Source organism: Microcystis flos-aquae FACHB-1344 (assembly GCF_014698375.1).
Taxonomy (GTDB): domain Bacteria; phylum Cyanobacteriota; class Cyanobacteriia; order Cyanobacteriales; family Microcystaceae; genus Microcystis; species Microcystis aeruginosa.
On record NZ_JACJSW010000160.1, the window covers coordinates 1 to 57671 of the forward strand.

Consider the following 57671-nt stretch of genomic DNA (forward strand, 5'->3'; position numbering starts at 1 on the left):
GCCATTTTCAAAGGGAAAATGTACCCAGTAGCGTCTTTTCAATTTTTTCTGAGAAGCGACCTGCAGTAAGGGTTTTGTTAATTTTTTAGTATTTCTGTATGGGGGAAGTCCAGCTATACTGATAGTTTCTTCTTTCAAAATAGTCCTAAAAGTATTATTCAGTAACCATTTCACCTTACATAAACAAAAATTATCACACAAAGTAGAGAAGAGCCTTTTGGGTTCTTCTCGACTTTGTGTGATAACTTTTGCTTATGGAATCGTGAAGTGCTTAGCAACACTTTTAGGGCTATTTTGGGGAAGAAACTATCGGTATAGACCTCGTTGCCACATAAAAACCAGAAGAGCCTTGTTTTTAAACCTGTGCTACCTCAAATTCCCTATCCCCCAAACGCCGCCGGTACTCATGCCGCTCGTAGTTAGACATCGATCGGTTGACTTCCTGGTAAACTTTGACGGTGGGGGTAAAGCGGCGCACTGAATGGGTCTTTGGTAGCGATCTGGGGGGATTGGGCGTTGAGGTTGGGGCGAAGGACAGGTTTTCAGTCCCAATTTTTCGGTGAACGGTCATTTCTTTAATGGCATTGGCAGAATGATTCGAGTTACACTGTAAACAGTGTAATTAAAGGGTAAAAAATTTGATGTCCCAAGTTGTTAGCACCAGACTGCCCGACCACACAGCAGAACGACTGAAACGGTTAGCCCGCCGACTAGGAAAAACCCCTAGTGAAACCGGCGCGATCTTAATCGAGGAATCCCTCCGAGAAAGCGAGTTCCCCTATATTGAATTTCGCCATTCTCCTTTGGGGCGACAACCCTATCTAAAAAACTCCAGTTTGGCTCTGTGGGAAGTAATTCAAATCGCTCAAAGCTACGGGCTAGATGAAGAAAAAACGGCGGCACATTTTCATCGACCCCTGGAATGGGTACGCTCCGCCCTGCTCTATGCCGAAGCCTATCGGTCAGAAGTCCAGACTGCGATTTCCGATGCTCAAGCTATCAATGAAACAACGATAAAGCGGCTCTTGCCGCAATTGGAAACGATGACGGTTTCTGCTGATGTGAGCGGGGAATAGCCAAAATGCTATCTTTTTTATTGGATGAACATATTTCTCCGACGGTTGCCGAACAAATTAGTTATAAACTTCCAGAAATCTCGATTTTTCCCCTAATCACTTGGCAAAAAGGTAGATATTTGGGTTATTCGGATGAAATCGTCTTAAAAGCGGCGGCTGAAGCCGGATTAACCCTAGTAACTTACGACCAGAACACTATTCCCCCGCTTTTGTGGGAATGGGGGGAAGCTCGGAAAAGTCATAGCGGCGTTATTTTTATCGATTATCAGTCTATTCCCCCTAGCAATTTCGGTCTTTTGATCCGTTCGCTTTTAGCCTTATGGGAACTGCAAGAAAAGCAGCATTGGACCAACCGACTTGTTTATTTGAAGCCAAAAATTTGATTCCTTTGGGCATATTGGGAGTCAAACCCGTCGTCAACAGAGAGTGGGTCATGCTGTGGTGGGTTGACAATGGAGATCATCTTCACGAAACCAAGGGCTGTTGGACGAACTCCTCTTCTGGAGGCTTTATCTGTAGTCGGCATTTTTCACGCCGTTTCTGTGTGTGTAAATAGGGCTGGCTGAATAATGGTAAAACCCTTTTAAAATAAGGCTTTTGACCTGTTAAAATCCGATGTTCATGCTGCGAATATAGGATTAAGACCTTCAAAAACCTGGCATTATCCTTCTTTTAGTACATAAACTGGTACAAAAAAAGAGGGCAACAAAGCCTGAAACGACCGGCTACTGACGACCGACTCCTAACCCCACCAACAGACTTTTTCAGCAAACCCTAAATAAGCAGAGATTTTATGAGCTTAAAAAAAGCGCAAGAAATGGCAAAAGAGCGGCGAATAGGATTTAAGCTTTAAGATTTGTAAATTGGGCAGGGCTTACCCTTTAATAAATTCTACATTATTCTCCATCTGTTCACTTGTTTTCCCAGAAATTAATTCCAAAATTTGGCTTAATTGTTCTCCAATTGAGTAACGTTGTTGAGGAGCGAGTATGATTCCTCGATGAGATTTACCTTCCGTTAAATACTGAGTGTGTAGGCGGTAAAAATCGCCTCGATTAAAAGTGTATAATACCCGTCCTTGACCAGTAGCATAGTCTAATTGTTCTGAATCGGAGCGCCCCAACATCCCTGCTTCTGTAGCCGTTATCACATCGACTACTCTAGCTCTTAAAGCTGCTACAAGGCTTTGATCCATCGAGTCTTCATCTAAATATAATGTCAGCATGACTATTTATTTAACTTAGATTGAAGCCACTCCTGTTCAAATTGTTTCACCTCGGCTTCTTCCTGAGCTAAATCAGTTTCAATTTCTTCCCTGTTGGCATGATAGTAAGTTAAAGCAGCATAAACTTTTGCTAAATCTAAATGGGGATGTCCCATCCGGTTTAAAATTTCTTCAGGAGTCAGCCCTAATTTATACCAAGAAACAAGGCGACGCACTGTAACTGCTGTCCCGGCAATTGTTGGTCTTCCTCCTCGAATTTCAGGAGAACGATCAATTAAAGTTCCAATTTCAATTGTTGTCGTAGTCATTATCAAAATTATTAATAAATTTGCCTTTTCATTATATCACAATAACGGTTGAAAATAAAGCTAACATTTTTAATTTAGCAATTATCATTTTTAGACACAGCAAGTCTTTTAGTGATTTAAAGAACATTTTAAAGGGGGATTTTTGGGCAACTTTGGATGTACTATCACGTCAAAAGCCTGAAGACTCGTGAAATGAAATTCGCAATCCCATTGAATTTTATCCCGTATTATGCGAACTAACCCCCAAAAGCCTTGCTACAGGGCAAATTTAGAATTGCTATTCTCAAGGAGATTTCCGTGATCGCAGTTTTAAAATGTCCCTCAAATAGAGAAGAATCAGAGGAAAGCTTATCCAGTCAAGTTTTGAGCGAAAGCGACCGCAATCTCAGATATCTTGGGGAGTGTTGCAAAAATGAGGCATAAAGCCTCTTTTTAGGTGATTTATGGCCAAGATAGTCGATCTGTAAAAACGCATCAACCTGACGCAAGAAAAATTTATTTTTGTAAATAATAATTTCAACTCGCTCGCTACTAGCATAGGATAGAAACGTCGAATTTTGAGGAGGAGTGACGATGAAAGACAGTTCTATATTCCGACGTTTCCCGCAGCTATTCGCGGGTTTGTCGGTGCTATCGATCGCTCTCGTCTTGAGTTCCTGGATAGCGGCGCGCTCCCTCTTAGCGGTGAAACGGGCCAGCGATGTTTTTGTCGTGACTGGTTCGGCAAAAAAGGCGATTACATCCGATTATATTCTCTGGCGTTTATCGGTTTCCAGTCAACAACCCACCGCCCGCGAAGCCTATCGCGATCTGATTCGACAAACCGAGCGGATACGAGCTTATCTCAAAGAAAAACAAGTTCCTGACGACGCAATCACCACCAACGCGATCGAGACGATGGCGATTCCCGAAGTAACAGCTAACGGCCAGGAAACTGGGCAAATTCTCGCCTATCGCCTCAGCCAACGCTTCGATATCCGAGCGGGGGATGTGGCCCGTTACACGGAACTTTCTAGGCAGGTAACGGAATTGATCGAGGAGGGAATTAGCCTCGTCTCTGAACCCCCCCAATACCTTTACACCCAACTCGATAAGCTGCGGGTGGAAATGGTGGCTGCGGCGACCAAGGATGCGAGAGCGAGAGCCGAGGCGATCGCCAGTAGTACCGGCAGTCGGGTGGGAAGGGTGCGCGATGCCAAAACGGGAGTTTTTCAGATCACCTCGCGCAATTCCACTGACGTGAGCGATTCGGGAATTTACGACACCTCCTCGATCGACAAAGATATTACCGCGGTCGTTTCGGTGACGTTTGGGATCGAGTGAATTACAAAACAATCCTTACTGCTTCCAGACAGGGGAGCCTCTGTGCTAGAGCTAGACTTGACGATGAGAGCGATAGGAACTAAGCTAATCGGCTTCGCTGAGATTAGCGTTTCCAAAACTAATCTCGCAGATTTTGCGCTTTTGACGCTTCCTTTGGCAGACTTACCGTTTGAGCCTAAATCCTGTTATAATAGGGTAAATAAAAACAATGAGATAAAATGCCCAAGAAAGCTTACTTAGCCGAACATCTAAGTTCAGAGGAACTGAAAGATAGATACAGAAGAAGTCAAGACTCAGTAGAAACAAGAAGATGGCACTTATTGTGGAAAATATCGTTAGGATGGACAATCAAAAATGCTGCAGTAGCTGTAGGATTAGATTATCAATATAGTTTTAGAATTCTCAAAAGATATAATGAATTAGGGGAAGAAGGAGTTAAAAATCTCAAGAAAAAAAGTGGGGAACATCGGAGAGGAAAAGAACCTTTATTGAAGGAAGAACAATTGCAAAAATTAAAAGAAGAACTGAAAAAACGTCCTGCCGATGGAGGAATCTGGACAGGTCCGAAGGTGGCTAGATGGATAGAAAAGGAAACGGGACGAGAAAAAGTTTGGAATCAAAGGGGATGGGATTACTTAAAAAAAGTGCAGATATTCTTGTCAAAAACCGAGACCAAAACATAAAAAGGGAGACCCAGTTAAACCAGAAAAATTTAAGCAGAATTTACCAGTAAAAGTCCAATAATTAAGAGATAAATTTCCCGATTCTCAGATAGAAGTCAAAAACTTTAAGTTGCCGAGGGAATCATGCTCGATTTTCTACTTTGCTTATTCCCCAGAATTACAGCCAGCCGAGAGATTATGGTCTCTAGTAGATGAACCCCTGGTTAATGAGCATTTTGAAACGATTGAAGCAATGGAAGAAACAATGACTAATGAAATTAAAAACTTGACTAACTATCATTGGCTAACTTAGGATTGATTGTTATCTGCTTTTTAAAACAGGATTTAGGATGATAAGCTGTACTGCATTTAAACTGCGTATGTATTGGCAATTTTAGTATCAATGCTCAAACTGCCTCTCCCTGATCCCTGTTAATTAACGAGTAATTTAGATAGTCAACAGCTTAGATATAGCAATTCCCATAGTTGTGAGGTACAGAGTCTTAGGTTTTGAGGAGTCAGTAGCCGGTCGTCAGGATTCAGGATTCAGGATTCAGGATTCGGGATTCAGGAGTTAAGATTTTGGTGTACCTCATGAGATTGGGAAACGCTATAATCGCTTTAAAAGTCAGACAGAGGAATAATTCCACAGGCTTGAATTTTGCTTAAAACGAGGTGAAGTTGCCACAATAACCAATTGCCAACTCTCCAGAAAGCCAGGGAGTTTTGATTGTCAGAAGCTTCCGCAGATGGGTAACAAAGATTTTCTTCAAAAATCAACCAATGAACGGGTAAATGACCGAGGGGAGAATTCGGCTCTAATTCAAAGTTTAGTTGCTCATAATTGAGCCATTGACCTTCCTTCCGCCAACCTAGGCGATCGCCAAGTTTCTTTTGGGTTTCATAATCCACTAAACCACCGAGACTAGAGAAAATGGCTTGCTGAATACTAAAACCGAAATGACCATTACTATAATGAAGCCAAAGTTGATCAATTTTTTTCAGATCCGAACAAGGTAATTGAGCAATATCTTGAGGATAAACCTCATTCCAGTAGGTCTTACGCAAGATTTTCAATAGTAGCTTGGTTGTTTGGCGATCGGCCGCTTGCCACTGTTGCTTTCTTAGCAAATCTTGTAATTGATTATAATCAATATCAGCCGATTCTTGAGTTAAGATATTTGGGGAAGTCTGGGGATTTTTAGAAGTAGAAGATTTGTGAATATTGTTTTGAGTGAATTGAGAGACAACTATTGCTAGGGGAGTTTTGGGGATAGTGTCTTTTTGACAAGCCTCTTGTTCTGCTAAATGATGAGATAATTTATTGATGGTTTTTTCTAGGGAAATAAATTGTTCTGACCATTCACTTTCATTGAATAAGTAATCATTAAATTGATCAGAGGAAAAAGCCTCTTTTAACCTTGCTTCTTTCTCGTAACCAGTCGCCAGAAAATTTAGCAAAAACTCAGAATTTATGGCTGAATCTGACGTTTCTAAGAGAGCAGGCTGAGGTGGAAAAATATTATCTACCAAATACTTAATTTCTCCAACTGTTGCATAAAATTCTTCATCCACCTTAATCACTTCTTCTATTAATAATTGAAAAGGAGCAAAATAGTCCTGTAAGTAGTTTTCAAAATTAATCGCATTTTGGGCAAGATCCGCAATTTCTTGGCGAACTCGTTGAGATTTGAGTTGATAATGATTTAATTCCTCATAAATTTTGAGTTCTTGAATAATTGCTTGCACAATTTTTTTCTGCTTTTGAGTATCCTCGGCTAATTTCTGAACTCCTTCCCCTAGTAATTTAGTTTTTCTCAACATCAAAAAAGATGTTTTTCCCAGTAGCAAAATTGCCCGAAAATTTTCCTGTTTTTCCAGCTTGAGTTGATTGAGAATATTTTGATTATTATTATTTTTAATTTCTAACTTTATTCTCTCGTAGTCTAAGATTTTCAATTCTTGATATTTTTGGGAAAATAAAATTTTGAGATTGTCACTGAGTTGGAGTAAAAAACGATAATATCCGTCTTGATAGATTTCTAGTCCATTAATTAATAAATTATAGTCTTTAATTAATAACTGAGTCTCGATCAAGATTTCTTGTTGAGTAATTTTTTCTTTTCGTTTAATAATCTTACCAAAATAGTAATGGTAGCGAACTCCTTCTTGAATTAATTTCCGACGTTCCTTGATGATTTTCTGAAAATTTTTTAAGTATCTATTTTTAAAAACAGGAAGTTGATAGCTTTGCTCATAAATGGCAATTTTTTTATAGGTCATCAGATGTTGAGAGTTCCTATTTAGCATAGCTATCTTAGACCAAAAAATTCCTCAATACTTAGCAATAATCATCCGCTGCCCCCAGCTATTGCAAGAGGGAGCAATACCTAATTAAACATTTTCAACTTCAACAACAACCGGTTCATTTTCAATAACTGGTTCATTTTCAATAACTGGTTCATTTTCAATAACTGGTTCATTTTCAATAACTGGTTCATTTTCAATAACAACTGTTTGAGGACTTTCAGGAGTTGGCTCAGTTACCGTTTCTTGCTGCTTTACTGTCTGTTCTTGATGGTCAGTCAAGTGTTTTTTGGTTTTTAATTTCAGGTCATCAGTCAGAGGTAAAGCATCAATTTCTGCCAAAAGTGTTTCCAGGGATTCTTTTTTACTTCGCTCAGTGTAAAAAGCATTCAGAACCGCTTCAATTCCGTACTGAGCAATCGCATCTCCTAGCACAGTAACCAACCCCATCGCTCCAATACCCAGAAAAACTACAAAGGGTTGTCCGAGGGTCAGAATTAGCACGATGACAGCAATAATAGCCGAAGCTAAATAAGTACCTGCCACTTTTTTGATAATGTTATCGAGTTCCATAAAAATCACCTCAAATTTCTAGCGAAGGATTAGTTTAATTCTAAAGCAAGGTTAATCTGTCTGTTGATCGTCGTCAAGTAAAGCTTGAAGAAAAGGTTCAAGACTTTTGGGACGATAATCTGAAAAAGCCTTTAATCGTTTTACCACACTGTGATGAACAGTGACAACTTTTGTATTGAAATATCGCCATTGCTCACCTCCTAAGGACGACAATCCTTTAACAGTATTATCGAACTTGATGGTCGGGTCTAGTTTAATTTGGAATTCCTCAGATTCAGAGGTGGTTGAGTCAAACTCTAATCCCAATTTTTTGGCTTGATTAATCATCCATTGTAACGGGTAATCGGAAAGTCCTTGATATTCTTTTTTGCCACCACCTAGACAGGTATGTTCACCCACAAATAAAACTTCTTTGACAACTTGTTCGGGATTTTCTGGATTGGCTTTGATCGGAGTGGAAGGGAAGTTTTTACGTTTTTCATCAATGGCAACAGCATGAAAAGCATTCTGGATAATCGGACTTAATTTTGTATTACTAAATTCATATTTTTTATGATAAAACTTAGCCAGGGGAAACCAAGGAGTTAAATCAGGAATACCAAAATTGCCAACTGTATCCCAACAACCTAACATCTTGACTGGAATACGATCTTGAAAATCTTCCTTTTCTGTCTCAATTTTTTTAGCATTAGCGGCACGGAATTGTTGAGCTTTGGCACTATCAGAACTAACGGTGTGGTCTCGATAGAGTTGATAAGCCAGGGGAATTTCTTTAATCTTAGAGCGTTTTAGGATTCCACATTTATCGATAAAACTAGCCAAACAACGAACGATATATGCGCCTCGACTAAAACCTAACAAATAAATTTCATCCTCGGTTTTGGGATTGTAGTTAAGGACAAGAAAACGATAGGCATCTTGAATCATTCGATCAAGGCCCCAGCCAAAAGTTTCATTGCCTAAACTTTTAATAAATTCGTTATCTTCGGGGGTGCCAGAACCTGACAAAAAGACGATTTGGGGGGTTTGATCCTCGGCAATATACTTAATAGATTCGGCAAATTTAACCACATTGGTGGGGTAAGAACTGGTAGAGTCTTCCCAAGAACCATCACAACAAATAACTAACCGTTTTTTCTGGTTTGAATAAGTCAGGATATCTGGTTGAGAAATTGCCGTTTTAGTAATCTCCTCCATTTCATTGCTGGCAAGAGCAGCTTCTGCGGCAATTATAATTGATTCTGGATTCTCTTCCAGGGAAGGTTCTTGATGTTCGGCTGGAGCATCCTGTTCAACCACTTCTTCTTCTTCAAGGGAGTTAAAAATTTCGTTGACCATTGTTATCCTTTTCGCACTCCTTCTAGCTTTACTGCTAGTCTGAACTTTTGATTTAGGGATCGAGGTCGGTTTGGAGGGAAGACTATCTAGTTGCCAGGTTGTCCCATAAAGAATACCATGATTGCTATAACTTGTTTGATCCTCGGCACTGCCATTGAGTGATAAATAAGTAACTAAGCCAAGGTCATCAACTAAGGGAGATTGATACATCGCTTTTTGGATTTCTTCTTGGCTACGCGCTTGATTCCAAACAGAAAGTTCTGCAAGACAACCTTGCCAATAATGAGAGAGATTAACAGAGGCTCCCAAGATGATTTTTTCAATCCCCGTTAAGGCACGGTTATGACCGTTGCCACGATGCCAAATGATACCATTGCGATAGATCAACATTCGGCCTGTGGTCGCATTTTTGACAAAGGCCCAATGAGTCCAATCGCTATAATCCTTAAGCTTGACTTTTTTTTCAATTCGATCGAAACCTTCTTCATTACCCGCATCCCAAAAAATCGCAGGTTTCACGGGATCGCCCCAAGGCAGGGTAATATGTAGAACCCGGTTATTTTCCCGATTAACAGCTTCTAAAAGAGTCGTTTCTGTAGCTAAATTATTTTCCCCTTTTGCCCAAAATGTAATGGTAATACTCTGATCGATGTCAAGAAATCCGTGGGATAGATCAATATGATCATCGATGCCATTAAATTTTAGTACAGAGCGTTGTTCAGCCATTGGTTTTGTCATCGACCGGGGGAGAAAGGGGTAATCAGGGGTTCAGGGACTCTGACTAATAAGAGATTGATTTATCTGTCATGATTTCCCAGAATCCTACCGCCTAGCTTAACACATTTTAGTTATCTAGCGATATATATATAAATAAATGTGTAAGTAGATGGGCGTAAAAAACTCTAAGATCCCCCCGCCTGTCGGCACCCCCCTTATTAAGGGGGGCAGGGGGGATCGAGTGCAAAACCTATCTTCTATTTAATTGCAAACAGCTACTTAGGAGTCAACGACTAATATTCCAGAGCCGGCACTTGCTGTGGCGAGAAACTCAGAGGAGTTGACCCCAATCCCTATCGCCATCAATAGGATTTGGAGGGATGCTCATGGCTGATTGACATCCCTCCCTGGGCCGGTTAACAGCAAACCCTAGGTACTTATTGTAACTCTGACCAAATTCCGCGGCAGCGCTCTACAATTAGTCCCTGAAAAATTAATTGGGTTGCGGGATGAATCTCTACTTTATACAGAGCAAAAAGACCTGTTGGACTATTTAGATTTAACTCCCTTCGCGTTAGAGATAAGGCTTTTGTTCGGTGCATTTCCACCGCTTTTAGTAAGCCTGGATAACTAACATTACGCAGGGACAATTGACCATTTTTTGTGAGATAAATAGCATCATTTTGCAAGAGATATTCCAAACTGATCAAACTAGCGTGGACATCCACATCTTTTTCTAAACCCCCTAAACGGTGAGCATCTAAACCAAAGCGAATGCAGAAATTAACAGCGACTAATTTTCCCGCTTCTTCGGCAGGTAAAGCACAATCGGCAAATTCAAAGCCTAAACTATCTGAGCGCCACTCCTCGACTCCGGCATAGGTATAGTTTTGAAACAGTTTATTTTTGAGTTTTAAGTCAAATCCCAACCCACTAGCATGACCCGCTTCATGGAATTGGGTATCGAGATGGCGATAGCGTTCACCATTAATTTGATCCTCTAGGGGTCTTAATAGCAAATCGGCCGTTTCTGGCTCAAAAATTTTTCGGATACATTCGTAGCTAGAACCGGAAAAGCGTCGTTTTTGCTCACTGGCATTATTTAAAGCTGGTCCTTGAACACTATTGGGAAAAGTCCACCTATGGGGAACGATAAAAGCCTCCCCCTTTTCACCTTTAACCGTGCCACAACTAGCAATTTCAGTAAAGGATAAATTTCTGGGAATCGGTTGTCTTAGACTGCCAAATTTTTCACGAGTCAAGCTTTCTAGTTGTTCGATAGAAGGTTGACTATTTTGGTGAATTTTTCCGTAAATTGCACTCAACGTGAGTTGTCGTTCTCCCTGACGATTGATGCGATAGGGAGCAATCATCAGAAAATAACCATTTTTACCGATAAAATTCAGATTAATGAAATCTTCTGATAAAATGCTCCAGTCGTTGGTTTCTAAAGCCGCTGCTGTTTTCCAGAGCCACTGAGCCGGAACTTCACAGCTATCTGCTTCCTGTTGACGGAGTTTTTTCGCCGCGATTGCAATTTTATTTTGCTCGATATCTTGGACGATTTCTTGGAACAACTGTTGTTGATTAACCAGGGTTTGATTCATTTTTTGGGTAGCTAAGTTGGTGTAATAGTTTAACGTTGTTTTTTGACCCGTCTCTCATCGGCTAAACTCTTAGCCATTTTAAGATTTTAGGGTCTTTGTCATAGCGATAGGTCAGTCCATCTTTCCCCGTAATTGATTTTCCCTGACTGGCTTTGCTTCTGATGCTACTAAGGGAATAGTCGCTTAATTCCTTCATTTGTGCATGGGAAAGTCCCTCTTCGACTTCTGTTAAGATTGTTGTCGTTGGCGATTCGGGGGGGGGTTCCCCGGCAGAATTGATTTTAGGATTGACCTCGGTTTCCTGATTCGGTAAATCTTCGAGCCTATCTTGAGAATTATCGACAGAAATATTAATAATTTCTTTCACTTTTTGTCGGCGATATTCCTCCACTGTAAGCAGTTGCCAATGGGAATTACTAGAGAGTTCTAAAACCCATTGATGATAGTTAAAGAGACTTTCCCGATGTCCGACACTAATAAAAGTTGTGTGAGTTTTCTGCAATTGCCGATATAAATTTTCCTCATTGTTTAAGTCCAAAGCACTTGTGGCTTCATCGAGGATAGTAAAACTGGGACGGGTAATTAATACCCTAGCAAAAGCCAAACGTTGTTGTTCTCCCAGGGACAAAATGTTTTCCCAAGGCTCTTCTGTATCAAAGCTATTGACTCGATTTAGTAAATTTTGGAGATTGACTGCTTGTAAAACTTCCCTCAATTTTATCTCATTGGTTTCTTGATTGCGATTGGGATAAAGTAACTGTTCTCGCAAGGTTCCTAAAATTATATAGGGACGTTGGGGCAGAAACAATACTTCTTCTAGGGGGGGACGCACTAATCGGCCTGTGCCTGCATTCCATAAACCGGCGATAGCGCGTAGCAAAGAACTTTTACCCCGACCACTCGGCCCGACAATTAATAAACCTTGTCCAGGCTGAACAGAAAGGGAGAGGTTTTCGACAATTACCTGTTCATAATCGGGGGTTTGCAAGGTGACATCTTCAAAGGAAAATTGGTTTTCTTCGATGGTTGTAATCGTGCTTAAATTTTCCGGTTGTTTAATGACTTCTTCTAAGGCTTGGGAAAATTGCGATAGACGTTCAACATAACTGCTAAATTGTGCCGAAGTGCCAAATTCACTAATTAATTCCGCCAGCGCCGTAGCAAACAAATTAGCCGCTAAACAGGCTTGCCCGACCTGTCCGAAACTAATGCCCTCACTATTGATATACAAAGGACCCAAAATGACAAAAGTAAATACTTGAATTGCCGCCTGATAGCCCCGACTAAAAATTTCTGTGCCTCTCTCCCAATCAATTTTACGTTTAGCGCTGTCTAAGAGTTTATTAAATCGCCGCTGAATAATATTTAATTCCTGATTCTCTCCCTCAAAGAAAGCGATTGACTCCGCATGATTACGAATGTGGGTTAGAGCATAATTGTAGTTAGCCTTAAGTTCTAATTCTTCTTGAGTAATTTTATTTAAAGCTTGGTTAAAATAGATAGCAATGACGTTACCGAGAATTGTCCAAACGACTAAGATAATGGCTACAGAGGAAGAAATTGACCAGAGAATCACTAAAAAAGTGATCATATCTAGGACATTTTCTAGGGCAACGGCAAAAAAGGAGAGAGCTTTACTGGTAATCGGCTCAATTTCCTGGGATAAACGCTGATCTGGGTTGTCGATATCGGATTTAAAATTAATTCTGTAATAGGCGCGATTATGCAAATATTTGTTGAGAATCCAGTCATTGAGCCAAGCATACCAATCTAGGGCGATTCTTTTTCTGAGAAATTTAAGCAAGCCAACTAAAAGGGTGACAAAGAGCAGTCCAACCGCAAAAACTACCAAAGTTCTGACAAATTTATCAAAATCATTTTTTTCAAGAATGACATCAACTAAGTAATTACTAACAAAGCTATTGAAAGCATTTAATCCCACAACTCCTAGGATTGCCCCGATTAGTAGGATGAGCATTGCCCAAGCTTTCATCACATCGGCAAAAGTCCTTCCCCCCGATTCAGTAGGATACCAATAGGGAGCAGCGATCAGCTTGACACTGTGCCAAAATTTGCTGACATCGGAGATAATATTAGTCGTCGATCGATCTTGAGGGACTTTGGCGGACATATAGCATTTATATTTGAGTTGTGGACATTTTGCTGGAATGATTTTAGATTTTGGCTGGATTGGCGGAGTAGAAGGCAATTGGCGAAAATATAAAGCTCCCCGACAATTTTAAGGTTATTGTGTTTGAGTTGTGGTAACATACTCCCGTCGCTTTATCTGTCAGCATAGAGCGATGGCTTTCTCAGCCCCCCTGCTACTGCTTTTTTAACCCTCGTTATCTTACTACAAGTAACCATCGTTTTGATAGCTAAAGCTAGTGAGCGCTTCTCAGACTACCACATATTACCGAATTTCGTTGACCATGACAAATTTTATTTTCTCTTCCATGACAAATTTCCTTTCCTATGATAGGATGTCAGGACACAAGGGACGGCTATGACCTGCTTGTCTGACTTGCTCGCCTTAGCTTCTTTTTTTGCTTTTCTCAACTTTGTCTTTCTGTCGCCTTTAACAGACTAACTCATGCCAGTAATACCAGCCTTTGCTAATCAGAAAATAGAGTTTACAGATATACTATATATTCCCTATTATGTCGGTGAACAAGTTAAACTTTTGCGTCAACGCTATTCTGGCAATGTTGTCTTTATTCATATTAATAAGACAGGTGGCAGAAGTATTGAGAAATCTCTAAATTTACCTTTTGAGCATAAAACTGCTTTAGAAAAAATTGACGAAATGGGCAAACAAAGGTGGGAGCGAGTATATAAATTTACAAGTGTTAGAAATCCTTGGGACAAAGTTATTTCTCACTTTCATTATCGTGTTGAAACCAATCAGACAAATTTAAGGACAAAACCAATAAAATTTAAAGAGTGGGTTAAGTTGACCTACGGGAATAAAGCTCCTTTGTATTATGACATCCCTAAAATGTTTATGCCTCAGTTGGATTGGATTACAGATCATGAAGGGAAAATTTTAGTAGATTTTATCTGCCGTTTTGAAAATCTTAATAACGACTTCAGTGTCCTATGTGAAAAACTTGGTAGAAATGCGACTTTACCTCATATTAATTCCTCAAAACATGGCAACTACCGTGAATATTACGATGATGATACTATTGAGATTATCGCAAAATCCTTTAGCAGAGATATAGAGAAATTTGGCTATAAATTTTGATATATTGGATTAACTAGGAAAACCGTTTGAAGATAAAATCAGATAGACTTCTTATTGTCGCTGCCAACAGAGTAACCCATGCCAATAATGAAAGCACTTGCTAATCATAAAATCGTTATTACAGCTACATTTACCAGTGAACCAGTGGAGGATTCCCTGTCATATTGGCTCAAAAAAATAGGATTTCCTTATTCAATAGAATTTGCTCAGTACAATCAAGTCTTTCAAGAATTACTCAATCCTGCTAGTCTTTTAGCGACTAATCAAAATGGGGTTAATGTGATTCTGGTTAGGTTTGAAGACTGGGAAGGAAGTAAAAACAAGGCCGAATTGACCTTAGAGCAAACCCTTAGAGACTTTGGTAATGCCTTGAAAACGGCGACAATGCGCTCGCCAATTCCCTATTTAGTCTGTGTCTGTCCCCCCTCTCCAACCCATGATACAACGTTCAATAGTTTACATGAGAAATTACAAGAACAATTAGACCGTGATCTCCAGAATATCCCTAGCATATATCTAATTAAAAGTCAAGCATTACTCAAGACTTATCCTGTACAAGAGTATTATGATCCTTATGGAGAAGAACTAGGAAATATTCCCTATACCTTGGCTTTTTTTGCGGCTTTGGGGACAATATTAGCGCGAAAAATCTTAGCCTTGATAAACTCTCCTTACAAAGTGATTGTCCTTGACTGCGACAATACATTATGGCATGGGGTTTGTGGAGAAGATGGAGTTAAGGGAGTGAAAATTGATGCTCCATTTCGAGCTTTACAAGAATTTATCATCGCACAGCAAGCAGCAGGAAAGTTAATCTGTTTATGTAGTAAGAATCAACCAGAGGATGTCTTTGCCGTTTTTGAAGGACATCCCGATATGTTACTTAAGGAAAATCATTTAGTAAATTGGCGCATTAACTGGCAAGAAAAATCTCAGAATTTGCAGTCCTTAGCGGAGGAATTACAACTAGGATTAGATAGCTTTATTTTTATTGATGATAATCCAGTTGAGTGTGCGGAAGTTAGAGCAAACTGTCCAGAAGTTTTGACGTTACAACTTCCTGAAAATTGCGATCATATTCCAAAATTTTTAGAACATATTTGGGCTTTTGATCACCTCAAAACCACTCAAGAAGACCGACAAAGAACTAATCTTTATCAACAGAATATTCAGCGTCAGAATTTACAAAAATATTCCCTTTCTTTTGAGGATTTTCTCGGCCAACTCAACTTAGAAATAGAGATTTCCCCGATGCAAACGGAGGAATTGACGCGAGTTGCCCAACTTACTCAACGTACTAACCAATTTAACTTAACAACTATCCGACGCTCAGAATCGCAAATTCAAAAACTTTGTGGTCTAGGGGAATTAGACTGTCGAGTGGTTAAAGTAAAAGATCGTTTTGGGGATTATGGTTTAGTTGGTTTGCTATTATTTACTGCTCAAGAAAAATCCCTGATTGTCGATACATTTTTGCTCAGTTGTCGAGTATTGGGTCGCGGTGTAGAACATAAAATGTTAGCTTATTTGGGTACAATTGCTCAACAAAAAGGGTTAGAACAACTCAAACTTATTTATAAACCTACCCCCAAAAATCAACCAATTTGGGATTTTTTAAGGACTGTTGGTCAAGAATTTCAGCAGGAAAAAGAGGAGAGATATTTATTTAATTTTCCTAGTTATATTGCGTCTAAAGTTAATTTCACTCCTCTCGGTGATGAACATAAAATAGCTACTAAAAATTCATCTAAAACAGTTAAGAGAATTATTCGATCAGAGTTTTTTGAAGAGATTGGAAATAACTTATATGATGCTCAACTAATTCTGCGAACAATTAATTCTCAAAACCAGCGTCAACGGACTCAGTTAGACACAGAATTTATTGCTCCTCGTACTCCTCTAGAAAAAGTGATTGCTTCTCTATTCGCAGAAGTCCTTAAACTTGACAGAGTGGGGAGAGATGACGATTTTTTTGAGCTTGGTGGTGATTCAATTCGGGGAGCAATTCTAATTAATAAACTGCAAGCACAACTAAACGAAATTATTCACTTTATTGTTTTATTTGACAAAAAGACTGTTAAGGAATTAGCCGGATATATAGAGGAACATTATCCAAAAGCAGTTACCAAAATACTAGGTAAAGAAAGAACCGAAATTAACAACCTACCACAAGAGCGCATTGCTGAAGCTAAAGTGTTACAAATGCGCTCCCTAATTCCTGCTCTTAGCAGCCCAATAGATGATGACAATAGCAAAAATCCACCAGCTATATTTATCCTTTCTCCTTATCGTAGCGGTTCCACCTTACTCCGCGTTATCTTAGGAGGAAATCCACAGCTTTTTGCACCTCCAGAATTGGAACTACTAGGGTTTAATATTCTTAGGGAAAGAAAGGCGAAATTTTCTGGCCGTTACAACTTCTGGATGGAAGGAACAATTCGCACCATCATGGAAATTAAGGGGTGTAATGCTGAAAAAGCGATCGCAATTATGGAAGAATTAGAAGAGAAAAATCTGACTAGCAAACAGTTTTACCGTCTTCTACAGGGATGGTTGGGAGATAAAATCTTAGTGGATAAAACTCCATCCTATTCTCTAGATTTAGAAACTCTAAAACGAGCAGAAATAAATTTTGATAACCCTCTATATATTCATCTGGTGCGTCATCCTTTAGGAATGATTCACTCTTATGAAGAAGCTAAAATTGAGCAAATATTTCCCTATCAAAATCCTTTCAATAATCGAGAACTTGCCGAACTCATTTGGCTGATTAGCCATCAAAATATCTGCGAATTTCTACAACAAGTTTCTCCCCAACGTCAGTATCAAGTTAAATTTGAAGACATCGTTAAGCAGCCACAGAAAACCCTAGAGAGTTTATGTCAGTTTTTAGGAGTAGAATTTAATCCTGATATGCTGCAACCCTACCAAGAGAAAAAGCATCGCATGACTGACGGTATTTATGCCGAATCTAGAATGCTAGGAGATGTAAAATTTCATCAACATCAAAGCATTAATCCTAACACCATTGAGCAATGGAAAGATTACTACAACACTGACTTTTTAGGTAATGTAACTTGGCAACTAGCAGAGTCTTTTGGCTATCCGAAAAATAACAATAATATTCCTCAAATTAGTCGAAAAAATCCCGCCGAACCTCAGACTTTCCCGGTTTCTTTTGCTCAACAGCGACTATGGATTTTAGCGCAATTAGAACCAGACAGCTCTTTTTACAATATGTTTAAAGCGGTTCATCTTCAGGGACGCATAAATATAGAAATTTTAGAACTTAGTCTTAACGAAATTGTCCGTCGTCACGAAATTCTACGCACTAATTTTAAGGAAGTAGCAGAAACTCCAGTACAGGTAATTGCTCCCCGCGCAACTCTGAAAATTTCGGTTGTGGACCTACAAGGATTATCAGGACAAGAACAGTCACAACAATTACAACTTTTAGCAACTGAGGATCAATTACAACCTTTTGACCTGACTAAGGGAATATTGCTAAGAGTCACCTTAGTGCAACTTAAATCAGAATCATCAGCTTTGTTATTGACCATGCACCACATTATTAGTGATGGTTGGTCAATGGGAGTATTGCTCAAAGAATTGTCAAGTTTATATCAAGGATTTTTGCTTGATGATGGTTCTGTTCTCTCAGAATTGCCGATTCAATATGCCGATTTTACAATTTGGCAACGACAATGGTTACAAGGAGAAACTCAAGGTTTTATCACCATCCAAAACCAAATTAATTACTGGAAACAACAGTTAGCCGCAGCCCCTCCTTTGCTAGAATTACCTACGGACAGACCCCGTCCCTCTGTGCAAACTTTCCGAGGTGGATGTTTTTCCTTCCAGTTAGATGCCAAACTGACAGCATCTCTAAAAGAACTCAGCCACAAATCAGCAACTACCCTATTTATGACGTTGATGGCGGCTTATGTTACTCTATTATTCCGCTATAGTGGTCAGGATGATATTCTGGTAGGAACACCGATTGCTAATCGCAACTATCAAGAATTAGAAGGATTAATTGGCTTTTTTGTCAATACCCTAGTGATGCGAACTCGCTTAGAAGGTAATCCCAGTTTTGAAGAATTATTAAGACAAGTGCGTTCTGTTTGTACGAATGCTTATGCTAACCAAGACGTTCCTTTTGAGCAGATTATCGAAACTTTGCAAATAGAGCGCAGTCTTAGTCACAGTCCTTTGTTTCAGGTCATGTTTGTTTTACAAAATGTGGCAATGGAGGAATTAGAAAATCCTGAGTTAAAAATATCGCATCTACCTCTAGATAATGTTAACGCCAAGTTTGATCTCACCTTACAAATGTGGGAAACAAATACAGAAGAAGGCAACTCTCTCCAAGGATTTTGGCAATATAATACAGATTTATTTGATCAAAACACAATTGCTCGCATGACTGGTCATTTTCAGACATTATTAGAGACAATTGTTACTAATCCGCAAGAGTCGGTAGGAACCTTGCCATTACTAACAAAAAAAGAGCGTTATCAACTGTTATTAGAATGGAATAATACTGATACACTATACAGTTATACTCAGTGTATTCATCAGTTATTTGAAGAGCAGGTAAAACGGACTCCTGATGCTGTAGCTGTAGTATTTAAAGATGAAAAATTAACCTATAATGAGTTAAATCATCGAGCTAATCAGTTAGCGCATTATTTGCAATCTTTGGGAGTAAAACCTGATCAATTAGTGGGGATTTGTCTTGAGCGTTCTTTAGAGATGATTGTGGGGTTATTGGGGATATTAAAAGCGGGTGGTGCTTATGTTCCTCTTGACCCAGAATATCCGATTGAACGGTTAAGCTTCATGTTAGAAGATGCTCAATTATCAGTGCTGTTAACGCAACAAAAGCTAGGAGAAACTCTACCTCAACATCAAGCTTCGATTATTTATTTAGATACCGACTGGGAAAAAATTGCCGAAAACAGCCATTCAAATCCAGAAAACACCGTCACTCCAGATAACTTAGCTTATGTTATTTACACTTCCGGTTCCACAGGTAAACCGAAAGGGGTGTTAGTCAATCACTCCAATGTCGTGCGATTATTTGCCGCTACAGATGCTTGGTATAATTTTAGTAGTCAAGATGTCTGGACTCTATTTCATTCCTACGCTTTTGACTTTTCGGTGTGGGAAATGTGGGGAGCTTTGTTATATGGTGGACGCTTGGTAGTTGTCCCCTACTTAGTGACCCGTTCCCCCGAAGCATTTTATCAGCTATTATGTCAAGAAAAAGTAACAATTCTTAATCAAACTCCTACCGCTTTCCGTCAGTTAATTCAAGCTGAAGAATCCTTAAAAGGAAGTTTTCCCCCCTTATCAAGGGGGGTTAGGGGGGATCGTTCATCGACAACAGATAACGATTTAAGCTTACGTTTGGTTATTTTTGGAGGAGAAGCTTTAGAAATTAACAGCTTACAACCTTGGTTTCAGCGCCATGGCGACCAATGCCCCCAATTAGTTAATATGTACGGAATTACGGAAACTACCGTTCATGTCACCTATCGACCATTAAGTATGACCGACTTGGATAGTACAGCTAGTGTGATTGGTCGTCCCATTCCCGACTTACAGGTATATTTACTAGACCAATATTTACAACTTGTACCGGTTGGTGTACCCGGGGAGATGTATGTGGGGGGTGCCGGAGTAACAAAAGGTTATCTCAATCGTCCTGAATTAACAACAGAAAGGTTTATTCCTAGTCCTTTTGAGAAGGATGAAGTGATCCCCCCAACCCCCCTTAATAAGGGGGGCAATGAGCCGTCAAAATTATATAAAACGGGAGATTTAGCCCGTTATTTACCTAAGGGAGAATTAGAATATTTAGGGCGCATTGACAATCAGGTTAAGATTCGGGGTTTTCGGATTGAGTTAGGGGAAATCGAAGCATTATTAGCATCTCATCCCCAGATTTGGGAAACAGTAGTAATAGTGAGGGATGATGCAACAGGAGATAAGCGTCTTGTGGCCTACATTGTGCCACAATCGGAAAAAATAATTACCATTAACGAAATACGGCAATTTCTGAAAGCTAAATTACCCGGTTATATGATACCTAATGCTTTCGTTATTTTAGATGCCTTACCCCTTACTGCTAATGGAAAAATAGATCATCGAGCTTTACCACCACCAGAATCTAGTAGTGAACCATCAGAAAAATATGTTGCTCCGCGTAACCCGATCGAGGATATATTAGTAACTGTTTGGTCAGAAGTGCTAAAAGTCGAGAAAGTGGGTATAAATGATAACTTCTTTGAACTGGGAGGCCATTCCCTACTAGCCACTAAATTAGTAGCACAGATCCGCGATCGCTTGAAAGTTGAACTTCCCCTACGTCAGTTATTCAACTCGGCCACACTAGCAGAATTAGCCCAAGGGATTGAACAGTTAAAACAGGAAAAATCCGATACCATCGTTCCAGCAATTTTACCAAGAAAAAGAAAATGAATTTTGAAGAATTACCCCTATCTTATGCCCAACAGCGTTTATGGTTCTTAGATCAATTAGAACCAAACAGTCCCTTTTATAATATTTCCTTGGCCTTGCATTTAGCAGGAAATCTCCAGGTAGATGTCCTCGAAAAAAGCCTACAAGAAATTATTCAGCGCCATGAGTCCCTCCGCACAAATTTCGCCACTATTGAGGGAAATCCTGTACAAGTAATTAAACCAGAAAGTAATTGGCAATTAACGCTTGTCAATGGGAAAGACAGCCCAAAATATCGAGAAGAGCAGGAAATAAAAAAATGGCTAGAAATTCACAGCCATCAACCTTTTGATTTAGCCAATGACTCCCTAATTAGAGCCACCCTACTTAAGTTATCAGACACAGAACATTTTTTGCTGATTTGTCTGCACCATATTGTCTCTGATGGTTGGTCAATGGGGGTATTTATTGAGGAATTGACAACCCTTTATAATGCCTATACTAAAGGTTTAGAACCTCTTTTACAAGAGTTACCAATCCAGTACGCAGATTTTGCAATTTGGCAAAGGGAATATTTACAGGGAGAAATCCGAGAAAATCAGTTAAATTACTGGCAAAAACAGTTAGCAGCAGCACCCGCTTTATTACATCTACCTACGGATTATCCCCGTCCTCTACAACAAAGTTTTCAGGGAGATCGCATAAAATGTATCCTTTCTCCAGAACTTAGTCAAGGGTTAAATAAGCTGAGTCGGGAAAAAGGTGTCACCTTATTTATGACCCTGTTAACCGCATTTCAGACCTTACTCTATCGTTACACAGGACAAACAGATATTTTAGTCGGTACTCCCATCGCTAACCGTACTCGTAGTGAATTAGCTGGGTTAATCGGCTTTTTTGTCAATACCTTAGTCTTAAGAACAGATTTAGCCAGAAATCCCAGTTTTAGCGAGTTATTAAAACAGGTACGAGAAACAGCAACGGATGCTTACGACCATCAAGATTTACCTTTTGAGATGTTAGTAGAGGCCCTACAACCTGAAAGAAATATGAGTTATACTCCTTTATTTCAGGTGATGTTTGGTTTAGATAATGAAATTGTAGATAGCATAGATTTAGAAGGAATAAAAGCCACTCGTCAGCCTTTAGAATTTAAGACATCTAAGTTTGACTTAAGTTTATCTATACAGGTAAAAGAAGCTGGATTAACTGCGATTTGGGAATATAATACAGATCTGTTTGACAAAAGCACAATTGAGCGATTATCAGGGCATTTTGTTAACCTATTAACTGGGATTATTGCTAATCCAGAACAAACCGTTAGCCAATTACCATTACTGACAGAAAGTGAGCGCAATCAGTTATTATTTGATTGGAATCAGACTGAAACTGACTACAAAAATGATTTATGTCTGCATCAGTTGTTTGAACAACAAGTAAAACAGAATCCACAGGTGATCGCAGTTAAATTAGAAGATGAATTTTTCACCTATCAAGAATTAAATAATCGTGCTAATCAATTGGCACATTACCTACAATCTTTAGGGGTAAAATCCGATAGTTTAGTCGGGATTTTTGTTGAACGTTCCCTAGAGATGGTTATCGGAATCCTGGGAATACTTAAAGCAGGGGGAGCTTACGTTCCTTTAGATATTAATTATCCAAAAGAGCGAATTACCTATATTCTTGAAGATACTCAACTTAGTATTCTCCTGACTCAATCACAACTTCTGGAACAATTACCAGCATTTCAAGGAACAACTATCTGTTTAGACCAAGACTGGTCAACAATTGCCAAACAGAGTACAGTTAACCCTTTGGTAGCAGTTGAGCAGCACAATTTAGCCTATATTATCTACACCTCCGGCTCCACAGGTCAACCCAAAGGGGTAATGATTGGACATCGCTCAGTAGTCAACTATATCCTGACTACTATTCGAGAGTATGGTATTACCTCAGAGGATCAAATTCTGCAATTTTCCTCTATCTGCTTTGATGCTTCCGTTGAAGAAATTTTTGTTAGTTTGTTATCGGGTGCGACCTTGGTATTACGAACAGAAGAAATGTTGCGCTCTAGTGAGGATTTTTGGCAATGTTGTCAAAAATGGCAATTAACAGTTTTGGGTATTCCTACTGCTTATTGGCATCAATTAGCCTCTGAATTAACCCCTGATACCCTGCCAATTCTCTCAAAGATTAAACTAATTGTCATTGGTGGGGAAGCCATTCAACCGGCAAAAGTACAGCAATGGCAAACAGTTACAGGCCAATATTCCCCTCTTCCTCGACTATTAAATGCTTACGGACCAACGGAAGCAACCATTGCGGCGACTTTCTCCGAATTTACTTCACCAACTATAACCAATGTTCCCATTGGGCGACCCATCAGTAATACTCAGGTTTATATTCTTGATGCTTTCTTACAACCTGTTCCTGTGGGGGTAGCTGGAGAATTACATATTGGCGGTGTCGGGTTAGCCAGGGGTTATCTCAATCGTCCAGAATTAACTCAAGAGAAATTTATCCCTAATCCTTTTGAGAAGGATGAAGTGATCCCCCCAACGCCCCTTAATAAGGGGGGCAATGAGCCGTCAAAATTATATAAAACGGGAGATTTATGTCGGTATTTACCCGATGGTAAAATCGAATATTTAGGACGGATTGACAATCAAGTAAAAATTCGGGGTTTTCGCATTGAATTGGGAGAAATTGAAACCGTTCTTAGTCAGCACAATGCAGTAAAAACGGCTGTTGTTATTGCCCAAGAAGATGAGATAAATCAGAAACGTTTAGTCGCCTATATTATTCCCCAAGTAGAGATTGTTTCCACCCAAAAGGAGGAAAATTCGCTTAATGTTACTGAACTGCGGCAATTCCTGAAAGCTAAGTTACCAGAGTATATGATTCCTAGTGCCTTTGTCATTTTGGAATCCCTACCCTTAACGCCCAATGGTAAGATTGATCATCGTGCTTTACCGGCTCCCGAATTCCAAAGCCAAGCGCAATACATTGCGCCGCGTAACCCCATTGAGGAGATATTATCCTCGATTTGGGGAAAAGTGTTAAAAGTTGCACAGGTGGGGATTCACGACAACTTCTTTGAGTTGGGTGGACATTCATTATTAGCAACGCAACTAATTTCGCGCATCCGTGAGGCTTTTCAGGTAGAAATGCCCTTACGCGAGTTATTTGTTGCACCGACAATCGCCGAATTAGCACAGGGAATAAAACGGCTTTCCGAAGGAGAACAACTAACTGAACTGCCGATTTTACCCAGGGACAAAGCAGCAGAACTACCCTTATCTTTTGCTCAGACTCGTCTCTGGTTTTTGGCTGAATTTGAGTCGAATAGTTCTTTTTATAATATCCCCCTAGCCTTGCGTTTAGAAGGAACTTTAAACTCAGAAATCTTAATCCAGAGTTTAGGAGAAATTTGCGATCGCCATGAGGCTTTACGCACCAACTTTATTACCGTTGATGGTATCCCTACCCAAGTTATACAAGCACGAAACTGGACAGTTACGGTTGTTGATTTACAGCATTTATCTGGTAGTGAACAAGTAATTGCGTCTCAAGAGTTAGCACAAAATCAAGCGATTCAACCCTTTGACTTAGCCGGTGAACCCTTAATCAGAATCACTTTAGTGGTGTTATCTGAAACGGAACATCTCTTATTAGTCTGTATGCACCACATTGTCAGTGATGGCTGGTCAATGGGGGTATTTCTTCAGGAACTAACCGCCCTCTATAATGCCTATATTCAGGGTTTATCTTCGCCTCTAAATCCCCTATCTATCCAGTATGGAGATTTTACCCTTTGGCAAAGACAATGGCTGCAGGGAGAGGTATTGCAACAGCAACTAGATTACTGGCAAAAACAGTTAGCCGGCGCACCGGCCCTCCTATCTTTACCAACAGATAGACCTCGACCCAATCAACAAAGTTTTGCTGGGGGACATTTACCCTTTAGCCTTTCTTGGGAATTAACCGAAAAACTGACCCAATTAACCCAGGAACAGGGTGTCACCTTATTTATGACCCTGTTAACCGCTTATGCTGTCTTACTTTACCGTTATACAGAACAGGAAGACATCTTAATTGGTACTCCCATTGCTAACCGTAATCGCAGTGAAATTGAAGGTTTAATCGGCTTTTTTGTCAATACTTTGGTCTTGCGAATTGACTTGTCAGGTAAGCCCAATTTTAATCAGTTATTGGGTCGAGTACGGGAAATGGCAATGGATGCCTATGCTCATCAGGATTTGCCCTTTGAAATGTTAGTAGAAGTCCTACAACCTGAACGAGATTTAAGTCACGCGCCTTTATTTCAAGTGGATTTTCTGCTGCAAAATAGTCCCCCGTCTCCCTTAGAACTAACAGGATTAACCGCCACTCCCCTCACCACAGAAAATGACACCGCCAAATTTGATCTAACCCTGGCGATGGAGAATACCGGTTCAGGATTACAAGGGGTATGGGAATATAATACCGATTTATTTGATCGCAGTACCATTGAGCGATTAACAGGGAATTTTATCACCTTGCTAGAAGCATTGGTTGTTAACCCGCAGCAGCCAATTTTCCAACTACCACTATTAACTGAAGTCGAGGCAAAAGAATTATTAGAAGAATGGAATGCTACCGAAAAAGACTATCCTTTCCATCATTGTGTTCATCATTTATTTGAAGAACAAGCGGCACGAACACCGGCTGCAGTAGCAGTGGTCTTTGAAGGTCAAGAATTAACCTATCAAGACTTAAATATTCAGGCGAATCAATTAGCCCATTATCTCCAATCTTTGGGGGTAAATTCAGAAGTTTTAGTTGGCATTTATCTAGAGCGGTCGCTGTTAGTTATTGTCGGATTATTAGCAGTTCTCAAAGCTGGAGGAGCCTATATACCTTTAGATCCAGATTATCCCCAGCAACGGTTGACTTATATGGCAGAAGATGCCCAAATTTCTCTACTGCTAACTCAAGAAAGTTTACTCGATTCTTTACCAGCAGAAGATGTGGGGGTAATTGTCTTAGATAAATTAGCCGAGATTTTGACAGTTCAAAGTCCAGAAAATCCCTTCAGTGAAGTGGTTCCAGAAAATTTACTATGCCTATTATATACATCTGGTTCAACCGGTAAACCTAAAGGAGTGATGTTAACCCACGCGGCCTTAGTTAATCATAGTTGGGGCATTAGTGAAGTATTCGGTTTAACAGAATCTGATCGCGTTTTACAGTTTGCTTCCTTTGGCTTTGATGTCGCTGCGGAAGAAATTTTCCCCACCTGGTTAAAAGGTGGCACAGTGGTCTTAAGACCAGGGCAAATGTTCCCAACTTTGACTGATTTTGCCGATTTTATCGAACAAGAAAGCCTCACCGTTTTAAATATTACCCCTGCCTATTGGCATGAATGGGCGCTCGCCGTTTCCCAATCATTAGCTACTGTACCATCCAGTCTGCGGGTCGTCGCCGTGGGAGGGGATGCAGTGTTACCAGAAACCGTCAATATTTGGCGACAAATGGTCGGAAAACGGGTTGAATGTATTAATGTATATGGACCTACAGAAGCGTCTGTAACCGCCATAGTTCATGACTTGCTAGATTATCAGTCAGAAAAAATCAATTCAGTGCTGATTGGTCGTCCCATTGCTAACACAAAAGCATATATCTTGGATCAAAATCTGCAACCTGTACCCATTGGCGTGAAGGGAGAATTGCATTTATGCGGTGTTCGTTTAGCGCGGGGTTATCTGAATCGTCCCGAATTAACTGCTGAAAAATTTATTGACAATCCCTTTGCTCATTCACCGTTCAATCGTTTGTATAAAACGGGAGATTTAGCGCGTTATTTACCCGATGGTAATATTGAATGTTTTGGCCGGATTGACAATCAGGTTAAAATTCGCGGATTCCGTATTGAGTTAGGAGAAATTGAAGCGGTACTTAACCAAAATATTGATGTACAAACATCTTGTGTGATTATTCGGGAAGATACCCCGGGGGATAAATATTTAGTCGCCTACATAGTAGCTCATTACGAACGGATACCGATGATTAGTGAACTGCGTCAGTTTCTGTCCAGTAAATTGCCTTTGTATATGGTTCCTCAAGCTTTTGTTTTTCTGGAATCTTTACCCCTTACTACTAATCGTAAGGTAGATCGTCGCGCTTTACCCGCACCAGATAAAATAGGAAATCGCCAGGATCAATATGTAGCACCACGCAATGGAATTGAGGAGATGTTGGTGCAAATTTGGACAGAAATACTCAAAATAGAGCAAGTGGGAATTTATGATAATTTCTTTGAAATTGGCGGCCATTCTCTCCTCGCAACTCAATTAGTTTCTCGGATTCGGAGTTTATTTAAAATAGAACTACCTTTGCGGAGTTTATTTGGTGCAGCTACGGTAGCCGAATTAGCGCATCTTATTGGACAATTACAGCAGCAAAATCTCACGCTAACAGTACCCCCCATTTTACCGAGAACTAAGGATACAGAACTACCTCTATCTTTTGCTCAACAGCGTTTATGGTTTTTAGATCAATTGCAACCAAATAGCGCTTTATACAATATACCGATGGTGTTGCATTTCCGAGGCAACCTCAATCAAAAGGCCTTAGAACAAAGTTTACGAGAAATCTGTGATCGCCATGAAGTATTACGGACTAATTTTGTCACGATTGATGGACAACCGACTCAGATTATTCAAACAACAAGGGAGACAATATCGGTCGTTGATTTACAAGATTTACCCATCCAAGAGCAAGCAGAAAAAACAGAGCAATTAAAGCAAAAACAAGCCACTCAACCCTTTGATTTAGCCAAAGAATCTTTAATCAGAATCACTTTAGTGGTGCTATCTGAGACGGAACATCTCTTATTAGTGTGTATGCACCACATTATTAGTGATGGTTGGTCAATCGAAGTATTTATTCACGAATTGACCAGCTTATATAATGCTTACACTCAAAATCATCCCGCAAATTTAGCTCCTTTACCGATTCAGTATGCAGATTTTGCACTCTGGCAAAAACAATGGTTACAAGGGGATGTCCTGCAAACTCAATTAAATTACTGGCAAAATCAACTAGCAAATGCACCTTCTTTATTATCTCTTCCCACAGACCACCCTCGACCTGCGGTGCAAAGCTTTGTCGGTACTCAGCAAGAATTTTCCCTTTCCCCCAAACTTAGCCAAGCTTTGAATGAATTGAGTCGCCAACAAGGGGTGACATTATTTATGACGCTGTTGGCTGCTTTTGATGCTTTACTGTATCGTTATACAGGGTCAAGTGATATTTTGGTAGGAACTCCCATCGCTAATCGTAATCGCGGTGAAATTGAGGGTTTAATCGGCTTCTTTGTTAATACTTTAGTGATGCGGACGGATTTATCAGATAATCCGAGTTTTAGTCAGTTATTAACCCGAGTTCGGGAAGTGACAATGGATGCTTACGCGCATCAAGACTTACCCTTTGAAATGTTAGTCGAAGCGTTGCAACCGGAACGGGATTTGAGCCATACTCCCCTATTTCAAGTCGCTTTTGTCCTGCAAAATACACCTAAGTCTGAGATTGCAATGACGGGATTAACGGTGACAGATTTGCCACCAGAAAATACCACAGCTAAGTTTGATTTAACCTTAGCTATGGTTAACACCGATGATGGCTTAAAAGGTGTCTGGGAATATAATACTGATTTGTTTGAGAGTAGCACTATTGAGCGATTATCAGGGCATTTTCTCAACTTATTAGGGGGAATTGTGGCCAATCCTCAAGCGCGGATTTCCCAATTACCCTTACTGACAGAAAGCGAGACTAATCAGTTATTAATTGAGTGGAACAATACTCAAGTTTACTATACTGAGTATAAGTGTATTCATCAGTTATTTGAGGAACAGGTAAAACGCACACCCGACGCGGTAGCGGTGGTCTGTTCCCAGCAACAATTAACCTACAATGAGTTAAATTGTCGTGCTAATCAACTAGCTCATTATTTGCGGAAATTAGGCGTAAAAGCTGATACTTTAGTCGGTATTTCCCTTGAGCGTTCCTTAGAGATGATTGTCGGATTATTGGGGATATTAAAAGCGGGTGGTGCATATCTACCTCTCGACCCAGATTATCCCAGTGAACGGCTACAATTTGCCATCGCTGATGCTCAACTGTCATTATTGCTAACTCAAGAGGGATTAATCGATAAACTACCCGAACATCAAGCGCGGCTAATCTTGTTAGACAGATTCACAGAAGAAATTAACCAAAACAGCCAAGATAACCTAACAGGAGTAGTAACAGCCAATAATTTAGCTAATCTCATTTATACCTCTGGTTCTACCGGAAAACCTAAAGGGGTAATGGTGGAACATCGGGGACTATTTAACCTAGCTCAAGCGCAAATTAAAACGTTTAACTTACAGTCAAACTCTCGCATTCTCCAGTTTGCTTCCCTCAATTTTGATGCTTCTATCTGGGAAATTATCATGGCAATAGGAGCAGGTGCAACCCTTTATTTAGACACAAAAGACGCTTTAATGCCTGGGTTGCCATTAATGGGGCGATTAAAAGATTATGGTATTACTCATGTTACTTTACCACCCTCAGCCTTAGCGGCTTTGCCCCTAGAAGAAATCCCAGAGTTACAAACAATTATTGTGGCAGGAGAAGCTTGTTCAGAAGAATTGATCAAACAATGGGCTACGGGTAGAAATTTCTTTAATGCTTATGGACCGACAGAAACCAGCGTTTGTGCCACGGTAGAAAAATGGACAGATGAAACCCTGAAAGTAACTATTGGTCGTCCCATTGCTAACACCCAAATTTATATCTTAGACTCCCATTTACAACCTGTCCCGATTGGTGTTCCGGGAGAATTACATATTGGTGGTATGGGATTAGCGCGGGGTTATCTCAATCGTCCCGAATTAACCCAAGAAAAATTTATCCCTAATCCTTTTGAGAAGGATGAAGTGATCCCCCCAACCCCCCTTAATAAGGGGGGCAATGAGCCGTCAAAATTATATAAAACGGGAGACTTAGCCCGTTATTTACCCGATGGTAAAATCGAATATTTAGGACGGATTGACAATCAGGTAAAACTGCGTGGCTTCCGTATTGAATTAGGAGAAATTGAGGCCGTACTCAACCAAAATGAGGCAGTACAGTCTTCTTGTGTGATTGTTCGTGAAGACAATCCAGGGGATAAACGTTTAGTTGCTTACGTCGTACCGCAACAGGAAAATCAACCGAAGAAAAAACCTCCAGTCACTTATGTTGTACCACAACAGAAAAATCTCACATCAGCCAAGAAACTAGAAAACAGATCAACAGACCAAGTAGAACTATGGCCATCCATAGCTGAATACTATGTTTATGACGACTTGCTGTATTATGCAATGACCAATGACCACCGACGTAACGATAGTTATAAAGTTGCTATTAATCAACTGGTCAAAGATAAAATAGTTGTTGAGATTGGCACAGGTAAGGATGCAATCCTATCCAGATTTTGTGTAGAAGGAGGAGCTAAGAAAATTTATGCAATTGAAAGAAATCAGGAAACTTGTCACGAAGCATTAGCTCAGATTAAAAAATTGGGATTAGCAGATAAGATAACCATAATTCATGGTGATGCGAATTTAGTAGAAATACCCGAACTCGCCGATGTCTGTGTTTCAGAAATTGTAGGAGCAATTGGTGGCTCTGAAGGTGCAGCTATTATTATTAATAACGCCCGACGATTTCTTAAACCAAATGGTTTGATGATTCCTGAAAGAAGCATTACTAAAATGGCCGTTGTCACTGTTCCTGATCAAATATTACATCATCCCCAATTTTCTCAAACTCCTGCTTATTACACGCAAAAAATATTTGAGCAAGTCGGCTATCCCTTCGACTTAAGGGTTTGTTTTAAGAAATTTCCTCAAGCCAATGTTCTATCCACTGTAGATGTTTTAGAAGACTTAAACTTTAACGAACATATTAGTCCAGAATTTTCCCATGAGGTAAACTTTGAAATCCAAAAAAATGGGCGAATGGATGGATTTTTAGTTTGGCTCACTTTGCAGACTATTGCTGGTGAAGAAATCGATACTCTCAAACATGAACATTGCTGGCTACCCGTTTATTTTCCAGTATTTGAACCGTCAATTCAGGTTGAGCGTGGAGATGTCATTAAAGCAGTTTGTGAGCGGACACTGTGCGAAAATAATTTAAACCCAGATTATGCGATTAAAGGTCATCTGGTCAAAAAGAGTGGAGAAATTATTGACTTTGAATATGTTTCCTATCACTATAAAAATAATTTCCGACAACGACCATTCTATCAACGCCTATTTCCTAATTATGATGAGAGTCAAAATAGTTACTCTGCAAACTTAGGTAAATCTTTGAAAGCTAATCTCAAGAATTTGTTACCCGACTATATGGTCCCAACGGCGTTTGTTCTTCTTGATGCTTTCCCCTTAACTCCCAATGGCAAAATCGACCGCCGCGCTTTACCTGTTCCCGATTTACAGAGCCAAGGTGAATATATAGCTCCCCGTAACCCCATTGAAGAAAAAATGGCGCAGATTTGGGGTGAGGTACTGAAATTAAAACGAGTCAGTATTGAGGATAATTTCTTTGAATTAGGTGGACATTCTCTGTTGGCAACTCAAGTTATTTCTCGATTACAGGAAACCTTTGAGATTGTTTTACCCTTGCGTTATCTGTTTGAATCTCCAACCATTGCTCAGTTAAGTGCGGTAATTTTAAAAGAACTGCAAACAGGTTTAGGGTTAAAGCTACCATCAATTGTACCCGTTAATCGAGAGGATGATATTCCCCTATCCTGGTCCCAGGAACGTCTCTGGTTTGTGAATCAATTAGAAGGGGAAAGTGGGGCTTATACTATTGATTTAACGATGCGTTTGCGGGGAAATATCAATATTAAAGCCTTAGAAAAAGCTTTCCAGGCAATTATTCAACGCCATGAACCCCTACGGACTCAGTTTAAGCTCAAAGATAACAAACCAATACAAGCGATCGCTCCCAATGTAACCTTCACCTTACCAGTTGTCAATCTGCAAAACCTCAGTCATTCTGAGCAACAGGTAAAAAACCTGTTATTAGCAGCAGCCTCCGAACCCTTTGATCTCGAATCAGGGTCAGTATTACGAGTCAAATTATGGCAAGTCAAGACAGAGGAATATGTACTATTATTAGCTATTCATCATATTGCAGCGGATGGTTGGTCAATAGGTGTTTTAATCGACGAATTATCGGTCTATTATCGAAGTTTCTGCACCGGTACAAAAGCAGATTTACCTACTTTATCGATACAGTATGCTGACTTTGCCCTGTGGCAGCGTCAATGGTTAACTAATGAAGTATTAGACCGTCAATTAAGCTACTGGAAGCAACAATTAACCGGGGTTCCCCTACTACACCAACTTCCCACAGACCGTCCCCGGCCAGCAATCCAAAGTTTTCGCGGTGGGACGGAGCGACTGCAACTAGATAGTCAACTAACGCAACAACTGAAAAAACTCAGTCAAGAGTCCGGTAGCACTATTTTTATGACATTACTAGCGGGTTTTGCTGTGTTACTATCTCGTTATAGTCAACAAACAGATGTGGTAATTGGTTCACCAATTGCTAACCGTAATCGCACCGAAATTGAAGGGTTAATCGGCTTTTTTGTCAATAGTTTAGTGTTAAGATTTGATTTATCTCAAGACCCGACCTTTGAGGATTTTCTCGCGCAGGTCAGACAAACTACTCAAGATGCTTACGACCATCAAGATTTACCCTTCGAGATGTTAGTCGAAAAATTACAAATTGAGCGTCATTTAGATCGTAATCCTTTAACACAGATAGTTTTTGCCCTTCAGAATGCTCCTAGTTCTCCCTGGGATTTACCCGGAGTAAACATTGAGGAGATACCATCAGGACTTGATTCAGTTAGGGTTGACCTAGAACTTTACCTCTGGGATGCACCGGAAGGATTGGGCGGTTTTTGCTCTTATAACAGGGATTTATTTGATGCTGAAACTATTGTCCGTATGATGAATCATTTTAAGACTTTGTTGGCGGCAATTGTGGAAAATCCCCGTCAATCAGTAGCTTCACTACCCTTATTAACCCCAGAGGAAGAGTATCAACTATTAGAGGAGTGGAATGAGACAAAAGCTGATTACTCCTATAACAAGTGTATTCATCAATTAATTGAGGAACAAGCAGCGCGTACCCCTGATGCAGTAGCAGTAGTCTTTGAAAATCAACAGTTGACCTATGCAGAATTAAATAGTCGGGCCAATCAACTAGCTCACTATTTACGCTCTTTAGGTGTAGAAACCGAGGTAATAGTCGGTTTATGTGTAGAGCGCTCTTTAGACATGATTGTGGCATTAATAGGCATCCTTAAAGCCGGTGCTGCCTATCTACCCCTTGACCCAGAATATCCTCAAGAACGCTTACAATTTATGTTAGAGGATAGTCAAGTACCCTTATTACTAACCCAAAGTTTACTGATTGATAAACTCCCAAATCATCGAGGCAAAACCATCTTTTTAGCTGAAACTTGGCAAGAAATTAAACCAATGAACCGGGATAATTTGACGGGGAAGGTAACAGCTTCTAATTTAGCTAATGTGATTTATACTTCTGGTTCTACGGGTAAACCTAAAGGGGTGATGGTTGAACATCAAGGGTTATGTAACTTAGCTTTGGCGCAAATTCAGACTTTTGCTGTGTCTTCTCAGAGTCGAGTGCTTCAATTTGCTTCTTTTAGTTTTGATGCCTGTATTTCAGAAGTTCTCATGGCTTTGGGAGCGGGAGCGAGACTTTATTTGGCAAGTAAAGAAAATTTAATGCCCGGTTTACCCTTAATCAAGCAATTACGGGAGAATAAGATTACTCATATTACTCTACCGCCATCAGCTTTAGCGGTACTACCTTGGGAAAATCTTTCCTCTCTGCAAACTATTATTGTCGCCGGGGAAGCTTGTTCTCCTGAATTGGTGAAAAAATGGTCCCAGGGACGAAATTTCTTTAATGGTTATGGACCCACCGAAGGAAGTGTTTGTGCAACGGTAGCTAAATGTACGCCGGTTGATGAAAAAATAACTATTGGTCGGCCAATTCCTCATGTGCAGGTTTATATTTTAGACTCGCATTTACAACCGGTTCCTATCGGTGTACCCGGGGAATTACATATCGGAGGAGCAGGAGTAGCCAGAGGTTATTTGAATCGCCTAGAATTGACAGCAGAGAAATTTATCTATTTAGAAAATAAGGAACAGTTAAAAGGCAAACGCTTGTATAAAACAGGAGATTTAGCTCGTTATTTACCTGATGGAAAAATTGAATATCTGGGACGAATTGACAATCAGGTTAAAGTAAGGGGTTTCCGCCTTGAATTAGGGGAAATTGAAGCAGTTTTGAGCCAACATCCCCTAGTACAAGAAGCGGTTGTGATAGCTCGCGCTGATCAGGCAAGTGATCATGATCATGACCAGCTTAATACTAATTTGGTAGCCTACTTAGTTCCGGCTCTCAAGGGTCAAGTATTGCCCCAACAGCTTGCTCAATGGCAGAGTGAATATGTTAGTGATTGGCAAAAGATTTACGAAGAATCCTACAGTAAACCCCAACCTCAAACCGAGGACCCCACTTTTAATATTAGTGGTTGGAATAGTAGTTATACGGGACAAGCTATTCCCGCAGCAGAAATGCAGGAATGGGTAGATCAGACAGTGAGCCGAATTTTGGCAGATCAACCACCGCAACGAGTGTTAGAAATTGGTTGCGGAAGTGGCTTATTGCTATTCCGTGTGGCGAAACATTGTCAGGAATATTGGGGAGCCGATTATTCCGCTGCTACTATTAATAACCTAGAACATTTATGTGGCACAATTGAGGGTTTAGAGGGCAAAGTAAGATTATTACACCGAACAGCAGATGATTTTACCGGCATTCCCCAAGCTACTTTTGATCGAGTAGTAATTAACTCTGTTGTTCAGTATTTCCCTAGTGTGGATTATCTATTACAAGTTATCGCAGGAGCAGTCAACACGATTGCAGATCGGGGTAAGATTTTCCTAGGTGATATCCGTAGTTTGTCCTTACTAGAGCCTTACCATGCGGCGGTACAGTTAGCTCGCACTGAAGCTAATAAAACCCTTGAAGAATGGCAAAAACAGGTGAATCAAAGTGTAGCTACCGAAGAAGAATTGTTAATTGCACCTCAGTTCTTTATCGCGCTTAAACAACGTTTTCCGCGAATTTCTTGGGTAGAAATTGCCCCGAAACGGGGTCAGGCTGACAATGAGTTAACCCAATTCCGCTATGATGTTACTTTACATCTGGATACTGATGGGCAAAAAACGACAATTCCTTGGCTAAATTGGCAGCGGGATCGGTTTTCTTTAGCGCAACTACAAGATAAACTAAAACTGGAACAACCAGAATATTTAGGTATCAGAGATGTACCCAATCAACGATTACAAAAGGCGCTACAAATTTTAGACTGTTTAGAAAATCCTCCTGGGGTAACAACGGTGGGAGAATTGCGGCAATTGTTAGCAAAAAATAGCGGGATAGGGATTAATCCTGAGCAAATGTGGCAACTGGGAGAACAGTTAGGTTACACTGTTCATCTCAGTTGGTGGGAAGGTAGTCAAGATGGTTCTTTCGATGTGGTTTTCTGTCGCCAGAATGCCATCCTAGAACCGATAATAAGTAAAGTTGATCAACAACCATACCCCAATTTTTGGGATGATGAGACGATTATTCCCAAATCCTGGACTGATTATACGAATAATCCCCTATATGGTAAATTAGTCCAGAAGCTGATACCACAGGTGCGGGAATTTGTCCAACAAAAGCTACCTAGTTATATGGTTCCCCAGGCTTTTGTTTTGCTTAATACCCTACCTTTGACTCCTAATGGTAAAGTAGATCGGCTGGCTTTGCCTACACCCGATACAGCTACACGCAATTTAGCTACGGGATTTCTCGCACCTCGTACCCCGATTGAAACTCAAATGTCTCAAATTTGGAGTGAAGTTTTGGGAGTCGAACGTATTGGAATTAAGGATAATTTCTTTGAATTGGGAGGACATTCTTTGTTAGCAACTCAGGTTATTTCCCGTTCCCGCGATCTTTTCTCGGTGGAATTGTCTTTACAAAATCTGCTGGAATACCCAACTATCGCTAATTTAGCCCAAATTATTGAAGTTCTTACCGTTGCACCGGGAGAAACAGCTATGACTGAAACCTTAGAAGATTATGAGGATGGTGAATTATAAAAACAGTTAAAGTTTTAGCTGATATCAATAGTTTAGCAAGACAGTTAAAACGGCAAAGGACAAATATTGATCCTAGTCAATGGCAATCTGATGTACTTTTACATCCTCAGGGCAAACTTCGTGATTTAGAGCTAATTTAACAACAACTTTGGAGGCAATTGGTAAGTGAAAGTAGGAGATTTTTTAGCGTATTTGAAGGGTTTAGAGATTAAACTATGGCTGGAAGGCGAAAAACTTCGTTTTCAGGCTCCCAAAGGGGTTATGACCCCAGAAATTAAAGAAGAAATCGCCGCCAAAAAAACTGAAATTTTGGACTTTTTAAGAGCGGCAAAAATCCCAACTAATACTGTTGATTTAGAGATTATTCCCGTGTCACGGGATCAGGATTTACCCCTCTCTTTTGCTCAACAACGACTCTGGTTTCTGCAGCAACTTTCTCCCGATAGTCATTCCTATAATCTGTTGGAAGCTTTGCGGTTAGAAGGCTCCCTCAATCTGTTGGCTTTAGAACGAAGTCTCAGTGAACTGATTCGCCGTCACGAAATTTTAAGAACCACTTTTACCATGGTAGAAGGGCAACCAATTCAGCGCATTGCTCCCCCTTCAACCGTAAGTTTACCCCTGGAAGATTTACAAAATTTATCAAAGAATGAACAAACAGAACATCTGCAAGAAATAGCGATTGCTTTCTCCTTAAAACCCTTTAATCTAGCCAAGGAATCATTAGTCCAATTTAAGTTAATTAAACTCAGTTCCCAAGAGTATGTATTGCTGTTGAAGATGCACCATATTATTTACGATGGTTGGTCTTTGAGCATCTTCTTTGATGAATTATCTCAACTTTATGCGGCCTTTGTCCAGGGTTTGCCTTCCCCTCTCGCTAAATTATCGATTCAATACGCCGATTTTGCTGTATGGCAACGTCAATGGCTCACCGGTGAAGTTTTGGAGCGTCAACTTAATTACTGGCAAAAACAGTTACAAGATGCACCTACTATTTTAGAATTGCCGACGGATTATCCCCGTCCTCCAATTCCTAGTTTCCGGGGTGATGGACAGGTTTTTCGCCTGAATCAAGACTTAACGCAACGCCTCAAAAGGTTAAGTCAGGAGTCAGGAGCAACACTATTTATGACTTTACTGGCGGCTTTTTTTGTCCTAATTTCTCGTTATAGTGGTCAATTAGATGTTTTGGTAGGTTCTCCCATCGCTAATCGTAATAGTTCGGCAATTGAGAAATTAATGGGCTTTTTTGCCAATACTTTGGCTTTAAGGGGTGATATGTCGGGAAATCCGAGTTTTCTGGAGTTATTAGAACGAGTAAAGCAAACAACTTTATCAGCTTATGCCCATCAAGATTTGCCTTTTGAAATGTTAGTAGAAAAATTACAATTAAACCGAGATTTAAGTCACAATCCTTTGATACAGGTGATGTTCTCACTGCAAAATACTCCCCAATCTGAGGCAAGTTTATCTGGCTTAAAGATGGAGAGTTTGCCTTTATCTGTTGAGATTAAAGCGCGATTTGATTTAGAGGTAAATTTTTGGGAAGTTTCTGATCGTTTAGAAGCGGTTTGGTGTTATAGTACGGATTTGTTTGCTGCCCCCACTATTAACCAAATGGGGCAACATTTTCAGAATCTCTTAACTGCGATTGCAGCTAATCCCAATATGGGAATTTTTGAGTTATCGATGTTAAGTGATGAAGAACGTTATCAATTGTTATCATTGTGGAACGAAACTCACACAGATTATCCCTCTGATAAATGTATTCATCAATTATTTGAAGAACAGGTAAAACGCACACCCGATGCGGTAGCAGTGGTATGTTCAGAGCAAAAATTAACCTACAATGAATTAAATTGTCGTGCTAATCAATTAGCCCATTACCTGCAAAAATTAGGAGTAAAACCAGAGGAATTAGTGGGGATTTGTCTAGAGCGTTCCTTAGACATGATTGTGGGATTATTGGCTATTCTTAAAGTCGGTGGAGCTTATGTTCCTATTGACCCAGATTATCCCCAAGAACGCATTAGCTTCATGCTCCAAGATACCCAAGTTAAAATAATATTAACCTGCGAATCTTTACAGAATTCCTTGCCAAATCATCAGACTATTGTTATCTGTTTAGATAAAGATTGGCAACAAATTAATCAGGCAAGTCCGGAGAATCTGAACAGCACAGTTTCTGCGGATAATTTAGCCTACGTTATTTATACTTCTGGTTCTACAGGTAAACCTAAAGGTGTTGAGGTTATTCATCGTAGCGTTAACCGTCTTTTGTTTGGCGTAAATTACGCACATCTGGATGCAACACAAAGATTTTTACAAATGGCTCCCATTGCTTTTGACGCTTCTACCTTTGAGATTTGGGGTGCTTTATTACATGGTGCGAGATGTGTGATTTTTACGGAAGATATTCCTACCGCTACAAGTTTAAGAAATGCAATAGACAAACATGGCATTACTATTTTATGGCTAACGGCTGCTTTGTTCAATAAGATTATTGACGATAATTCCCAAGCTTTATCAGGAATTAAACAGCTACTAATTGGTGGAGAAGCACTTTCAGTTGCTCATGTTCATAAAGCACTGGAAACTTTGCCATTGACGCAAATTATTAATGGATATGGACCAACAGAAAGTACAACTTTTACCTGTTGCTATCCTATTCCTAAACAACTAGAGGCAACAATAAAGTCAATTCCCATTGGTTGTCCAATCTCCAACACACAGGTTTACATTTTAGATAACTATCTCCAACCTGTCCCGATTGGTGTAGTAGGAGAATTACATATTGCTGGTGCAGGATTAGCCAAAGGTTATCTTAACCGTCCCGAATTAACCCAAGAAAAATTTATTCCTAATCCTTTTGAGAAGGATGAAGTGATACCCCCAACCCCCCTTAATAAGGGGGGCAATGAGCCGTCAAAATTATATAAAACGGGAGACTTAGCGCGTTATTTACCCGATGGTAATATTGAATATGTAGGACGGATTGACAATCAAGTAAAAATTCGCGGTTTCCGCATTGAATTGGGAGAAATTGAGGCTGTACTTAGTCAAAATCAGGCGGTACAGTCTTCTTGTGTGATTGTTCGTGAAGACAATACCGGGGAAAAACAGTTAGTTGCCTATATTGTACCTAAGCTAGGAGTAAAGCTAACAAGTGGCGATTTGCGTCAATTTCTTAGCCATAAATTGCCCGGTTATATGGTTCCTGGTGCTTTTGTGCTACTGGAGTCTTTCCCTTTAACAGCTAACGGAAAAATTGATCGTCGTGCGTTAAAAGCTCCTAGTAATACCAGTGATTCAGACAGATTTATTGAAGCGCGTAATCAGTTAGAATTAAACCTCGTGCAAATCTGGTCAAAAGTGCTAAAGATTGACAAAATTAGCGTGCATGATAACTTTTTTGACCTCGGTGGTCATTCCCTTTTAGCTCCTTATTTAATCACCCAAATTCAAGAACAGTTAGGCAAAGAAATTGCCGTAACTACAATATTTCAAAACCCAACTATTGAACAGTTAGCGACCATTATCCAAACCGATGCAGATTCCTCTAACCAGTCTTGTGTGGTTCCCATTCAACCCCAGGGTTCAAAGCCTCCTTTCTTCTGTGTTCCAGGCGCCGGGGGACGACCATTTTATTTTTACCATTTAGGACGTTGTTTAGGAAAAGATCAACCTTTCTACAGTTTTGAAAATGATCTCTATCAACAGTTTGGAGAAATCACTCGCATTGAGGATATAGCCAGTATTTATCTTAAAGCCATGCAAGATTTACAACCCCAAGGCCCCTACTTTTTGGGAGGACATTCCTACGGTGGTAATGTGGCTTTTGAAATGGCTCAACAGTTGGTTAATCAGGGTCAACAAGTGGCATTACTAGCAATCATTGATTCTTCAGCACCCACTTATAAAGACAAACAAATTTTGCTTGATTATATTAATTGGGATCATGCGCGATGGTTAGCTGAAGTCAGCAAAGGTATCGAAGTTTATTTAGATAAAACCATCGATATTTCCTATAAAACTCTTCAACTCTTAACAGTGGAGGAACAATTAAGATACGCCTTAAACTTTTTTAAACTGGCTAATATGCTTCCTCCCAATGCGGAAACTAGGCAGCTTGAAAAAATTGTCCAAGCCTATAAAACTAGCTGTTTATGTCTGATTGATTATCTCCCTAAACAGATTTATCCTGGTAAAATTACGATTATACGGGCCAGGGAGGAATTAGCTGATGATCCAAATAAAGATTTAATAGCTGGAGATTGCGAGGATTCCTCTTTAGGCTGGAGTGAATTTTCTACAGAGCCAGTTGAGATTCATTTCGTCCTAGGAAATCATGTCTCGATTATGGTAGAACCCCATGTCCAGATTTTAGCCGAAGAGTTAAAAGTTTGCCTTGAGATTTGATACCAAACCCGTTTTTAAGACTATGGTTAACTCCCAATCCAACTTGAAAAACCCAGTTATCAATTGTTTCTCCCCAATCTCATCTATCTTTTAAACAGGATTTAATCTAAGAACTGACGATTTTCTACAAGTTGTGTGAACGGTAAGACTAATGTAAAATGCTGCAAGGCATCTGATTGCTAGACAGCCGATTTGTATTCTTTTGCCTTACCATGGATTTTATATGAGTGAAATCCCGACCAACCAATCCAACTTAGTGATTTTAGGAGTCTCATCAATGACGGAAACTACTGAAACGGCCATTCCCAATGATTTTCTCGGAATTAATCCCACAGAAATCAACAAAAAACTTGTCTCCTGGGGAATTTCTCTGGATGAAGTTGTTCAAAAACTTGCTTCTCTGGGACTCCCCGGCATTATTTTCATTATTGCTGTTGCCGCATCTGGTGGTACTGCCTATCCTGCGATTTACGCACTTTTTGGGTTAGGCGGTCCGCTGGGACTAATTGGTGGACTTGGGGTCTTAGGCATCTCTACCATTATTGGTGACATTGTTACGGGTTATGGCATTGAGGCACTGCTTAAAACGGTCTATCTCAAACGTCGTGAAACAGAAACTCAAGAATATCTCATCAATGAGGTGGAAGGTTTGCCAATTTCTCAAGTTCTAAAACTTAACCTTAAAAAGGCTATTGAAGTAGAAATTGCTGCCGAAGAACCCATTGCTCCGAAAGAAGTCGAAATTGCTGAAGAGTAGTTGTGACTTGACTAAGCACTTTCTCCCCCCGCTGCCCTCACCGGCAAATTGACTTTTTCAGCAAACCCTAAATACAACAAAAAACCGCCATAAATCTTACTCCTGCTTGACTTATGGCGGTAGTTTATTTCTGTCTGAATTACTGAAAGCAATCTTTAAATTAATTAACTATCTTCCCAGTCAGAAGGCCATTTCCAAGTCCAAACGGGAGCCGGTTCAGAATCGGGGGGGGAATCGGGAGTCGGAGCCTCGTCTTGGTCCGCAGACAAAAAACGAGCAAAGAAGGGGATTGCTTTACTCTGTTCGCTATTAGGATAATTCATGGTCATTCCTAGTTTTGAGTGGCAGCTTTTTCAAGATAGCTGCGATTACCTTGCGATAGTAACATATATTGCCGTCTTACTCAAGTCAAATACTTGGTGAACTACCTACACTTTTCTTGCGGGTAAGTGTAGGTTTCCTAGCCAACAGATAGCGGAATCGTGGATTTCTTGCGTCCTCTCCTACCCTATCCGATTTCCAGTTGGCTATCGTTATTATCGATCTGACTGTCTAACAGTATTTGCGTAGGTTTCCATTCCCCATCCATTGTTTGACAAGTACACACCAACCATACGGATTGCTCTCCATCCCCGAACTCAAGGTGACAATCTTGGCAGGTTTCTTGGAAGTTTTGATCCCCGAACTGCAATTCCCCATCTATATTACCGATATGGTCACTAAGCCTCAGTTCGGTAGGGAGCCATTCTCCATCGCGAGCTTGGCACTCAGCACTCAGGATTGTGCTGTTAGGGTCGTAGTTGATACTGCTACAAGTGTGCGAAAAATTAGGCATGACAACTCTGTGTTTTAAAAAACAGTATGATTCAGCATAGTGCCTTAACGGCCGACATTCCGCACATCTTCATATACTTTTATATATTTTTACATTCCCCAAGATGTTTTGACGAAAAACCTTCATTGTACAAACTACTATTAAGAACATTTTCAATAATTGATTTTTTCTGAGAAAAAAATTGACAATTCTTCACCTTGATCAAAATCCATGATTGTAGCTATAATCTTTACTGGCAAAGGATTGTAAGCAATATATTAGTAAAAATTATTAATTGAATGTTAAGAAGTGCGGAAAGTGGGTACTTCCCGCTCTACTAAGCCAAATCGTGTTAAACTAATGTAGTTTTTGCCGAAACAGTTAAGTGAGTTTAACAATGGATAAAAATGAATGGATTAGTAGATTCGATGATTTAATTTGTAGTCCTTCGATTCGAGAGTTTTATGGTGAAAGAGAGTTTTTTAATGTCGGTTATTGGCTCTCCCATACTCAAGATCAACAGGAAGCATCCTCTACTCTGATGGAGAAACTTTTAGAATTTATTCCCAACAAACAGGGAACAATTCTTGATGTTGGCTGTGGTTTGGGAGCAACTACCCATTATCTTCTCAAATATTACCCATTGACAGCAATTGTGGGGATTAACATTTCTCCGACACAAATTGCCAGAAGTCTCTTGAATTTTCCCGAGGGTAAATTTCTGTTAATGGATGCGGTAGAGATGGATTTTGCCGATCATTCTTTTGAGCAAATTATTTGTGTAGAAGCGGCTTTTTATTTTAATACTAGGCGGCAATTCTTGCAAGAAGCTTGGCGAGTATTAAAGCCGGGGGGAACCTTAATTCTCTCAGATCTGAGTTTTGCCACAACGGAACTTTTAGGGGATTGGACAGTTCCCCAAGCAAACACGGTCAAAGATAGGGCAGAGTATCAAAATCTTTATCAACAGGCAGGGTTTAAAGATGTTCAATTTGTCGAGGTGACGGAGGAGTGCTGGTTCAGACATTTTCGCCATCTTAAGTCTTGGTTAACAGAGGAATTGCAATCGGGAAAATTAGACGAAGAAACCTATAATTTAAACATTAAGGCTCTGGATAATTTGCTAAGTTCCTCGGCCATAACTTATTGGTTAGTTGCCGCCCAAAAGCCAGTCAATATACTGTAATAGTTGTAAGTTTTTCTTGAATTTTTGGAGACAAAAAAATGTTTGATTCCTTATCGGGTAAAAAAGTCGTTATTATTGGTGCAAGCTCCGGGATTGACCTAGCGATTGCCGAAAAATTGCTCTCCCTGGGGGCAAAAGTGGTGCTTTCCCATGCTTCTCAAGAGAAATTAGCTGCCGCTGTTGCCCTAATTTCCGGGGAGATTGAAGCCAAAACTGTTAATTTTTTAGAAGAAGATTCTGTTAATGCCTTTTTTGCAGAAATTGGCAACTTTGACCATTTAGTAGTCACCTCTCTGGGAGACAGAAATATGCCGCGAGCCTTATTAACCGAAATGACCGCAGAAACGGCCCGGGGAGGTATGGAGAAATTCTGGGCAACCTTTTTAGCAGTGCGTGGCTCCCTGAAAACTTTGGCCAAGGACGGTTCTATTACCCTGACATCCAGCGTCACTATGTTCAAATATTCCAAAATGGGCGGAATTTCCGTCATAGCCGCCGCTAATAGTGCCGTAGCCGTATTTGGACGCGCCCTCGCCCTAGAACTCGCTCCTATTCGCGTTAACGTTGTTGCCCCCGGATTAATAGAAGATACAAGCATCTGGACCAGTCAAGGTGATTCGGAACGCTCCGACCTGAGCAAATGGGCGGTTTCTGCTCTACCTGTCGAACATTTAGGGCAACCCGAAGAAGTCGCCCTAGCAGTATTGAGTTTGATTATCAACCCCTATATGACAGGGGTGGTTTTACCCGTGGACGGTGGAGTTACTCTTTAATCCCTAACTGGACTTAAACCCTCAACCCGGGAAAGTGATACTAAATCCTGTTTAAAGGGTATAGGAGGGAGTGGGAAGTGGGTTTTTAAAGTTGCATTAAGGGTTGATCATAGTACATAAGTTCGATTTTTTTGCGATCGCTTGTCAGCCGCGCTCGATCATTGAAAATCTAACATAGAACTTGTAGATTTTTCTACCCATCCTAGCCGATTTTTTACGTTGTAAACTGCCAGTTTTACCATATTCATGCTCGCAGATATTCTGTAAGGATTTGCTGGCTTTTTAGGGTTAGGATCTATTTTAACGACATTTCCACTCCAAAGATCACTACCAGTTGCCCAGTCTAATCCAGCCAACAATGAAATTTTAGCACTATCAAAACTGTTGTTATTTTCATCATAAATATCGTGCAACAAGTATCCTAATATTTCTAAGCCTACACTACGTCCTAAAATACAACTTGTCTGAAATTGAGTTAACTGATCAACGGTTAATTTATCTGTGCTATTCTCCGCTATTTCTCTAGTTTGAGAACACTCATGAAAAAACTGATTTAAACATTTAGATAAAACCTCAGATGATTCTTCAACGCTTATCTCTGTTAAATCAGAACTAATGTCGTTATCAAATGCTAAACTTACTAATTTAGCCACATAGTTAAATGTATAAATAAGTTTCTTTTTTAACGAAGTTTGATCTTTGATAGCTTCTGTTTTACCATCAAACATAGACACTTGATAGAGTAAATTTTTAGTAATACCCACCCGTCCTTCAAATTCACCAAAGGAAAGGAGTAATGATTTATCTAAAGGTCTTGTTTGAGCCATATCTCTAAAATCAGTTTGGCATTGTCTAAAATCCCCTTCCAAGACCAAAGTAATAGGAAAATCATTATCACCGATTAGTTCCCCCTCAGAATTTGTAATCAATTCGTGAATAGCGCGTTTACGATGTTGACCATCTGTAATATCTAATTTGATTCCACGCCCAATTACAACCAAGCATAGCCCACGAGCAAGATCGATCAGCTTAATTTTTTCTGGATCAACATTAGCTGTTAGAGTTCCTAAAATCCATGGTTTATCTTGTTTAATCCGCTTAAGGATATATTCTTTAACTTCCTCTGTATGTCCTTGAACCTCTGGGCGATTTTTTCCTGAATCGGGATCGTTCCCTGTAGATGGCTTTGCTTGGAGCAAGGTTGGTAAATCATGAGCGGGAACGTTTATTTGAACCATTTTTCGTTTTCCTTGTTGGAAAACTAGCCCAAGATAGCATTTCTCTCTGTAATGCTCAGAAAAGTAGTATTCCAGTACCTGATTCAGTTGTTGAGTCAAATCTGAAGAATGAGCTGCAATATCAGACATAATAGAAAAAAATACCAAAAAACACTCAATAATCATATATTATAGCAGTTATCTTAATGATGAGGCACGAAGTTTTCGTTTTGGGGAATAGGGAACGCCAGAATAGGGAACAAGGAACAGCAGCTGATCGCCCAAGGATGATGCCAAATCCCGTCATACTTCATCTTTAGGCGAAACTCTGTAGTCATCCTTGAGACACTCAGTATCGAGAGAAATACGGACTTTTTATGACAGATACCCTCAAATCAGATAAGTCGCCTATCCGTACTATTGCGGAGTTTGTCGAGGAGTTAAATTATTTAACTCAAGAAATACAGGAATTATACTGTGCAGATACTATTCCTTGGGTTGTGGGAGTATCATGGGGAAAAGATAGTACAAGTATATTGCAGTTAATCTGGAATGCGATCGCTGCCTTACCATTAGAGAAGCGACACAAAACCATTCATGTCATCACTACCGATACTTTTGTTGAAAACCCAATTGTTTCTACTTGGGTACGCAGATGTATTAGACAGCTTACAGAAGCGGCAAAACAGCAACAAATGCCTGTTAAATCGCATCTACTGCATCCTGAAGTTGACGCTACTTTCTGGGTTTGTTTGATAGGAAAAGGATATCCTGCTCCAAGGCACGGCTTTCGTTGGTGTACTGATCGCATGAAAATTCAGCCTGTCAATAACTTTATTCGCAATTTAGTCAGAGTTCATTGTGAAACTATTGTTGTGCTAGGAATTAGGAAGGCTGAAAGTCAAGCGCGAGCAATCACCATGAAAAAACATGAAATAGGTAGAGTTCGTGACAGATTAAGCCCCAATGGACGTTTAATCAACTCTTTGATTTATACTCCCATAGAAGATTGGCGTACTGATGAAGTATGGATGTACTTAATGCAGTGGGAAAATCCCTGGGGAGGAGATAACAAAGAATTATTAGCAATGTATCGAGGAGCGACTGCGGATAATGAATGTCCCCTAGTGGTAGATACTTCCACTCCTAGCTGTGGAGATTCGCGCTTTGGTTGTTGGGTTTGTACGTTGGTGAATAAAGATAAATCGATGGAGGCAATGATACAGAATGACGAAGAAAAAGAATGGTTACAACCACTTTTAGAGCTTCGCAACGAATTAGACTTAAAAAACGACAGAGAAAGGCGAGATTTTCGCCGTATTTATGGCAAGGTTGAACTTTTTGGTTCAGACAAGATCGAACCCATACCGGGACCCTATACTAAACAATGGCGAGAATATTGGCTGAGAAGGGTATTAGAAGCTCAGGAGAGCGTGCGTACTAATGCCCCAGAGGAGATGAAAGATATTACCCTAATTACCACGGAGGAACTCAGCGAAATTCGCCGGATTTGGAGGGAAGAAAAGCACGAATTTGATGACCAATTACCGAAGATTTATAAACAAGTGACTGGAGAAACTTTTCAAGACCCGCGACCGGGGGCGGATAATAATCTTTTGGGGAGTGAAGAATGGGATATACTCGCGGATATCTGTGCCGAGGATTCCATGCACCTAGAATTATTGGCTAAACTTATCGATACAGAACGTCAATATTTTCTCAAAATCTCTCGCAAGGGTATTTACAAAGACCTAGAAAAATGCTTTGAATCTAGTTCTCGTAGTAAAGAGGAAGCGATCGAAAATGCTCGTTATGTCTATGATCTAAAGAATGCTGCTCAAAGTGGCAATATTGCTCAGGTGAAAGAACAACTCAAAGAGAGTTTTAGTGAACCGGAAAAAGACCCGCAAAAACAGTTAACTTGGGCCAGTATGAAGTTCCCTACAACCGTTGAGGAGGAAGAATAACGGGTTTATTTTACCCGTAAACGTCCCTAGATTTTCCCGGCCGCATTTCCCCTATCTAGTCTTTCCGGTAAACTGGCGATCGAGTGGACTATCAATAAAATTACTGTTTCTCGACGACGAGATGAAACCCTACCAAAAAATTCCTATTCGTGAATGTGGGGAACCCCTAGTACCTATACCCGCAGATAAATTTGTTATCCCTTCTCCCCACGCTTACGAGAAATTGGGGGCCAATTATCGGGGTAAATCTCCCTATTTTTTGCGACAAGGGGTGTTAAATGCTCTGATTGACGCTCAAAACCGCCTGCAAGTCTATCAACCTGGTTGGCAAATTTTGATTTTTGATGCCTATCGACCGGTGGAAGTGCAACAATTTATGGTCGATTATAGTTTTCAGACTCTCCTAGACACAAAAGGATTAGCCAAAGAGAAACTATCGGAGGCAGAAAGTCAAGCGATTTTAACAGAAGTTTACACTATTTGGGCGGTTCCCAGCGATAATGCCGCCACTCCGCCTCCCCATAGTACCGGAGCGGCGATCGATATTACCCTGGTGAACGAGAAGGGACAAGCCATCGACATGGGGGGAGAAATCGATGAGATCAGTGAGCGATCGCATCCCGATTATTATATCGCCGCAAAAAGCCCGCGAGAACAGGGTTATCATCAAAAACGAGTTTTATTGGCTAAAGTGATGGAGGAGGCGGGATTTAGCCGACATAAGGGGGAATGGTGGCATTTTTCCCTAGGGGATCAGATGTGGGCCTGGTCGCTCGATCGAGCCTACGCCATCTATGGCAGAGTGGAGGATTAAGTAGGGTTTGCGGCAAAAAGTTTCTTGTGGGGACAGGGTGTGGGGTGTGGGGTGTAGAGTTTTACCGATTTTGAGGGGGTCAATTACCTAATTTTCAGGGGAAAAGTCCAGGGATTTTCCCCCCAATCACTTCCGTCGCCGGTACTTTTTGATTGACAAAAAGTCTAAAAGTCTTACCCAATAAGGTTTTAAGATTTATTCAGCCCACCCTATATCAATACTGATATACTAACGAAAGAAGACTCAAAGCTTACACCGACTCCCGATCGATGATCGCCAAAATTTGATTAACAAAAGCTTGGTGATCAACCACTGGTTTAGAAATATAACCATCGGCCTGACTCTGCTTGAGAAAATTCTCTCGATCGCCCTCCATAGCGTGAGCGGTGACGAGAATAACGGGTAAATCGGCGGTTTCGGGGTTAGCTTTGAGAATTTGGCTGATTTTAATGCCATCTACCGCTTTCCCTTCATAGACACTATGGGAGAGGGAGACATCCATTAAGATCACGTCCGCTTCCTTATCCCGAGCAATACGAAGCACTTCTTCCACGTCTTCGGTCCCTTTAACCTCTAGACCACCTCGTTTGGTCAAAATTTTGGCAAAAACGCGAAAATTAATCGGGTCGTCTTCTACAATCAAAACAGTCGTCATAGGGATGCTCAGGGATAAACAAGGTTAAAACGGACAAAATGCCTTATGATTCACAGCTAGACAGATTGAAAACGAGAGACTCATGGCCAAACAACTGGATTTCTTAGCTAGTGGTCAAATTATACCCACGGCCTTACACCAAGAGATGGAACGATCCTATCTAGAATATGCCATGAGTGTGATCGTGGGGCGAGCCTTGCCGGATGTACGCGATGGACTAAAACCAGTGCATCGTCGCATATTATACGCTATGCACGAACTGGGTTTAACTCCCGATCGCCCTTTTCGTAAATGTGCGCGGGTGGTGGGGGATGTCTTGGGTAAATATCATCCCCACGGCGATCAGTCAGTGTACGAGGCACTGGTTCGTATGGTACAGGATTTTTCCAGTCGTTACCCACTTTTATCGGGCCATGGTAACTTTGGTTCGATCGATAACGACCCCCCGGCGGCCATGCGTTATACAGAAACCCGTTTGGCCGGCATCGGTGATCAGGCGGTTTTGGGGGGAATTAGCGAAGCTATCGTTAATTTTAGCAGTAATTTTGATAATTCTCAACAGGAACCCGTTGTTTTACCCGCTCAGTTACCGATACTGATTCTTAATGGTTGTTCAGGTATTGCGGTGGGGATGGCGACTAATATTCCTCCCCATAATTTAGGGGAAGTGGTGGAAGGTTTAATCGCTTTGATTGATAATCCCGATTTAAGCGAGGAAAAGTTAGTAGAAATTATCCCTGGGCCCGATTTTCCCACGGGAGGCGAGATTTTAGATGATACCGGCATTCGGGAGGCTTATCGCACCGGTAGGGGGATTATTCCCGTGCGCGGAGTGGCGAAAACTGAAACAATTATCATTGAGGGCAAGCGCCGAAGGGAAAGGACGGCAATTGTGGTTACTGAGTTGCCTTTTCAGGTGAATAAGGCGGCATGGATCGAAAAAATCGCCGAATTAGTCAATTTAGGGAAATTGGAGGGAATTGCCGATATCCGCGATGAAAGCAATCGCGAAGGCATTCGGGTGGTGATTGAATTAAAGCGGGAAAGTCAACCGCAGCAGGTTTTGGCGGCTTTATACCAACAAACGGCCCTACAGACTAATTTTGGGGCGATTATCCTCGCTTTGGTCGATAATAAACCCCGGCAGTTATCTTTAAAACAAGTTTTACAGGAATTCTTGCGCTTTCGAGAAACGACTCTCACCCGTCAGTATGGCGATGAGTTGCAACAGGCCAGCGATCGCTTACACTTAGTCGAGGGTTTATTATTAGCTTTGCAGAATATCGATCGAGTGGTGGATATTCTCAAAAATGCTCCCGATGGGACGACGGCTAAGTATCGTTTTCAGGCAGAATTGGGCATTAGTGACGCTCAAGCTGATTCTATCTTGGCTATGCCCCTACGTCGTCTAACCGGTTTGGAAAGACAAAAATTAGAGACGGAAGCGACGGAATTACAAACAAAAATTCAACAGTTGGAAACCCTCCTCCATAACCGTCAGGAGTTTCTCAAGTCTCTGAAAAAAGAATTGCGCTCTTTAAAGAAAAAATTCGCCGATAGCAGACGGACAAAAATTCGCACCGGGAAGTCGGGGGACAGGAGACAGGAGACAGGAGACAGGAGACAGGAGACAGGAGAGAGGAGACAGGAGACAGCAGGGAAGAAATTGGATTCTGCTGTTAAAAAACAGGAGACAGGAGAGAGGAGACAGGAGACAGCAGGGAAGAAATTGGATTCTGTGGTTAAAAAACAGGAGAATAAAGTTAAGAAAAAGTCTGAGAGTGAGAATGAACCGATTTTAAGCCTATTTACGCCCCAAGAACCCCCAGAAAATGCGATTTTATTGCTTGATGCCGAAGATAAAATTAGTTGGACGACACCAGAAGAGCGAGTGCCGGACCGGGGTTTAATTATCTATCAACAGGCGATCGAAAAACGGGAAAATTTCCTAGTTATCCTCGATAATGCTAAAGCTTACCCGATTGCTACCCGGGAAGTTCCTCCAAAAGACAATCAACCGGTGTTAATCTCCAGTCTGCTGACCAAAACCGCCCAAAAAGATTCAGAAGCCGTGTTAAATCAATTTTTCTTGACGGAACCTCAAAAAAGTCAAGAATTGCTTTTACTGAGTCAACAGGGGCGAATAAAGCGGCTTCCCATCGATGAATTAGAGGGGGTTGGTAGTCGGGGTTTGTCCCTCATGAAATTGAAAGAAGACGATCGCCTGTATGGCGCTGTTTTTACTCACGAGGGTCTGGACTTAGTGATCGCCACCAGTAGCGGTCGGGTGTTGCGTTATCCCGTGCGCGAGGAATTATTGCCAATGATGGGTAAATCTGCCCAGGGTTTAGCAATTTTGCGGTTGCGCTACGGGGAACATCTAGCCGGCTGTGTTTCTCTCCCTCATCGGCAAAATCTGCTGCTGATTTCGGGATTAGGTTACGGGAAAAGACTGGCGATCGAGAATTTACGCTTATCACAATTAGGCGATCTTGGTTCACCCGCTTTACAATTCGTTAACAAACAGGATAGTTTAGCGGCCATGGTAGCGGCCCGGGAGGGGAGTATAGTGTTATTAAGTACCAATCAGAATCGAAAACTACCCTTAGAGGTAGAGACTGTGACAGTTACGGGTAAAGACGGGACAGGTTCACAATTAGTCAAACTCAACCCCGCAGAAAAAATTATCAAAGCACAATTGTTACACCATCTCTAAACAATGGGGAAAAAATCGAAAAATTTTGTGCGTAAACACCGAAATTGGCAAAGATGGTTAAAACTAACTCTGATTCTGGTTTTTGGGTTTATTATCCTTAATCTAGCGATTAATTTAGCCGTCCGCTTGCCAATTAATCAACAAAAACCCATTGATGCCATCTTAGTTTTGGGGGGCAGCATTCGTCGGGAAATTTATGCAGCTAATCTGGCCCTGCAATACCCCAATATACCGATTTTGATTTCCGAAGGCTCGAAAGACCCCTGTATTTTATTACTATTTGAACGGGCAAAAGCGCCAAAAACTAACGTCTGGTTAGAAAAGTGTGCTGATTCTACCTTCGGCAATTTTTTCTTTGCCGTGCCAATTTTAAAACAATGGGGAGTACATAAAGTAAAAGTTGTCACCTCTCCTACTCATTTACCCCGCGCTAAATGGTTAGCAGAAATTCACTTGCAATCCCACGGTATAGCAGTAGAAATCGATGCAGTCCGAGAAATTGGTATCCCCGGTAATCACGAATCAAAGCTAAAAACTGGGTTAGATCTGACTAGAAGTATAATTTGGGCTTTTGTGGGACAATTAATCCATCCCCCCTGTTGGCAAGTCATTCCCTTAAATTCCGTTGATTTGGAAGCTTGGCAAGATGAAGGTTTTCAATGTGAATCTCAAGGTAAGATCAGCTAAACAATAATCTCCCAGTTAGTTTTTTAGCGGCTGCATCCCATTTTTGTAAATCTACTAACTTGGGGTTTTTAAAGGCAAACTCTCTCTTCCCACTTTCCTATACCTTTTAAACAGGATTTAGCATCAGAAACCCTATCGGGAATTTGCGATCGCATCTAGAGCCAAATTCAGTTTCAGCAGGTTAACCCCCGGTTCGCCGAAGATGCCGAGAAAGCGATCATCGGTGTTTTTGGTAACGAGGATCTCCACTTGATTCGTCGGTAATCCCCGCACCCTCGCCACCCGCTCGATCTGCGCTCTGGCGGCTTCCGGGGTGATATGGGGATCGAGACTCGATCCGGAGGTGTACACCAGAGCTGCGGTGGGTTTAATTCCCGTCTTCTCTAATCGGGGAATCTCCCCCTCCAGTGCTTTTTTCGGGTCGGGATCGGGTTTTCCTTTAATTCGCTCGATCAACAGGGGGTTACTGGGAGCTAGGTTACTCGCCCCCGAAATTCCGGTTTGCAGGACTTTGTTAGGATCGTTTTTCGGATCGGCCGTACTGTAGGCGGTGGTACTTGGACGACTATTGAAATAGCGATCGCTGGTGAAAGGTTGCCCAATTAGAGCCGAACCCACCACTTGACCTTGATTATTGGTAATTAAACTCCCGTTCGCTTGCCAGGGAAAAAGAATTTGACCGATGGCGATCATCGAGAAAGGATAGATCAGGGCAGTAATTACCCAGAGAACTAGGGTAGAACGGATGGCTCTACCGGCATCGCGTGCAAAACTCATGATTAAAACCTCTCCGGTATAAAGATGACAAGGAATAGGTAGATAAATAAAGCAAAAGCGACTAATCCTAAAAGGGTTAATGCGAAGGCTTGCCCCCTATCGATAGTGCTTCCCGTAGAAGCTTGAACGATGGAGGAGAAAAGAATTGTTAGACAGAAATTTAAGAAAATATACCAGAAAAATCGGTATTTTCTAGGGGCTGCTTTCATAAGAATTAGAGTTTTTTGGAGATTTGTTTTTGCCAGTAAATCAAGAAAATAGCTGTAGTTGTCGATAGGTTGTCTTGTTCTCCTTTTTCAATTCATAGTTAAGAATACATTGGCCTACATATCTAGCCAAATTAATAGGAACAGCATTGCCAATCATTTGTTCTAGATTAGATTTTGTTCCTGTAAAAATAAAGTCTTTAGGAAAAGTTTGAATATAGCTTCGCTCCCTCGTTGTTAGCGGTCTTAATTTTTCCTTAAGATGACAAGCATCCCCGGGATGTTGTCGATAGGTTTTGGGAACTGGTCGATTTACTCCTCGAATAGTAGGGCTAGGTTCATAAATACTGAATATCGCCCTTCTTTGATAGCTTCTAGGATGTCTATAATAGTATTCTATATCTAATTCTTTGCCCATATAGTCAAATACAGTCAGAGGTTGACTTGATAGATTTTCATTGATCTCATCGATTAAAAAATCATCTTCTTCCTTCATTTTACCGATCAGAAAATATCTTTTTCTAGTTTGAGGAACTCCGCAGTAACAAGAATTGATAACTTTTTCAGTTAAACCATAACCATGGCTTTTAAAAATTTGTTTTGCTTGAGTGAGTATTTTACTTTTCTCAATTCTATCCACATTTTCCATAACAAACCATTGCGGACTTACTCCAGTTACAATTTCGGCGAATGTGAGCGTTAGATTCGCTCGTCCTAAACCCTCGTCTCTCTTCCCAGCACTGGAAAAGTCTTGACAAGGAGGGCTGCCGACAATAATCTCAGGATTATATTGAGCAAATATTTCTTGGCTAGATTCTCTAGATAAATCGACATTAAATATCGGATGACTAAAGTTATTTCTATAGACATCTATAGCAGGTATCCAATTATCAAATGCGGCCACAATAGTAAACCCCGCTTTCTGGAAACCTAAAGATAAACCACCACAACCAGCGAATAAATCGATTGTGATCATTTTGCTCCCTCCTCTAAATTGACTCTCGAAAGCATAAAATAAATTATCGGAATCGGGAGCTAGACCGTATAACTCTTTTGTACTTAACTCCGCAGGTTGAATTTTTAAATTTTCGTCAAGTTTCAGATAGACATTTTTCAGTCCTTTCCCATCCAAGTAAGCGCACAAAGAAGCTGGAAATGAGGAGTTAAATTGATTTTTACCCCATGTTTCTTTTTGGCTAAAATCCCGATTCAAGTGCTTCAATCCGAATAAACTAGGCTTAAATATTGCCGATTTTCCCATTACCTCAACCCGATCGCTGAAATTATCTCATCAATAATCTTAATAGCAATAAACGGCGCAATCATGCCTCCCACGCCGTAGATGAGGATATTGCGCCGCAATAGTTGGTCAGCAGTGAGCGGGCGAAATTGAACGCCTTTAAGTGCTAGGGGAATCAAAACGGGGATAATCAGGGCATTGTAGATCAGGGCTGAGACGATCGCCGATTGAGCGCTTTTCAAACCCATGATGTTTAAAGCACCGATCCCGGCAGCGGCGAAAATCGTCGGGATAATGGCGAAATACTTGGCGATATCGTTGGCTACCGAAAACGTGGTTAGGGCGCCGCGGGTAATGAGTAACTGTTTGCCGATGGTCACTAAATCGATCAGCTTGGTCGGGTCGGAATCGAGATCCACCATATTGGCCGCCTCCTTCGCCGCTTGGGTTCCGGAGTTCATCGCCACACCGACATTAGCCTGGGCCAGTGCGGGTGCGTCGTTGGTTCCGTCTCCCGTCATGGCAACTAACTTGCCCTTGGCTTGCTCGCGACGGATCACCTCGATCTTATCTTCTGGGGTGGCCTCGGCGATAAAATCATCCACCCCCGCCTCCGCCGCGATCACCGCCGCCGTGATCTGGTTGTCGCCGGTGAGCATGATCGTTCTCACACCCATGCGCCGTAATTGGTCGAAACGCTCTTTTAATCCTGGCTTCACGATGTCCTTGAGATAGATCACCCCGTAGATATCGTTACCCCGACAGACGGCCAGGGGAGTCCCCCCCAAACGGGAAACCCTTTCCTGTGCCTCATCGAGGGTCTCGGGAACGGAACCACCGCGGGAACGGACGAAACCTTTAATCGCGTCTACGGCTCCCTTACGGTATTCCTCGCCGGCCCTATCGGTGCCGCTCATGCGGGTACGAGCGGAGAATTCGATTCCCTCGCCGGGTTGGCCATCGATATCGAGGTTCGCGCCCAAATTCCGGGCTAAGGCAACGATCGAGCGTCCTTCCGGGGTTTCGTCGAAAAGGCTGGCCGCTAGACAGATGCGGGCTAATTCCTCGAGGTTATGACCGTTCACGGGGATAAATTCGTCAGCCAGTCGGTTGCCGAGGGTGATCGTTCCCGTTTTGTCGAGAAGGAGGGTATTCACGTCGCCGCAGGCTTCCACCGCGCGCCCGGAGGTGGCGATGACGTTAAACTGAGCCACACGATCCATGCCGGCGATGCCGATCGCGCTCAATAAACCGCCGATCGTCGTGGGAATGAGGGCGACGAGGAGCGAGATCAAGATGGCGATACTGGAACCGGCCCGAAAGGTATCCGCGACCGCCGGCCCGAGGCTCGTTTCCAGGAAACCGGCGATATAGTTCCCGATCGGCGGAATCGTGGCCACGACAATTAGAAAGACTTGGGTTAACACGGCCAGAAGTACCGTCAGCGCGATCTCGTTGGGGGTTTTCGTGCGCTCGGCCCCTTCCACGAGGGAGATCATGCGATCGATAAAACCCTGGCCGGGATCTTGAGTGATCCGCACTGTCAACTCGTCCGAGAGAAGCCTGGTGCCGCCAGTGACGGAACTGGCGATGTCGGTTCCGGGTTGTTTGAGGACGGGGGCCGATTCTCCGGTGATCGCCGATTCATCCACCGAACCGATTCCCTCGATCACTTCCCCGTCGGCGGGAATCACGTCCCCGGCCACCAGTTTTACCCGATCGCCCCGACCCAAGGCCGTGGAACTGACCGACTCGATCGATCCGTCGGCCAGGATTTTTCGGGCGATCGTGTCGCTGCGGGTGGAGCGCAGGGCATCGGCCTGGGCTTTTCCCCGTCCCTCGGCGATCGCCTCGGCGAAGTTGGCGAACAGCACCGTGAAGAAGAGGATCAGGGTGATGATGCCGTTAAGTAGCCGTTGTTGTCCCCTATCCCCGGCGATCGTGCCGAATAGATGCGGGTCGATCGTCACCAGGGCCGTGACGATCGTTCCTAACCAGACCACGAACAGGACCGGGTTACGCACGGCGATGCGCGGGTCGAGTTTGAGGAAGGACTGCCGGATCGCGCGTTGATAGAGACCTGTCCGGTTTACCTTGGGGGTGTGGCGGCGGTCGTCCCTGCGACCTCTCGGCACTCGCAACGGGCGGGAGGATTTAGAATTTCCTTTGTTCGTTCTCATAAATTATCCAAACTCCTAGCCGATCATCCGGGTGATTTGAAAGGCTTCCGCGATCGGCCCGAGGGCTAATATCGGCAAGAAAGTCAGCGCACCGAGAATTAAAATCACCCCCGCCGTCACGCTGGTAAAGAGTCCGGTATCGGTGCGGAGGGTTCCGGTGGTGGCGGGAACTGGTTGTTTGCGGGACATCCCATCGGCTAACAAGAGCAGGGCGGCGATCGGGATATACCGTCCGGCGAGTAAACTGAAGGAGGCGCTTAGATTCCACCAGAGAGCGGTAATCGTCGGTTTGGCACCAGCCGCAATCGCAAGCGGCGCAGGTTGGGAATCCCCTAGTCCCTCGAATCCCGACCCGTTATTGGCAGCGGCGGAAGCGTACTCGTAGATAACTTGAGATAATCCGTGAAAGCCGGGGTTACTGATGCCCTGAAAGTCGGGAAAGGCAAGGGCGATCGCTCCAGGGATGAGGATGGCGATCGGGTGAACCAGCAGAATTAAAAAACTCGCTAACACCACTTCCCGTTTCTCGATTTTGCGCCCGAGGAATTCGGGGGTTCGCCCCACCATTAGCCCGGTGACGAATACCGCCAGGATCAGATAGGCAAACAGGTAGGCGGTGCCGGTTCCCTGGCCGCCGAAAACGATTTGCAGGAACAGATTCGAGAGGGTGGCGAAGCCGCCGTTCGGCATCAAGGAATCGTGCATGGCGATCACCGCACCGCACATGGTGGCCGTGGTAGTTACCGCGTACAGGGCCGATTGCGCCCAACCGAAGCGTACTTCTTTGCCCTCGAAGTTAACCGCTCGCTCCACCCCTAGCAGGGAGTTAACCGCCTGGTTGCCGTTATATTCCCCGATCGCTGTGATGATCGTCAAGCCGATGAAGATACCGAGGGGAATTAGATAGATTAACCGAGCTTGCTTGAGATTATCGGCGAAAACCCCGTAGGTATAGATCAGGGAGGTGGGAATCGAGAGAATCGCTACCAACTGCACCAGATTGACGAATCCGTTCGGGTTTTCAAAGGGGTGGGCCGAGTTGCTGGCAAAAAAGCCACCGCCGTTTTCTCCCAATTCCTTAATAATCTCGAAGTGGGCCACCGGACCGCGGGCGATCGCCTGACT

The 57671-nt window shown here is 41.6% G+C and carries 32 protein-coding genes (1 of these 32 running past the window's edge); 16 read left to right on the forward strand and 16 right to left on the reverse strand.

The features are described 5' to 3' along the window. Positions 1 to 641 precede the first annotated feature (641 nt). Together H6G48_RS14670 and H6G48_RS14675 are read left to right on the forward strand one after the other, a co-directional pair. Positions 642 to 1076, forward strand: a complete 435-nt coding sequence (locus H6G48_RS14670; protein ID WP_190722311.1) for a ribbon-helix-helix domain-containing protein — start codon at positions 642 to 644, stop codon at positions 1074 to 1076. Between the two features lie 5 nt (positions 1077 to 1081). After that, the gene (locus H6G48_RS14675; protein WP_190722312.1) at positions 1082 to 1459 is read left to right on the forward strand and encodes a DUF5615 family PIN-like protein; all 378 of its coding nucleotides are present in this window, start codon (positions 1082 to 1084) and stop codon (positions 1457 to 1459) included. A gap of 491 nt (positions 1460 to 1950) precedes the next feature. Here H6G48_RS14675 and H6G48_RS14680 read toward each other — a convergent pair whose 3' ends face one another. Both H6G48_RS14680 and H6G48_RS14685 read right to left on the reverse strand, forming a co-directional pair. Next, a complete protein-coding gene (locus H6G48_RS14680; protein WP_190722313.1) occupies positions 1951 to 2301 on the reverse strand; it encodes a DUF5615 family PIN-like protein in 351 nt (116 codons plus the stop codon). 2 nt (positions 2302 to 2303) lie between these two features. Further along, entirely contained in the window at positions 2304 to 2609 is a 306-nt protein-coding gene (locus H6G48_RS14685; protein ID WP_190722314.1) for a DUF433 domain-containing protein, read from the reverse strand. Between the two features lie 573 nt (positions 2610 to 3182). Between H6G48_RS14685 and H6G48_RS14690 the strand changes: the two genes are divergently transcribed. The 3 genes from H6G48_RS14690 to H6G48_RS14700 all read left to right on the forward strand — a co-directional run bounded on the left by H6G48_RS14690 (position 3183) and on the right by H6G48_RS14700 (position 4907). Further along, complete coding sequence (locus H6G48_RS14690) at positions 3183 to 3932, forward strand: SIMPL domain-containing protein (protein ID WP_190722315.1); 750 nt, start codon at positions 3183 to 3185, stop codon at positions 3930 to 3932. A gap of 218 nt (positions 3933 to 4150) precedes the next feature. After that, positions 4151 to 4615, forward strand: coding sequence for a helix-turn-helix domain-containing protein (locus H6G48_RS14695; RefSeq protein WP_002799684.1), 465 nt, complete (start codon positions 4151 to 4153; stop codon positions 4613 to 4615). A 109-nt stretch (positions 4616 to 4724) separates the two neighbouring features. Next, positions 4725 to 4907, forward strand: a complete 183-nt coding sequence (locus H6G48_RS14700; protein WP_012268180.1) for a hypothetical protein — start codon at positions 4725 to 4727, stop codon at positions 4905 to 4907. Positions 4908 to 5215: 308 nt separating this feature from the next. Here H6G48_RS14700 and H6G48_RS14705 read toward each other — a convergent pair whose 3' ends face one another. The 5 genes from H6G48_RS14705 to H6G48_RS14725 all read right to left on the reverse strand — a co-directional run bounded on the left by H6G48_RS14705 (position 5216) and on the right by H6G48_RS14725 (position 13267). Continuing rightward, the gene (locus tag H6G48_RS14705; RefSeq protein WP_061430373.1) at positions 5216 to 6877 is read right to left on the reverse strand and encodes a GUN4 domain-containing protein; all 1662 of its coding nucleotides are present in this window, start codon (positions 6875 to 6877) and stop codon (positions 5216 to 5218) included. Between the two features lie 111 nt (positions 6878 to 6988). Next, positions 6989 to 7474, reverse strand: coding sequence for a hypothetical protein (locus H6G48_RS14710; RefSeq protein ID WP_041804435.1), 486 nt, complete (start codon positions 7472 to 7474; stop codon positions 6989 to 6991). A 51-nt stretch (positions 7475 to 7525) separates the two neighbouring features. Next, on the reverse strand, positions 7526 to 9538 hold the full coding sequence (locus H6G48_RS14715; RefSeq protein WP_190722316.1) for a phospholipase effector Tle1 domain-containing protein: 2013 nt from the start codon (positions 9536 to 9538) through the stop codon (positions 7526 to 7528). 428 nt (positions 9539 to 9966) lie between these two features. Beyond that, positions 9967 to 11136 (reverse strand): DUF6014 family protein, encoded by a 1170-nt coding sequence (locus tag H6G48_RS14720; RefSeq protein WP_190722317.1) that lies wholly within the window; start codon positions 11134 to 11136, stop codon positions 9967 to 9969. A gap of 61 nt (positions 11137 to 11197) precedes the next feature. After that, positions 11198 to 13267: an ABC transporter ATP-binding protein/permease gene (locus tag H6G48_RS14725; protein ID WP_190722318.1), complete on the reverse strand. Its 2070-nt coding sequence runs from the start codon at positions 13265 to 13267 to the stop codon at positions 11198 to 11200. 462 nt (positions 13268 to 13729) lie between these two features. Here H6G48_RS14725 and H6G48_RS14730 point away from each other — a divergent pair, with 462 nt between their 5' ends. From H6G48_RS14730 to H6G48_RS14760, 5 genes are all read left to right on the forward strand, one after another. Next, a complete protein-coding gene (locus tag H6G48_RS14730; RefSeq protein WP_190722319.1) occupies positions 13730 to 14383 on the forward strand; it encodes a sulfotransferase family 2 domain-containing protein in 654 nt (217 codons plus the stop codon). An 87-nt stretch (positions 14384 to 14470) separates the two neighbouring features. Next, a complete protein-coding gene (locus tag H6G48_RS25760; RefSeq protein ID WP_199328817.1) occupies positions 14471 to 20869 on the forward strand; it encodes a non-ribosomal peptide synthetase in 6399 nt (2132 codons plus the stop codon). Next, positions 20866 to 36135, forward strand: coding sequence for a non-ribosomal peptide synthase/polyketide synthase (locus H6G48_RS26370; protein ID WP_190722320.1), 15270 nt, complete (start codon positions 20866 to 20868; stop codon positions 36133 to 36135). Before H6G48_RS25760 ends, H6G48_RS26370 begins: the two co-directional genes overlap by 4 nt. A 165-nt stretch (positions 36136 to 36300) precedes the next feature. Next, on the forward strand, positions 36301 to 40557 hold the full coding sequence (locus H6G48_RS27220; RefSeq protein ID WP_190722321.1) for a non-ribosomal peptide synthetase: 4257 nt from the start codon (positions 36301 to 36303) through the stop codon (positions 40555 to 40557). A gap of 277 nt (positions 40558 to 40834) precedes the next feature. Beyond that, entirely contained in the window at positions 40835 to 41314 is a 480-nt protein-coding gene (locus H6G48_RS14760; RefSeq protein ID WP_079207068.1) for a hypothetical protein, read from the forward strand. Positions 41315 to 41478: 164 nt separating this feature from the next. Here H6G48_RS14760 and H6G48_RS14765 read toward each other — a convergent pair whose 3' ends face one another. Next, positions 41479 to 41637, reverse strand: a complete 159-nt coding sequence (locus H6G48_RS14765) for a microviridin/marinostatin family tricyclic proteinase inhibitor (protein ID WP_002750786.1) — start codon at positions 41635 to 41637, stop codon at positions 41479 to 41481. A 185-nt stretch (positions 41638 to 41822) separates the two neighbouring features. Next, positions 41823 to 42149, reverse strand: a complete 327-nt coding sequence (locus H6G48_RS14770) for a mannose-binding lectin (RefSeq protein ID WP_052278278.1) — start codon at positions 42147 to 42149, stop codon at positions 41823 to 41825. Positions 42150 to 42525: 376 nt separating this feature from the next. Between H6G48_RS14770 and H6G48_RS14775 the strand changes: the two genes are divergently transcribed. Both H6G48_RS14775 and H6G48_RS14780 read left to right on the forward strand, forming a co-directional pair. Further along, positions 42526 to 43314, forward strand: coding sequence for a class I SAM-dependent methyltransferase (locus H6G48_RS14775; RefSeq protein WP_190722322.1), 789 nt, complete (start codon positions 42526 to 42528; stop codon positions 43312 to 43314). 38 nt (positions 43315 to 43352) lie between these two features. Continuing rightward, a complete protein-coding gene (locus tag H6G48_RS14780; protein ID WP_190722323.1) occupies positions 43353 to 44087 on the forward strand; it encodes an SDR family oxidoreductase in 735 nt (244 codons plus the stop codon). Between the two features lie 158 nt (positions 44088 to 44245). Here H6G48_RS14780 and H6G48_RS14785 read toward each other — a convergent pair whose 3' ends face one another. After that, entirely contained in the window at positions 44246 to 45454 is a 1209-nt protein-coding gene (locus H6G48_RS14785) for a DNA sulfur modification protein DndB (protein WP_052278590.1), read from the reverse strand. A gap of 227 nt (positions 45455 to 45681) precedes the next feature. Between H6G48_RS14785 and dndC the strand changes: the two genes are divergently transcribed. Both dndC and H6G48_RS14795 read left to right on the forward strand, forming a co-directional pair. Beyond that, the gene (gene dndC, locus H6G48_RS14790) at positions 45682 to 47271 is read left to right on the forward strand and encodes a DNA phosphorothioation system sulfurtransferase DndC (protein ID WP_190722324.1); all 1590 of its coding nucleotides are present in this window, start codon (positions 45682 to 45684) and stop codon (positions 47269 to 47271) included. Between the two features lie 121 nt (positions 47272 to 47392). Next, entirely contained in the window at positions 47393 to 48085 is a 693-nt protein-coding gene (locus H6G48_RS14795) for a M15 family metallopeptidase (protein WP_190722325.1), read from the forward strand. 250 nt (positions 48086 to 48335) lie between these two features. On the opposite strand, the gene H6G48_RS14800 is transcribed toward H6G48_RS14795, so the two are convergent. Then, the gene (locus H6G48_RS14800) at positions 48336 to 48740 is read right to left on the reverse strand and encodes a response regulator (protein ID WP_190722326.1); all 405 of its coding nucleotides are present in this window, start codon (positions 48738 to 48740) and stop codon (positions 48336 to 48338) included. 82 nt (positions 48741 to 48822) lie between these two features. Here H6G48_RS14800 and H6G48_RS14805 point away from each other — a divergent pair, with 82 nt between their 5' ends. Both H6G48_RS14805 and H6G48_RS14810 read left to right on the forward strand, forming a co-directional pair. After that, the gene (locus H6G48_RS14805; protein ID WP_190722327.1) at positions 48823 to 51456 is read left to right on the forward strand and encodes a DNA gyrase/topoisomerase IV subunit A; all 2634 of its coding nucleotides are present in this window, start codon (positions 48823 to 48825) and stop codon (positions 51454 to 51456) included. A gap of 3 nt (positions 51457 to 51459) precedes the next feature. Continuing rightward, complete coding sequence (locus H6G48_RS14810) at positions 51460 to 52143, forward strand: YdcF family protein (RefSeq protein WP_190722328.1); 684 nt, start codon at positions 51460 to 51462, stop codon at positions 52141 to 52143. 132 nt (positions 52144 to 52275) lie between these two features. Here H6G48_RS14810 and kdpC read toward each other — a convergent pair whose 3' ends face one another. The 5 genes in view from kdpC to kdpA are tightly spaced (at most 40 nt apart) and all read right to left on the reverse strand, a layout consistent with a single transcriptional unit that may run on beyond the window. Continuing rightward, positions 52276 to 52920 carry a K(+)-transporting ATPase subunit C gene (gene kdpC / locus H6G48_RS14815; RefSeq protein ID WP_190722329.1) on the reverse strand — a complete coding sequence of 215 codons (645 nt, stop codon included), beginning with the start codon at positions 52918 to 52920 and terminating at the stop codon, positions 52276 to 52278. A gap of 2 nt (positions 52921 to 52922) precedes the next feature. Next, entirely contained in the window at positions 52923 to 53129 is a 207-nt protein-coding gene (locus H6G48_RS14820; RefSeq protein ID WP_190722330.1) for a potassium-transporting ATPase subunit F, read from the reverse strand. A gap of 40 nt (positions 53130 to 53169) precedes the next feature. Next, entirely contained in the window at positions 53170 to 54387 is a 1218-nt protein-coding gene (locus H6G48_RS14825; RefSeq protein ID WP_190722331.1) for a DNA cytosine methyltransferase, read from the reverse strand. Beyond that, a complete protein-coding gene (gene kdpB / locus H6G48_RS14830) occupies positions 54387 to 56546 on the reverse strand; it encodes a potassium-transporting ATPase subunit KdpB (protein WP_190722332.1) in 2160 nt (719 codons plus the stop codon). The genes H6G48_RS14825 and kdpB overlap by 1 nt, the downstream gene beginning before the upstream one ends. 15 nt (positions 56547 to 56561) lie before the next feature. Then, on the reverse strand, positions 56562 to 57671 hold the 3' portion of the coding sequence (gene kdpA, locus H6G48_RS14835) for a potassium-transporting ATPase subunit KdpA (RefSeq protein ID WP_190722333.1). The gene runs 636 nt beyond the window's last position; the window shows 1110 of its 1746 coding nt (coding positions 637–1746); its start codon lies beyond the right edge, outside the window; its stop codon occupies positions 56562 to 56564.

Excerpts from the sequence above, each read along its gene's own strand:
- H6G48_RS14670 (WP_190722311.1), top strand. The coding sequence starts at position 642 with ATGTCCCAAGTTGTTAGCACCAGACTGCCCGACCACACAGCAGAACGA.
- H6G48_RS14675 (WP_190722312.1), top strand. The coding sequence starts at position 1,082 with ATGCTATCTTTTTTATTGGATGAACATATTTCTCCGACGGTTGCCGAA.
- H6G48_RS14680 (WP_190722313.1), bottom strand. The coding sequence starts at position 2,301 with ATGCTGACATTATATTTAGATGAAGACTCGATGGATCAAAGCCTTGTA.
- H6G48_RS14685 (WP_190722314.1), bottom strand. The coding sequence starts at position 2,609 with ATGACTACGACAACAATTGAAATTGGAACTTTAATTGATCGTTCTCCT.
- H6G48_RS14690 (WP_190722315.1), top strand. The coding sequence starts at position 3,183 with ATGAAAGACAGTTCTATATTCCGACGTTTCCCGCAGCTATTCGCGGGT.
- H6G48_RS14695 (WP_002799684.1), top strand. The coding sequence starts at position 4,151 with ATGCCCAAGAAAGCTTACTTAGCCGAACATCTAAGTTCAGAGGAACTG.
- H6G48_RS14705 (WP_061430373.1), bottom strand. The coding sequence starts at position 6,877 with ATGACCTATAAAAAAATTGCCATTTATGAGCAAAGCTATCAACTTCCT.
- H6G48_RS14710 (WP_041804435.1), bottom strand. The coding sequence starts at position 7,474 with ATGGAACTCGATAACATTATCAAAAAAGTGGCAGGTACTTATTTAGCT.
- H6G48_RS14715 (WP_190722316.1), bottom strand. The coding sequence starts at position 9,538 with ATGGCTGAACAACGCTCTGTACTAAAATTTAATGGCATCGATGATCAT.
- H6G48_RS14720 (WP_190722317.1), bottom strand. The coding sequence starts at position 11,136 with ATGAATCAAACCCTGGTTAATCAACAACAGTTGTTCCAAGAAATCGTC.
- H6G48_RS14725 (WP_190722318.1), bottom strand. The coding sequence starts at position 13,267 with ATGTCCGCCAAAGTCCCTCAAGATCGATCGACGACTAATATTATCTCC.
- H6G48_RS14730 (WP_190722319.1), top strand. The coding sequence starts at position 13,730 with ATGCCAGTAATACCAGCCTTTGCTAATCAGAAAATAGAGTTTACAGAT.
- H6G48_RS25760 (WP_199328817.1), top strand. The coding sequence starts at position 14,471 with ATGAAAGCACTTGCTAATCATAAAATCGTTATTACAGCTACATTTACC.
- H6G48_RS26370 (WP_190722320.1), top strand. The coding sequence starts at position 20,866 with ATGAATTTTGAAGAATTACCCCTATCTTATGCCCAACAGCGTTTATGG.
- H6G48_RS14760 (WP_079207068.1), top strand. The coding sequence starts at position 40,835 with ATGACGGAAACTACTGAAACGGCCATTCCCAATGATTTTCTCGGAATT.
- H6G48_RS14765 (WP_002750786.1), bottom strand. The coding sequence starts at position 41,637 with ATGAATTATCCTAATAGCGAACAGAGTAAAGCAATCCCCTTCTTTGCT.
- H6G48_RS14770 (WP_052278278.1), bottom strand. The coding sequence starts at position 42,149 with ATGCCTAATTTTTCGCACACTTGTAGCAGTATCAACTACGACCCTAAC.
- H6G48_RS14775 (WP_190722322.1), top strand. The coding sequence starts at position 42,526 with ATGGATAAAAATGAATGGATTAGTAGATTCGATGATTTAATTTGTAGT.
- H6G48_RS14780 (WP_190722323.1), top strand. The coding sequence starts at position 43,353 with ATGTTTGATTCCTTATCGGGTAAAAAAGTCGTTATTATTGGTGCAAGC.
- H6G48_RS14785 (WP_052278590.1), bottom strand. The coding sequence starts at position 45,454 with ATGTCTGATATTGCAGCTCATTCTTCAGATTTGACTCAACAACTGAAT.
- dndC (WP_190722324.1), top strand. The coding sequence starts at position 45,682 with ATGACAGATACCCTCAAATCAGATAAGTCGCCTATCCGTACTATTGCG.
- H6G48_RS14795 (WP_190722325.1), top strand. The coding sequence starts at position 47,393 with ATGAAACCCTACCAAAAAATTCCTATTCGTGAATGTGGGGAACCCCTA.
- H6G48_RS14800 (WP_190722326.1), bottom strand. The coding sequence starts at position 48,740 with ATGACGACTGTTTTGATTGTAGAAGACGACCCGATTAATTTTCGCGTT.
- H6G48_RS14805 (WP_190722327.1), top strand. The coding sequence starts at position 48,823 with ATGGCCAAACAACTGGATTTCTTAGCTAGTGGTCAAATTATACCCACG.
- H6G48_RS14810 (WP_190722328.1), top strand. The coding sequence starts at position 51,460 with ATGGGGAAAAAATCGAAAAATTTTGTGCGTAAACACCGAAATTGGCAA.
- kdpC (WP_190722329.1), bottom strand. The coding sequence starts at position 52,920 with ATGAGTTTTGCACGCGATGCCGGTAGAGCCATCCGTTCTACCCTAGTT.
- H6G48_RS14820 (WP_190722330.1), bottom strand. The coding sequence starts at position 53,129 with ATGAAAGCAGCCCCTAGAAAATACCGATTTTTCTGGTATATTTTCTTA.
- H6G48_RS14825 (WP_190722331.1), bottom strand. The coding sequence starts at position 54,387 with ATGGGAAAATCGGCAATATTTAAGCCTAGTTTATTCGGATTGAAGCAC.
- kdpB (WP_190722332.1), bottom strand. The coding sequence starts at position 56,546 with ATGAGAACGAACAAAGGAAATTCTAAATCCTCCCGCCCGTTGCGAGTG.